Annotated in this window: 51 protein-coding genes, 1 rRNA gene and 3 pseudogenes (1 of these 55 cut by a window edge); 38 read left to right on the forward strand and 17 right to left on the reverse strand. The window is 57.0% G+C overall.

From position 1 onward, the window contains the following. Position 1: 1 nt before the first annotated feature. The 7 genes from rrf (at position 2) to yfiB (ending at position 12,121) form a co-directional block, all read left to right on the forward strand. Positions 2-117, forward strand: a 5S ribosomal RNA gene (rrf, locus tag HBN61_RS17580). Between the two features lie 281 nt (positions 118-398). Then, complete coding sequence (gene recC / locus HBN61_RS17585; protein ID WP_170047386.1) at positions 399-3,848, forward strand: exodeoxyribonuclease V subunit gamma; 3,450 nt, start codon at positions 399-401, stop codon at positions 3,846-3,848. Beyond that, on the forward strand, positions 3,848-7,540 hold the full coding sequence (recB, locus tag HBN61_RS17590) for an exodeoxyribonuclease V subunit beta (protein WP_170047388.1): 3,693 nt from the start codon (positions 3,848-3,850) through the stop codon (positions 7,538-7,540). Before recC ends, recB begins: the two co-directional genes overlap by 1 nt. Beyond that, entirely contained in the window at positions 7,537-9,621 is a 2,085-nt protein-coding gene (gene recD / locus HBN61_RS17595) for an exodeoxyribonuclease V subunit alpha (protein WP_170047390.1), read from the forward strand. The genes recB and recD overlap by 4 nt, the downstream gene beginning before the upstream one ends. Before the next feature lie 146 nt (positions 9,622-9,767). Beyond that, positions 9,768-10,343: a regulatory sequestration protein YfiR gene (yfiR, locus tag HBN61_RS17600; protein ID WP_094995266.1), complete on the forward strand. Its 576-nt coding sequence runs from the start codon at positions 9,768-9,770 to the stop codon at positions 10,341-10,343. Then, a complete protein-coding gene (dgcN, locus tag HBN61_RS17605; protein WP_170047392.1) occupies positions 10,340-11,611 on the forward strand; it encodes a diguanylate cyclase DgcN/YfiN in 1,272 nt (423 codons plus the stop codon). The genes yfiR and dgcN overlap by 4 nt, the downstream gene beginning before the upstream one ends. A 6-nt stretch (positions 11,612-11,617) precedes the next feature. After that, a complete protein-coding gene (yfiB, locus tag HBN61_RS17610) occupies positions 11,618-12,121 on the forward strand; it encodes an outer membrane lipoprotein YfiB (protein WP_170047394.1) in 504 nt (167 codons plus the stop codon). Positions 12,122-12,275: 154 nt separating this feature from the next. Here yfiB and HBN61_RS17615 read toward each other — a convergent pair whose 3' ends face one another. The 5 genes and pseudogenes from HBN61_RS17615 to HBN61_RS17635 all read right to left on the reverse strand — a co-directional run. Then, positions 12,276-12,530 carry a bacteriocin immunity protein gene (locus HBN61_RS17615; protein WP_047295510.1) on the reverse strand — a complete coding sequence of 85 codons (255 nt, stop codon included), beginning with the start codon at positions 12,528-12,530 and terminating at the stop codon, positions 12,276-12,278. Between the two features lie 7 nt (positions 12,531-12,537). Further along, the gene (locus tag HBN61_RS17620) at positions 12,538-13,149 is read right to left on the reverse strand and encodes a pyocin-S2/colicin E7-DNase domain-containing protein (RefSeq protein ID WP_338148769.1); all 612 of its coding nucleotides are present in this window, start codon (positions 13,147-13,149) and stop codon (positions 12,538-12,540) included. 99 nt (positions 13,150-13,248) lie between these two features. Next, a complete protein-coding gene (locus HBN61_RS17625) occupies positions 13,249-13,500 on the reverse strand; it encodes a bacteriocin immunity protein (RefSeq protein ID WP_047278554.1) in 252 nt (83 codons plus the stop codon). Beyond that, positions 13,500-14,849 carry a pyocin-S2/colicin E7-DNase domain-containing protein gene (locus HBN61_RS17630; RefSeq protein ID WP_170047396.1) on the reverse strand — a complete coding sequence of 450 codons (1,350 nt, stop codon included), beginning with the start codon at positions 14,847-14,849 and terminating at the stop codon, positions 13,500-13,502. Before HBN61_RS17630 ends, HBN61_RS17625 begins: the two co-directional genes overlap by 1 nt. A gap of 214 nt (positions 14,850-15,063) precedes the next feature. Beyond that, positions 15,064-15,201, reverse strand: a pseudogene (locus HBN61_RS17635) (LysR family transcriptional regulator); the annotation flags it as partial. Positions 15,202-15,245: 44 nt separating this feature from the next. Here HBN61_RS17635 and HBN61_RS17640 point away from each other — a divergent pair. The 7 genes from HBN61_RS17640 to HBN61_RS17665 all read left to right on the forward strand — a co-directional run bounded on the left by HBN61_RS17640 (position 15,246) and on the right by HBN61_RS17665 (position 22,452). Then, positions 15,246-16,736 carry a tyrosine-type recombinase/integrase gene (locus HBN61_RS17640; protein ID WP_262498797.1) on the forward strand — a complete coding sequence of 497 codons (1,491 nt, stop codon included), beginning with the start codon at positions 15,246-15,248 and terminating at the stop codon, positions 16,734-16,736. Between the two features lie 372 nt (positions 16,737-17,108). Then, complete coding sequence (gene hxsA2 / locus HBN61_RS23020; RefSeq protein WP_223182424.1) at positions 17,109-17,393, forward strand: His-Xaa-Ser repeat protein HxsA2; 285 nt, start codon at positions 17,109-17,111, stop codon at positions 17,391-17,393. Further along, positions 17,393-17,695 carry a His-Xaa-Ser system protein HxsD gene (hxsD, locus tag HBN61_RS17645; protein WP_170047398.1) on the forward strand — a complete coding sequence of 101 codons (303 nt, stop codon included), beginning with the start codon at positions 17,393-17,395 and terminating at the stop codon, positions 17,693-17,695. Before hxsA2 ends, hxsD begins: the two co-directional genes overlap by 1 nt. Beyond that, positions 17,688-19,145, forward strand: coding sequence for a His-Xaa-Ser system radical SAM maturase HxsB (hxsB, locus tag HBN61_RS17650; protein ID WP_170047400.1), 1,458 nt, complete (start codon positions 17,688-17,690; stop codon positions 19,143-19,145). Before hxsD ends, hxsB begins: the two co-directional genes overlap by 8 nt. Next, positions 19,139-20,302 (forward strand): His-Xaa-Ser system radical SAM maturase HxsC, encoded by a 1,164-nt coding sequence (hxsC, locus tag HBN61_RS17655; RefSeq protein ID WP_170047453.1) that lies wholly within the window; start codon positions 19,139-19,141, stop codon positions 20,300-20,302. The genes hxsB and hxsC overlap by 7 nt, the downstream gene beginning before the upstream one ends. A 520-nt stretch (positions 20,303-20,822) precedes the next feature. After that, positions 20,823-21,353, forward strand: coding sequence for a hypothetical protein (locus tag HBN61_RS17660; RefSeq protein WP_170047402.1), 531 nt, complete (start codon positions 20,823-20,825; stop codon positions 21,351-21,353). Between the two features lie 379 nt (positions 21,354-21,732). Next, positions 21,733-22,452, forward strand: a complete 720-nt coding sequence (locus HBN61_RS17665) for a hypothetical protein (RefSeq protein WP_170047404.1) — start codon at positions 21,733-21,735, stop codon at positions 22,450-22,452. Positions 22,453-22,782: 330 nt separating this feature from the next. Here the strand turns inward: HBN61_RS17665 and HBN61_RS17670 are convergent, their stop codons facing one another. Continuing rightward, the gene (locus tag HBN61_RS17670) at positions 22,783-23,730 is read right to left on the reverse strand and encodes a LysR family transcriptional regulator (RefSeq protein WP_170047406.1); all 948 of its coding nucleotides are present in this window, start codon (positions 23,728-23,730) and stop codon (positions 22,783-22,785) included. Between the two features lie 112 nt (positions 23,731-23,842). Here HBN61_RS17670 and HBN61_RS17675 point away from each other — a divergent pair, with 112 nt between their 5' ends. After that, on the forward strand, positions 23,843-25,354 hold the full coding sequence (locus tag HBN61_RS17675) for a CoA-acylating methylmalonate-semialdehyde dehydrogenase (RefSeq protein WP_170047407.1): 1,512 nt from the start codon (positions 23,843-23,845) through the stop codon (positions 25,352-25,354). A 10-nt stretch (positions 25,355-25,364) separates the two neighbouring features. Next, the gene (gene mmsB, locus HBN61_RS17680; RefSeq protein ID WP_170047409.1) at positions 25,365-26,252 is read left to right on the forward strand and encodes a 3-hydroxyisobutyrate dehydrogenase; all 888 of its coding nucleotides are present in this window, start codon (positions 25,365-25,367) and stop codon (positions 26,250-26,252) included. A gap of 102 nt (positions 26,253-26,354) precedes the next feature. Here the strand turns inward: mmsB and HBN61_RS17685 are convergent, their stop codons facing one another. Further along, positions 26,355-27,758: an amino acid permease gene (locus HBN61_RS17685; protein WP_170047411.1), complete on the reverse strand. Its 1,404-nt coding sequence runs from the start codon at positions 27,756-27,758 to the stop codon at positions 26,355-26,357. Between the two features lie 150 nt (positions 27,759-27,908). Beyond that, complete coding sequence (locus HBN61_RS17690) at positions 27,909-28,802, reverse strand: LysR family transcriptional regulator (RefSeq protein ID WP_170047413.1); 894 nt, start codon at positions 28,800-28,802, stop codon at positions 27,909-27,911. A 143-nt stretch (positions 28,803-28,945) separates the two neighbouring features. Here HBN61_RS17690 and HBN61_RS17695 point away from each other — a divergent pair, with 143 nt between their 5' ends. Then, complete coding sequence (locus tag HBN61_RS17695; protein WP_094995061.1) at positions 28,946-29,710, forward strand: sulfite exporter TauE/SafE family protein; 765 nt, start codon at positions 28,946-28,948, stop codon at positions 29,708-29,710. On the opposite strand, the gene HBN61_RS17700 is transcribed toward HBN61_RS17695, so the two are convergent. Continuing rightward, on the reverse strand, positions 29,700-30,014 hold the full coding sequence (locus tag HBN61_RS17700) for a putative quinol monooxygenase (protein ID WP_094995060.1): 315 nt from the start codon (positions 30,012-30,014) through the stop codon (positions 29,700-29,702). The two genes, HBN61_RS17695 and HBN61_RS17700, sit on opposite strands and share 11 nt — an antisense overlap. A gap of 197 nt (positions 30,015-30,211) precedes the next feature. Between HBN61_RS17700 and mdaB the strand changes: the two genes are divergently transcribed. From mdaB to HBN61_RS17720, 4 genes are all read left to right on the forward strand, one after another. Continuing rightward, positions 30,212-30,796: an NADPH:quinone oxidoreductase MdaB gene (gene mdaB, locus HBN61_RS17705; protein WP_094995059.1), complete on the forward strand. Its 585-nt coding sequence runs from the start codon at positions 30,212-30,214 to the stop codon at positions 30,794-30,796. 68 nt (positions 30,797-30,864) lie between these two features. Further along, the gene (locus HBN61_RS17710) at positions 30,865-31,776 is read left to right on the forward strand and encodes a LysR substrate-binding domain-containing protein (RefSeq protein WP_170047415.1); all 912 of its coding nucleotides are present in this window, start codon (positions 30,865-30,867) and stop codon (positions 31,774-31,776) included. Positions 31,777-31,863: 87 nt separating this feature from the next. Continuing rightward, positions 31,864-33,531, forward strand: coding sequence for a gamma-glutamyltransferase (gene ggt / locus HBN61_RS17715; protein ID WP_094995057.1), 1,668 nt, complete (start codon positions 31,864-31,866; stop codon positions 33,529-33,531). Positions 33,532-33,702: 171 nt separating this feature from the next. Then, positions 33,703-35,148, forward strand: a complete 1,446-nt coding sequence (locus HBN61_RS17720) for a SulP family inorganic anion transporter (protein ID WP_094995056.1) — start codon at positions 33,703-33,705, stop codon at positions 35,146-35,148. Positions 35,149-35,216: 68 nt separating this feature from the next. Here the strand turns inward: HBN61_RS17720 and HBN61_RS17725 are convergent, their stop codons facing one another. From HBN61_RS17725 to HBN61_RS23025, 3 genes and pseudogenes are all read right to left on the reverse strand, one after another. Continuing rightward, positions 35,217-36,482, reverse strand: a complete 1,266-nt coding sequence (locus tag HBN61_RS17725; protein WP_170047417.1) for a DUF2599 domain-containing protein — start codon at positions 36,480-36,482, stop codon at positions 35,217-35,219. Between the two features lie 191 nt (positions 36,483-36,673). Beyond that, the gene (locus HBN61_RS17730) at positions 36,674-38,155 is read right to left on the reverse strand and encodes a methyl-accepting chemotaxis protein (RefSeq protein WP_524539080.1); all 1,482 of its coding nucleotides are present in this window, start codon (positions 38,153-38,155) and stop codon (positions 36,674-36,676) included. A 61-nt stretch (positions 38,156-38,216) separates the two neighbouring features. Beyond that, positions 38,217-38,597, reverse strand: a pseudogene (locus HBN61_RS23025) (CHASE3 domain-containing protein); the annotation flags it as partial. A 334-nt stretch (positions 38,598-38,931) separates the two neighbouring features. On the opposite strand from HBN61_RS23025, the gene pmrG reads away from it, so the two are divergent. Next, a complete protein-coding gene (gene pmrG / locus HBN61_RS17735) occupies positions 38,932-39,654 on the forward strand; it encodes a lipopolysaccharide core heptose(II)-phosphate phosphatase PmrG (RefSeq protein ID WP_170047419.1) in 723 nt (240 codons plus the stop codon). A gap of 5 nt (positions 39,655-39,659) precedes the next feature. On the opposite strand, the gene HBN61_RS17740 is transcribed toward pmrG, so the two are convergent. From HBN61_RS17740 to HBN61_RS17750, 3 genes are all read right to left on the reverse strand, one after another. After that, on the reverse strand, positions 39,660-40,259 hold the full coding sequence (locus HBN61_RS17740) for a DUF2589 domain-containing protein (protein ID WP_262498798.1): 600 nt from the start codon (positions 40,257-40,259) through the stop codon (positions 39,660-39,662). A 64-nt stretch (positions 40,260-40,323) separates the two neighbouring features. Then, positions 40,324-40,971, reverse strand: coding sequence for a DUF2589 domain-containing protein (locus HBN61_RS17745; protein WP_094995053.1), 648 nt, complete (start codon positions 40,969-40,971; stop codon positions 40,324-40,326). 81 nt (positions 40,972-41,052) lie between these two features. Next, on the reverse strand, positions 41,053-41,436 hold the full coding sequence (locus tag HBN61_RS17750; RefSeq protein WP_170047421.1) for a transcriptional regulator: 384 nt from the start codon (positions 41,434-41,436) through the stop codon (positions 41,053-41,055). A 165-nt stretch (positions 41,437-41,601) separates the two neighbouring features. On the opposite strand from HBN61_RS17750, the gene HBN61_RS17755 reads away from it, so the two are divergent. Continuing rightward, on the forward strand, positions 41,602-42,156 hold the full coding sequence (locus HBN61_RS17755) for a pesticin C-terminus-like muramidase (RefSeq protein ID WP_170047423.1): 555 nt from the start codon (positions 41,602-41,604) through the stop codon (positions 42,154-42,156). 10 nt (positions 42,157-42,166) lie between these two features. On the opposite strand, the gene HBN61_RS17760 is transcribed toward HBN61_RS17755, so the two are convergent. Both HBN61_RS17760 and HBN61_RS17765 read right to left on the reverse strand, forming a co-directional pair. Then, positions 42,167-42,676, reverse strand: a complete 510-nt coding sequence (locus tag HBN61_RS17760; protein WP_170047425.1) for a hypothetical protein — start codon at positions 42,674-42,676, stop codon at positions 42,167-42,169. Between the two features lie 202 nt (positions 42,677-42,878). Next, positions 42,879-43,322: a TM2 domain-containing protein gene (locus HBN61_RS17765; RefSeq protein ID WP_170047427.1), complete on the reverse strand. Its 444-nt coding sequence runs from the start codon at positions 43,320-43,322 to the stop codon at positions 42,879-42,881. Between the two features lie 292 nt (positions 43,323-43,614). On the opposite strand from HBN61_RS17765, the gene HBN61_RS17770 reads away from it, so the two are divergent. The 15 genes and pseudogenes from HBN61_RS17770 to HBN61_RS17840 form a co-directional block, all read left to right on the forward strand. Beyond that, a complete protein-coding gene (locus HBN61_RS17770; RefSeq protein ID WP_094995048.1) occupies positions 43,615-44,628 on the forward strand; it encodes an ATP-grasp domain-containing protein in 1,014 nt (337 codons plus the stop codon). A gap of 42 nt (positions 44,629-44,670) precedes the next feature. Then, on the forward strand, positions 44,671-45,810 hold the full coding sequence (locus HBN61_RS17775; protein ID WP_170047429.1) for a trypsin-like peptidase domain-containing protein: 1,140 nt from the start codon (positions 44,671-44,673) through the stop codon (positions 45,808-45,810). A gap of 76 nt (positions 45,811-45,886) precedes the next feature. After that, positions 45,887-47,023, forward strand: a complete 1,137-nt coding sequence (locus HBN61_RS17780) for a phosphoribosyltransferase domain-containing protein (protein WP_170047431.1) — start codon at positions 45,887-45,889, stop codon at positions 47,021-47,023. Then, the gene (locus HBN61_RS17785; protein WP_170047433.1) at positions 47,013-47,771 is read left to right on the forward strand and encodes an HAD family hydrolase; all 759 of its coding nucleotides are present in this window, start codon (positions 47,013-47,015) and stop codon (positions 47,769-47,771) included. The genes HBN61_RS17780 and HBN61_RS17785 overlap by 11 nt, the downstream gene beginning before the upstream one ends. Further along, positions 47,764-48,858 (forward strand): cysteine protease StiP family protein, encoded by a 1,095-nt coding sequence (locus HBN61_RS17790; RefSeq protein ID WP_170047435.1) that lies wholly within the window; start codon positions 47,764-47,766, stop codon positions 48,856-48,858. The genes HBN61_RS17785 and HBN61_RS17790 overlap by 8 nt, the downstream gene beginning before the upstream one ends. Next, entirely contained in the window at positions 48,858-49,817 is a 960-nt protein-coding gene (locus tag HBN61_RS17795) for an HpcH/HpaI aldolase/citrate lyase family protein (RefSeq protein ID WP_170047437.1), read from the forward strand. The genes HBN61_RS17790 and HBN61_RS17795 overlap by 1 nt, the downstream gene beginning before the upstream one ends. Continuing rightward, positions 49,814-50,488 carry an HAD family hydrolase gene (locus HBN61_RS17800; protein ID WP_094995042.1) on the forward strand — a complete coding sequence of 225 codons (675 nt, stop codon included), beginning with the start codon at positions 49,814-49,816 and terminating at the stop codon, positions 50,486-50,488. Before HBN61_RS17795 ends, HBN61_RS17800 begins: the two co-directional genes overlap by 4 nt. Before the next feature lie 76 nt (positions 50,489-50,564). Further along, positions 50,565-51,155 (forward strand): TerD family protein, encoded by a 591-nt coding sequence (locus tag HBN61_RS17805; RefSeq protein ID WP_094995041.1) that lies wholly within the window; start codon positions 50,565-50,567, stop codon positions 51,153-51,155. Then, the gene (locus HBN61_RS17810; protein WP_094995040.1) at positions 51,152-52,336 is read left to right on the forward strand and encodes a TerD family protein; all 1,185 of its coding nucleotides are present in this window, start codon (positions 51,152-51,154) and stop codon (positions 52,334-52,336) included. Before HBN61_RS17805 ends, HBN61_RS17810 begins: the two co-directional genes overlap by 4 nt. Before the next feature lie 66 nt (positions 52,337-52,402). Continuing rightward, positions 52,403-52,852 carry a tellurite resistance TerB family protein gene (locus tag HBN61_RS17815; protein WP_047277599.1) on the forward strand — a complete coding sequence of 150 codons (450 nt, stop codon included), beginning with the start codon at positions 52,403-52,405 and terminating at the stop codon, positions 52,850-52,852. A 7-nt stretch (positions 52,853-52,859) separates the two neighbouring features. Continuing rightward, positions 52,860-53,906: a TerC/Alx family metal homeostasis membrane protein gene (locus tag HBN61_RS17820; RefSeq protein WP_094995039.1), complete on the forward strand. Its 1,047-nt coding sequence runs from the start codon at positions 52,860-52,862 to the stop codon at positions 53,904-53,906. A 27-nt stretch (positions 53,907-53,933) separates the two neighbouring features. After that, the gene (locus HBN61_RS17825; protein ID WP_170047439.1) at positions 53,934-54,509 is read left to right on the forward strand and encodes a TerD family protein; all 576 of its coding nucleotides are present in this window, start codon (positions 53,934-53,936) and stop codon (positions 54,507-54,509) included. A gap of 38 nt (positions 54,510-54,547) precedes the next feature. Then, positions 54,548-55,126 carry a TerD family protein gene (locus HBN61_RS17830; protein WP_094995037.1) on the forward strand — a complete coding sequence of 193 codons (579 nt, stop codon included), beginning with the start codon at positions 54,548-54,550 and terminating at the stop codon, positions 55,124-55,126. Positions 55,127-55,568: 442 nt separating this feature from the next. Further along, a complete protein-coding gene (locus tag HBN61_RS17835) occupies positions 55,569-56,084 on the forward strand; it encodes an Hcp family type VI secretion system effector (RefSeq protein ID WP_170047441.1) in 516 nt (171 codons plus the stop codon). 449 nt (positions 56,085-56,533) lie between these two features. Continuing rightward, a pseudogene (locus HBN61_RS17840) lies at positions 56,534-56,755 on the forward strand (sugar phosphate nucleotidyltransferase) (it continues 506 nt past the right edge of the window).

Raw genomic sequence — 56,755 nt, forward strand, 5'->3', positions numbered from 1 at the left:
TCTTGACGACCATAGAGCATTGGAACCACCTGATCCCATCCCGAACTCAGCAGTGAAACGATGCATCGCCGATGGTAGTGTGGGGTTTCCCCATGTGAGAGTAGGTCATTGTCAAGATTAAATTCCAGAATCCCTGTCTGCTCACGCAGACAGGGATTTTGTTTTTGTGGCTGAAAAAGAGCGTGCACGCCATCTCTACGCTGGACACTCCTTACCCCGTCCCCGCACGCATTTCAGCGTCTATGCAATTAACAAAGCTCATCCCCTATACACGCTCAAAGGTACGGTTGTTCAGTTAGTGCAACAACGCCATGACGGCCACTTTGCACCTTGCACTGACGTCCCTGCGCAATGGTAAGGTTCGCCTTTGGTTTTTGCCTTCCTCTAAGGATGCCGTCATGCCGGTTGCTACGTCCCTCAATGCGGGTTTTATGGTGGTTCACGGTAACCGTCTTGATGAGCTGCGCAGCTTGGTCGTCAGTTGGATGCGCATGTATCCTTTGGCTCCTTTAGAGAACGAAATTGCTCTTGTCCAAAGCAATGGCATCGCTCAGTGGTTGAAGCTGGCTTTGGCCGAAGATGCACAGGCTGATGATTTGGGCGGCTGCGGCATTGCGGCCGCGATAGATGTTCAACTGCCTGGGACCTTTCTGTGGCAGTTGTATCGACTGGTGCTAGGCAGCGAGGAGATCCCTGCCAAATCGTTGCTCGATAAAGCGCCACTGACCTGGCGACTGATGCGCCTGTTACCCGCACTCATCGACCAACCCCATTTCGAACCTCTGCAGCGTTTTTTGACGCATGACACCGATTTGCGTAAACGCTATCAACTGTCAGAACGCCTGGCAGACCTGTTCGACCAATATCAGGTGTATCGCGCTGACTGGCTGGAAGATTGGGCTGCCGGGCGCCATCAATTACGAAATGCGCGAGGCGAAACGCCGCCCTTGAGCACCGCCAATTGTTGGCAAGCAGAGCTATGGCGCGCCTTGCTACTGGATGTCGGGCAAGAGGGTATGGCTCAAAGCCGTGCCGGTGTTCATCAGCGCTTCATTGAAAAGATACACAGTCTCGAACAAGCGCCACCAGGTCTTCCTGCCAGGGTTATTGTGTTTGGCATTTCTTCACTTCCGGCGCAAGCCCTGGAAGCGCTGGCAGGCCTTGCGCGCTTCAGTCAGGTGTTGCTGTGTGTACATAACCCTTGTCGCCATCATTGGTCTGACATCGTTGCCGACAAAGATCTGCTGCGGCATCAGTACAAACGCCAAGCGCGTAAAGCCGGAATGCCTACCGCGTTGGACGTAGACATCCTACATCAACACGCCCACCCGCTATTGGCAGCGTGGGGCAAACAGGGCCGCGACTACATCAACCTGCTCGACAGCTTTGATGATCCCAACAGCTACCGATCTGCGTTCCGCGATGGCCGCATCGATCTGTTCAGTGAAGTCGCCCCGCTTAACCTGCTCAACCAATTGCAGGACGACATCCTTGAGCTTCGCCCGTTAAGCGAAACCCGTGAGTGTTGGCCTGCAGTGGATTTGGAAAAAGACCAATCCATCCGTTTCCACATTGCGCACAGTGCTCAGCGAGAAGTTGAAATCCTCCACGATCAACTGCTTGCACGTTTTAGCGAAAACCCTGATCTCCATCCACGTGATGTGATTGTGATGGTGCCGGATGTTGACAGTTACGCCCCTCATATTCGCGCCGTCTTCGGGCAAGTCGATCGCGATGACCGTCGCTTCATCCCGTTCACCCTGGCTGACCAAGGCCAGCGTGGGCGTGATCCGCTGTTGATCGCGGTCGAGCATTTGCTAAAACTGCCGGACAGCCGGTTTCCGGTCAGCGAGATTCTTGACCTGCTTGACGTACCCGCCTTGCGCGCGCGTTTCAACGTACAAGAACGCGATTTGCCCACCTTGCACCGATGGATTGAAGGGGCGGGTATTCGCTGGGGATTGAATGCCGAACAGCGCGCAGGTCTTGGCTTGCCGCCGCACCTTGAACAAAACAGTTGGCGTTTTGGTCTGCGCCGCATGCTGCTGGGGTATGCAGTGGGCAGCGGTGAAGGTTGCGACGGCATTGAACCCTATGACGAAATCGGGGGGCTGGATGCGGTCTTGATTGGCCCGCTGGTGGCCCTGTTGGATGCGCTTGAGATTGCACATCAGGAACTGTCGCAACCGGCTATACCGCATCAATGGGGCGAACGCCTACAAGCGTTAATGCAGCTGTTTTTCAAGGCCGAAACCGATCACGACGACTACCTGTTGGCCCAGCTTGAAGCGCTGCGCGAAGGCTGGCTGGAGACCTGCGAACTGGTCGGGCTGCAAGATGCGTTACCCCTGACCGTCGTGCGTGAAGCCTGGCTGACCGGACTCGACCAAGGCAAACTTTCTCAGCGTTTCCTGGCCGGGGCAGTCAACTTCTGCACCTTGATGCCAATGCGGGCCATCCCATTCAAACTCGTCTGTTTGTTGGGGATGAACGATGGCGACTACCCGCGCGCGCAACCGCCGCTGGATTTTGACTTGATGGGCAGCGATTACCGCCCGGGAGACCGCTCTCGCCGGGAAGATGACCGGTACCTACTGCTCGAAGCATTACTTTCTGCCCGCGATCAGCTCTATATCAGTTGGGTAGGACGCAGTATCCGGGATAACAGTGAGCGTCCCGCGTGCGTGTTGATTGGCCAATTGCGTGATCACCTTGCCAGCGGCTGGAAGCTCCCTGAAGGTGAGGATTTGCTGGCAGCCATGACCCAGGAGCATCCGCTTCAGCCCTTCAGCACCCGCTATTTTCATCAAGGCGACCCCAAACTGTTCAGCTATGCCCGTGAGTGGCAGCAGCTTCATGAGCCGCAAAGCGAAGTGCCCGAGCCCATCCGATTGTCGGCGCATGTACAAGAAGAACCGATCAATCTGACTCAGCTGCAAGACTTTTTGCGTAACCCTGTGCGGCACTTCTTCAGCCAGCGTTTGAAGGTTTTCTTTGAAGCCGCTGAAGTGCCATTGGCTGACGAGGAGCCCTTTGTTCTCGATGCATTGGAACGTTACACCCTAAGTGACAGTTTGCTTGAGGCCGCGCTCGCACAACCAGATCAACTCGAAAAAGCGCTGCACGCTCGCGCAACCCGGTTGCAAGGCAGTGGCTTATTGCCCATGGCCGGATTTGGCGAATCACTGCAGCAAGAGCTGATCGAACCGTTGCCTGACGTGTTGCAGCGTTATCAGCAGCTGTTGAGTTTGTGGCCAACACCTCTTAACAGCGCTGTGCCAGTCAGGTTTGAAGAATATGGCCTGGTGCTTGAAGGCTGGTTGGCCAGCCTGCATCAGCGCAGTGACAACGGCTTACTCTCCATTACGACAATTCCTAATAGTATTGGCGCAGTTAAAACCCGCAAATGGCATCGCTTGACGCGCCCGTGGATTAATCACTTGGTGGCCTGTGCTGCGGGTTTAAAGATGTCTACCGCATTGGTAGCTAGCGATGACACCTTGATGCTTGAGCCCCTTGATGCGAAGCAGGCCGCCGAGATCCTTGGCAACGTGCTGATGGCTTGGCAGGCAGGCATGAGCCGCCCGCTACCGGTCGCGGTTAAAACAGCCTTCGCGTGGCTGGGCCAAAACGATCCTGCCAAAGCCGCAGCCGCCGCCCAAAAAACCTATGAAGGCGACGGCCAGACCAGCGAAGGTGAGCGGCGTGAAAGCGCTGCGCTGGTCCGGCAGTTTCCGGACTACGCAGCCTTGATGGCCGCAGAAGAATTTGAAGAGTGGTGCGATGCGCTTTACCGGCCGTTGTTCGACGCGCCTTGGCGCTCCTTGACCGGCGAGGAGACCCGCTAATGAATGAACTCGACCGCCCTTTGGCACTGGCTTTTCCGTTACGCGGCAGTCAACTGATTGAAGCCAGCGCAGGCACAGGCAAAACTTTCACCATCTCTGCGCTGTACCTGCGTCTGATTCTCGGCCACGGTGCTCAGGAAACCGGCTTTGGCCGAGAACTGCTGCCACCGCAAATCCTCGTGGTCACTTTTACCGATGCGGCGACCAAGGAGTTACGCGACCGTATTCGTACGCGTCTTGCTGAAGCAGCGCGCTTCTTTCGCGAAGAAACCGAAGCACCGGATGCACTGGTCGCACAATTGCGCGAAGAGTTCGAACCTGAACAGTGGGCAGGTTGCGCGGGGCGGTTGGACATCGCTGCGCAGTGGATGGATGAAGCGGCCGTATCAACTATTCATAGTTGGTGCCAGCGCATGCTGCGCGAGCACGCGTTTGACAGCGGCAGCCTGTTCACCCAAACCCTTGAGACCGACCACAGCGACTTGCTGGGCGAGGTGCTGCGTGATTATTGGCGACTGTTTTGCTACCCGATGCAGGGCGATCCGCTCAATTGGGTGCGCGCAAATTGGAGCGGTCCGGCAGCCCTGTTGCCACGGGTACGGGCCTTGTTTGGCAATTCGCGGCCAGCAGAAAACCCCGATCAAACGCCATCCGAAATAATTGAGGCGTGCCTGCTCGAGCGGCGTCAGGTGTTAACCGAGTTAAAAGCACCGTGGCTGCAATGGGCCCAAGAGTTGCGCGATATTTGCCTGCAGGGTGTGGCCGATAAAACTGTCGACGGTCGGAAAATGCAGGCGCGTTACTTTGAACCCTGGTTCGAGAAACTTTCCGCTTGGGCGTCAGACGTGTCATTGGAGCAACTGGATCTCGGTACAGGGTTCACACGGCTGACCCCTGAAGGGATGGCTGAAGCCTGGAAAAAGGGTGAGCCGCCCCGGCATCCAGCCCTTGAAGCCATGGGCGAGCTCAAGGCTGCTCTGGATGCGTTGCCAAGTCCTGATGCGGCAGTGCTGGAGCATGCAGCGCGTTGGGTGAGCGAGCGTTTTGAAGAAGAAAAGCGCCGACGTGCCGAGATGGGGTTTGATGACATGCTCATTCGCCTCGACACAGCCTTGCAGGCGCAGGGCGGGGAGCGTCTGGCCATCCTGATTCGTGAGCAATTCCCGGTCGCGCTGATTGACGAATTCCAAGACACCGACCCGGTGCAATATCGCATTTTTGAAACCATTTACCGGATCGAGGCCAACAGCCCGGAGACCGGCCTGTTCCTGATCGGTGACCCGAAACAAGCGATCTACGCGTTCCGCGGTGCAGATATTTACACCTATTTACGTGCCCGCCATGCCACGCGCGGGCGCTTGCATACGCTGGACACCAACTTCCGCTCCAGCCATGCCATGGTCAACGCGGTAAACCATGTTTTCGAGCGAGCGGAACAGCGGGACGCAGGACGTGGGGCATTTCTGTTTCGTGATGGGGATGAAAACCCTGTGCCTTTTGTCTCGGTTAAATCCCAGGGCCGTAAAGAGGTGTTGCTCCAGCAAGGTCAACCCGTCACGGCGATGAACCTGTGGTTGTTGCCATCTGAACAACCTATTTCAGGGGCGGTGTATCGACAGCAAATGGCGGCTGTCTGCGCAGGTCAGATTGTGGAGTTGCTCAATGGAGGGCAACAAGGTCGCTGCGGTTTTGCCAGAGAGGGTGAGGAGCTGCGCGGCGTACTGCCGGCCGACATTGCCATATTGGTGCGCGACGGTAAGGAAGCTCAGGCGGTTCGTGGTGAATTGTCAGCACGAGGGGTACGCAGTGTTTACCTCTCCGACAAGGATTCGGTGTACGCGGCCCAGGAAGCTCATGACGTATTGGCATGGCTCAAAGCGTGTGCCGAACCTGACGTCGAACGTCCTCTGCGCGCAGCGCTTGCCTGCATCACTCTGGACTTGCCGCTGATTGAGTTAGAGCGGCTGAATCAGGACGAATTGGCGTGGGAGTCACGTGTGATGCAATTCCGTGGTTACCGTGAAATCTGGCGCAAACAAGGGGTGTTGGCCATGCTGCGCCGTTTGCTGCACGACTTCAAATTGCCTCAGGCGTTGATGGCGCGCACAGACGGTGAACGCGTTCTGACCAACGTGCTGCACTTGTCGGAATTGCTTCAGCAAGCCTCGGCAGAACTGGATGGCGAGCAAGCGTTGATCCGGCACCTGAGTGAGCACCTTGCGTTGTCCGGACAGACCGGAGAAGAGCAAATCCTGCGCCTTGAGAGCGATGAACAACTGGTCAAAGTAGTGACCATTCACAAATCCAAGGGTTTGGAATACCCACTGGTGTTCCTGCCTTTTATTTGCGCGACCAAGCCTGTGGATGGCAGCCGTTTGCCCTTACATTTCCACGACGCTGAGGGGCACGCGCACGTCAGCCTCAAACCCACGCCCGAGTTGATCGCCCGGGCCGACGATGAGCGCCTGGCCGAAGACCTGCGCTTGCTCTATGTCGCGTTGACGCGTGCGCGGCATGCTTGCTGGCTCGGCGTAGCCGATCTCAAGCGCGGTAACAACAATCGCTCGGTGTTGCATGCTTCGGCTTTGGGGTATTTGCTCGGTGGCGGCGGGTTACTTACCGAATCACCAGACTTGGAACGTTGGCTGGCGGATCTGCAACACGATTGTGCGGCGATTGACTACGCGCCCGTACCGGCCACCAGCGAAGCGCAGTTTTTCCCGCCACTCAATCAGGCGACGCTGCTTAAACCGCGGATCCCTGCACGCCGCGCATCTGAAAACTGGTGGATTGCGTCCTACAGCGCATTGCGTATCGGTGACAGCCTGAGCCCAGCCGAAGCGCCGGAAAGTGCTTTGGCACAAAAGCTTTCGGATGACGAGCGGCTGGATCCGGACGCTCCGCGTGACGTGTTACTCAGTGGTGGAGATATTCACCGTTTTCCTCGTGGGCCGAATCCGGGGACGTTCTTGCACGGCTTGCTCGAATGGGCTGGCGGTGAGGGGTTTAAGGCCCAGCCCTCAAGGGTCGAAGATGCAGTCGCACGCCGTTGCAATCGGCGGGGTTGGGAAGGCTGGATCGATACCCTCGGAGAGTGGCTGGTGCACCTGCAAGATGAACCGTTGCGGCTGAATAATGGCCAGCCGGCTGTCGTCTTGAGCGAGTTGACTCAATATCAGATTGAAATGGAATTCTGGTTCGCCAGTCATAAGGTCGATGTGTTGCAGCTGGATCAATGGGTGCGTCAACACACCCACGGCGGGGCTGCGCGGGCCGCAGCGGAGCCGAGCGTGCTTAACGGGATGTTCAAGGGGTTTATCGACCTGACATTCGAACACGCAGGGCGCTATTACGTGGCCGATTACAAATCCAACTGGCTAGGACCTGACGACTCGGCCTACACCGAGTCGGCCATGACCGCCTCCATTCTGGACAACCGCTACGACCTGCAATACGTGCTTTACCTGTTGGCCCTGCACCGCCAACTCAAGGCGCGCTTGGCGGACTACGACTACGACCGGCACATGGGTGGGGCGTTATATCTGTTTTTACGTGGTACACGTTCTCAAAGTCAGGGCGTTTTTTTCACCCGGCCGCCCAGATATCTGATTGAAAGCCTGGACGTGATGTTCCAGGGCAAGGCACCGCCCACTGCGGTTGAACCCGCATGGGAACAGGGAGTGTTGTTATGAGTCGTTCGTTTGCCGACCTGTTGCCGACGCCATTGACGGCAGAGAGCCTCGCGCTCCTTCAGCCATTAACCCACGCTGAGGATTTATTGCTGCTGCTGGACCGCTGGGTCGAGCGGGGCTGGCTGCGGGCGCTGGATAAAGCGTTTGTCGCTTTTCTGCATGAGCGCGCACCGCACGGCGATCCGCTGGTGTTATTGGCCGCTGCATTGACCAGTCATCAACTTGGGCACGGCCACGTCTGTCTGGACCTGTTCGAAACCCTTCAGGCGCCTGACTTCGCGTTGTCCTTGCCGCCCGAAGGGGATGTGCAGACCGGTGCAATGCTGTTGCCTTCGCAGTTGCTTGAGGCGCTGAAGGGCGAAGCCTGGTGCATGGCGTTACAAACCAGCCCACTGGTCGAATACGCAGGATGTGACTCGGCGGATGCTGCCAGCCGACCATTAGTGTTAAGCGAGCACCGCTTGTACTTGCGGCGTTATTGGGCGTATGAGCGACGTATCGACAACGCGTTGCGTCAACGTCTGACCTTGTCCGAAGTTACGCCTGACGACTTGCCTGCGCGCTTGAGTGCTTTATTCGGCAGCCCACAGGCGAATGCGCTGATTGACTGGCAAAAGTTGGCGTGTGCGCTGGCGACCCGAAGCGCGTTCAGCATCGTCACTGGCGGCCCCGGTACCGGCAAAACCACCACCGTTGTACGTTTGTTGGCCCTGCTACAGGCTCCCGCCGTGGAAGCCGGTGCGCCTTTGCGTATCCGCCTCGCCGCACCCACGGGGAAAGCGGCGGCGCGATTGACGGAATCCATCAGCCTGCAGGTCAAATCACTGGAAGTGGATGACGTCCTCCGGCAAAAAATCCCTAGTGATGTGACCACTGTTCACCGACTGCTCGGCAGCCGTCCCGGAACGCGACACTTCCGTCATCACGCGGGCAATCGTCTGCCGCTGGACGTACTGGTGGTCGACGAAGCCTCCATGATTGACCTGGAAATGATGGCCAACGTTCTGGATGCGCTCCCTGACCATGCGCGATTGGTACTGCTAGGCGACAAGGATCAATTGGCCTCGGTAGAGGCGGGTGCTGTGCTCGGGGATTTGTGTCGCGATGCCGAAGCCGGTTGGTACACCCCGCAAACCCGCGCATGGCTGGAGCATGTCAGCGGCGAGAATTTGGCCGGCAGTGGTTTGCAGCAGGACCTGGATGGCTCGCATCCGTTGGCCCAACAAGTGGTAATGCTGCGTCATTCACGGCGGTTCGGTGAGGGCAGCGGAATCGGGCAGCTTTCGCGCTTGGTCAATCAGCAGTGTGCACAGGAGGCCCGTGCGCTTTTGTCTTCAGGCGCTTACGCCGACCTGTCAGCGCTGGCGCTCAAGGGAGAGCAGGACAAGCACTTCGAGCGTCTGGTGCTGGAAGGGCGAGGGAGTGAGGCTAAAGGCTATCGTCATTATCTGGAGGTATTGCGCGACCAACGCCCTGCCTCCGGCGCGCCGCTCGAAGACCCTTGCTGGGCAGCGTGGGCGGGCGACGTTTTGGCTGCTTTTGAGGCGTTTCAAGTGCTCTGCGCGGTACGAAAAGGACCTTGGGGCGTTGAGGGGTTGAACGAGCGCATCACCCGCGCGCTATATGCTCGAAAACTGATTGAAAGCGATCAGCACTGGTACGAAGGCCGACCAGTACTGATGACCCGCAACGACTACGGCCTTGGGTTGATGAACGGGGACATTGGCATCGCCCTGAAACTCCCGGAGCGCGACGGCCACACCGAGCGGCACGTGCTGCGCGTGGCTTTTGCGCGTAACGACGGGCAGGGTGGCATCCGCTTTGTATTGCCCAGCCGTCTGAATGACGTGGAAACGGTGTATGCCATGACTGTGCATAAGTCCCAGGGGTCGGAGTTTTCTCACACGGCGCTGGTGCTCCCGGAGGCGCTCAACCCGGTGTTGACCAAAGAGCTGATTTACACAGGCATCACGCGGGCGAAACACTGGTTCAGCTTGGTCGAGCCACGTGCGGGCGTTTTCGAGGGCGCGGTGTTACGCAAAGTGAAGCGCCTCAGTGGGTTGATGTTAGGGCTGGGATAACGCAAGCGTGTGCCTTGTATAGACTGACGGCGTGAGTAAAGGGCTGCGGTGGGGCAGTGGGTGAAACGTGACGTGTATCACAGACGCTACATTGCCTGTGCTATCGTTGCGGCATCATTCCTACAAAGTTCACAGAGTAATCCTGCATGGACGTGGCTGCCTCATCTTCAGAGCAGCGTGGCAGAGGGTGGCAATTCTGGCTCCCACTTTGCCTGTTTCTGATGAGCACTCCCTGCTTTGCCCAACCTGAAACGCCGATCAGTCTGGCTGACCAGCGTGCCAAAGCTGTAACACAAGTCGTTCTCGGCATCCTCAGCTATGCGCGCTGGCCCGTTGAGCCAGCCGAGCTGCGCCTGTGCGTGGTCGGCCCGACCGAATACACCGATGACTTGCTCAAGGGCGCGACCCAATCCACGGGGCGGCCTGTGCAGGTCCAGCGCTTGCTGGCGAGTAACCCCGCCATCGTCAGCGACTGCAACGCACTTTATTTGGGAAAACTCACGGACGAGGAGCGCAGCAATCTGTTCCAACGGCTCAATGGCCAGCCGGTGTTGAGCATCAGTGAACGTGATGATCGTTGCACCGTAGGCACCTTGTTCTGTTTGCGCGTGGGCGATGAACAAGTGGCTTTTGAGGTCAACCTCGACTCCGTGGCCCGTAGCGGCGTGCGCATTCACCCCAGTGTGTTGCAATTGTCGCGTCGACGGGCTGCGCAGCCATGAGTGCGCCGAAAAAGACCCAGCACCGTCGCAGCCTGCGCTCGGTGCTGAGCCGTGGGCATTTGGGGCTGGCGCTGGTGGCCGTGACGATGGCCAGCGTGTCGCTGACCATTTTGGGGGTGATTGCGTTAAAGGTTTACGCGGACCACAACTTGCACCTCATCGGCCGCTCCATCAATTACACCGTAGAGGCTGCGGTGGTTTTCGAGGACAGCGCAGCAGCCACCGAAGCGTTGGCGCTGATCGCGTCGACCGAAGCCGTGGCCGACGCCAAGGTGTTTACGGCTGATGGCGAATTACTGGCGCAGTGGCAACGTCCCGAAACTGACCTGCTGTCCAAAGTCGAAATGCTGCTGGCCAACAGCCTGCTGGCGCAACCCGTTACCTTGCCCATCTTGCACCAGGGGCGCGAAGTCGGCACCGTCACCCTCAGCGGCCACGGCGCCAACATGCTGCGCTTCTTGCTCAGCGGCCTGCTCGGTATTCTGGTGTGCACCATCCTCAGCGCCTGGAGTGCGTTGTTTTTGTCGCGACGCTTGCTCAATGGCATTACCGGGCCACTTCGCCAGTTAGCCCATGTCGCCCACGCAGCGCGTCGAGAAAGGGCCTTTGATCAGCGAGTGCCTGAAGCCAGCATTGAGGAACTGAATAATCTGGGCAACGACTTCAATGCTCTGCTCGACGAGCTGGAGTCATGGCAAACCCACCTGAAAAACGAGAATGAAACCCTTGCCCATCAGGCCAGCCACGACTCTTTGACTGACCTGCCCAATCGCGCCTATTTCGAGGCACGTCTGGCGCGCACTGTGCGCAAACTAAAGAAAGTCGACGAAAAAGCGGCCGTGCTGTTCCTCGACAGCGATCGTTTCAAAGGCATCAATGACACCTATGGTCATGCAGCAGGTGATGCCGTGCTGGTTGCCGTCGCCTCACGCATTCGTGCCCAACTGCGTGAAGACGACCTGGTGGCGCGCCTTGGGGGAGATGAATTCGCGATTTTGCTGACCCCGCTGCACACACCTGAAGATGCGCAACGCATTGCTGACAAGATCATTGCCAGCATGCTGGAACCTATCGACCTACCCGATCAGGTGCGGGTTGTGACCTCGCTCAGTATCGGCATTGCGGTTTACCCCGAACATGGCGCCACCCCGGACTCGCTGCTCAGTGCCGCCGATACGGCGATGTACCGGGCCAAGCGTCTGGACCGGGGCGGACAACACCTTGCGCAAAACGAGCCACTTGCGTCCACCGTCACCCTCAGGAGCTAACACCCCATGCGTGCGTTTACTCAGCGTTACATTCAGTTTTTCGGCTTCGGCCTATTGCTCGCAATGCTGGCGCTGACCGGTTGCCAGACGGCGCCGCAAAAAGGTCTGACCCCGGCGCAAATCGCCGTGCTCAAACAACAGGGCTTTGAACTGACGGAGGAAGGCTGGGCGTTTGGTTTGTCGGGCAAGGTCCTGTTTGGCAGCGACCTTGAAGTGCTCAACGCGCAAAGCCAGGAAATCGTTGAACGTATCGGCAAAGCGCTGCTTGCTGTGGATATTCAGCGCGTGCGGGTAGACGGCCACACGGACGCCTCGGGTCAAGAAGCCTACAACGAACAACTCTCAGTGCGTCGCGCCAACAGTGTGGTCAACGTGTTGGTCCAGGTGGGCATGCGCCCGGAAAATATCCAGGTGCGAGGCCTCGGCAGCCGTGAACTCGTAGCGTCCAATAAAACCCGCGCCGGACGTACTGAAAACCGTCGGGTCGCGATAGTGGTCATCGCGGACTGATCCGATTTCAGGGCGCCACCTGACTCCGAGTTTGTTCGTGATGTCCGCAATCAATTTCTTCAGCGTATTTCGTCAGTCGAGAAACCAAGGGGCATCCAGCACCGGTGGCATTAAGTCAGGGCGAAGCTCCACATTTTCTTTCACGCTCCATTGATTACTCTTTAAATCCCGGCAGTCCTTGAGCCGCGCGCCATTTCTTCACGACGCGTGTTACATCCTCTGCTGATCCGCTGGAGTCAGCTTCAGGATAGTAGATAAGGTCGGTGCCATCTGGATGACCAGTGATCTCGCAGAACTCCTCTAGGAGCACGTCTAATACATCATCCGTTGGTGCTACGTTTTCAGCCAGAATCTTGTGCATGAATGCGATGAATTCGTCTTCGGTAAAGTCGGTGATATCTTTCTTCATTGTCGTGTTATCCGTTCCTGTGGATGTCGATGTGGTGCTTCGGCGTGACGACGTTCAGGTTATCGACATCGTAAACTTTACCGCCCTTGGCTACTTCGTCTGTGTGGTGGAGTTCGAAGGAACTACGTTTTCCTGCACGGTCTCTGTAACGTGCCTTTGGTGCCTTGCCTTCTCGCATTCGGTCAACGCTATTGTCTGTGAATTGCTCCACTAATCCAGTACCTGCGACAGCCTTCCAGAGCGCCCGCCTGAAGCTGTCAAAGCTAGCGAAGCTTTTGCCCCGTAGTTGATCGGCAATCTCTGTTGGTATCGGGGCGCCAAGTCCAGAGGTAGCCCCGGCGAGCCAGATACCCGTCACATCTTTCCCCTGTCCTGTAACGGTACCGGGGTCAAGCCGGACATTCATTACGATGTACAGCGGCTGAATGCCAGAGTCAGCCGGGAATACCAGAATGAAATCTTTGTAAGCGTCCGGGTAGAGCGGACTGACGATAATGTTATCCGCCTGTTCAGTGGGCGGATAAATCCAAATCTGTGGCGCCTGTGGTGCGCCTTCTAACGCTGGAATACCTAAGGTGTCGGATGGGTCAGGCGGCACCCTCGCGGCTTGGATCGTCACGAAAATCTTCGACAGCTACTACGATGTTTCACTTTTCATTCGATAGGCTCAGAACCTAGAGTTTGTAGCTCGCGATTGAGCGGGCTTTTCTTTTTTCTGTCAGTTCTTGAAGCCCGGTAGACTATTCGCACGGCAATAGTTGCCTACGGTGCGTGTTACACCTTCTGCTGAATCATCCTCGCCATCCTCTGGATAGTACAGTAGGTCGCTTCCTGCCGGATGGGGAACAATCTTGTTGAAGTGATCGACAAGCTCGCCCCTTTCGTCCTCGGTGGTTGCGTCTTCAATCGCCTGAATCAGCGACTTGAATTCCTGTTCGGTGTAGTCAGCCAGTTGGCTCTTCAATTCCATTACTCAACTCCCCTGTGAATGTCGATATGGCGTCTAGGGGTGACGACATTGATGTTGTCGGTATCGTATACCGCACCACCATCCTTGATTAGTTCGATGTGGTGCAGCTCGAATGCGATTCGTTTTCCTGCATGTCCAGCCCTCGGGCTGACAGGTGCCAGACCATTTAACATGCCTTTAAGGTTGCGTTCGTTGAATTGCTGACTTAGCTCTGGGTCTTTGGCTACAAGCTCCCAGAAGGTTTTTCGGAAAGTGTCGAAGTCCTTGAATTCCCGTCCCCGCAGTTGGTCTGCGATTTGTGAGGGAACCGGTACACCAAGTCCTACACCAGCACCTGCAAGCCATATTCCTACTACGTCCTGCCCTTGGCCTGTAACAATGCCAGGCTTTCGACGAACGTTCATCACGATGTAAAGCGGCTGCACTCCCGAGTCTGCCGGGAACACAAGGATGAAGTCTTTGTACTCGGGCGGGTAGATCGGGTTGACGATGATGCTATCCGCTTTCTCAGATGGCGGATAAATCCAGATTTGTGGGGCTTGAGGTGCACCCTCTAACGCTGGAATACCTAAGGTGTTGGACGGGTCAGCGGCGGGTGTCCATATCAGGGTTACGCCATCGCCCAAGTCAGCCACTTGCCGGGAGCCTTGGGCAACGAACTGCACCACGGGAATCATTTCCCAGTCGCGGCGCTTCTGGGTGTTGTACCCGTAACCTTTCAAGGTGCCATCGGCCTGCTGCTCAACGTGCAGGCGAACACGTGTACGTCCCTCTTTAAGCGTCTGGAGCTGTTCTTCGGTATATAGGCTGCTGTCGCCCAAGCTGGATGGCCACAGCAATGCAACAACACCCGCCAAAGTACCAGCAGCAACACCCGTGGTGGTCCCGGACGCCACAGCACCAGCCGTACACAAACCACCACAAGACACACCGCCTGCGGTGCCAGTAGCAACGCCCCCTAAGAGAAGTGTTCCCAGTGACGAGGGTACGGAGCCGCTGATTTTCTTAAGGGGAATGTTTCCTTGTGCATCCGTTTCACGGCCGCCCAGCAAGGCAAACTCGCCATATTGGCTAACCGGATCGGTGGGGATGGCTCCGCCGGGACTGATGTAGTTGATGGTCCCGTATGGCAGCGTGCAACTCTTGGCAAAGACGCATCCGCGTGAGGCCACTTCATCCGGCGTCTTGATCGAACGCCTACGTGCGTCAGCTGCCCGCTCGTTCCGTGCATTCGCCGCCAGTGTTCTGTCCCAAGCTGCCTGTGCGGCCTCTGTCGCCTCGGCATGTCGCCTGTTGCCATCTATCCCATTACATCCCAGGGTATTCGGGAAGATATTCTTAACCGCCATAACATTCCCTGCGCAAATTGACGGTCCGTGTTCGCCGCCTAAGTGCGACAGGACGCTACTTCACAGATGTTTGGCTTGTCCGTAGGAAAATTCTCAAAGTTATAAAAAATCGTCAGCGGATGCTTGAATGGGGAGGCACCCTTGAGTGGGGCGGAATGCAAACGTCGGCGTGTTACAAGTCGTTGGAAGTGGCTTGCTAACCCCCGTTAAATGCTTAATCGGCAAACTTCAACGCCCGCGTTTCCCCGAGCAGCAACGGCGCATTCAGCTCAGTCACCTCACGGATGTAATCCCACAGCAGGGTGATCCGCTTCAACTTACGCAGATCCTCGCGGCAGTACATCCAGAACTGGAAGGAACGAAAGGTTAACCCAATGAACACGGGGGCTAACCGCCATGAACATCCTTGCCGAGCATCGTCCTGTCACAAGTGCTGTCACAAGTTTTGCCATTCATCTGAGGCCGACTACCCGGCTCGCCAAGCTCTACCACTATCGCCGCAACGGCATTTACTATCTGCGCCTCCGTGAAACTGGCAGCACCATCCGAACTGCGTCCGTTTCCCTCAAGACCTCTGATAGAAGAGCAGCTATGGACGCTTCACAACGCCTCACAGAAACCCTCAAGGCTTTCCATTTGAATCATCCGCAAGCGACCTGGAGTGAACTTCGCGAACATCTGCTGTGGGTCGCTGAGAACCTGCTGTCGTCGGCTCATGACGTCCATTCGTTGCGCGACTGGGGCGACCTATACGAAGACGTATGGACAAACCTCGCCGAGATAGCCGCTACGATGCCGCTCAGTGTCGATCAGCACGAGCATGTAATGAAGGCAAAGCAGGTGATGACTGCTGCTCAGGCGCGACTACAAGGCGACTCCGTTCCCTTGGTGAACATCATTCGAGACCTTGATGGCGACCAAGGGGAAGCAGGGGAGATTGTCTCCGTGCCTCTATCTGTATTGGCGCCACCGATGACCTTTGACGTCCTCTCGGGGCTCTATTTGGCAGACCGTGGGCAAGACCAGAAGGCATCAACACTGAAGGAAACTAAGCTGTGTCATGGCACGCTCTCCGCTCAATTGGGAGACCTTGATCTACGGAATCACTCAAGGGCTGACCTTGTGGCTCTCCGAGATCGCCTGCATACAACTCGGGCAGCATCCACGGTCAACAAGCTAATTGTGAAGCTCTCTGCTGTGTTCGCTTGGGCTGTCGAGAATGGTCATCTGATCAAAACATATGACAAGAAACTGAAGCTGACCAAGGGCCTTGAATCGACCCGTAAGGCGTTCTCTCAGGCTCAGGTAGCCAAGGTGATGGATTACGCGAGCAACCTCCCAGAGACCTCATGGAAGCGCTGGTTGCTCAGTCTTGGAGTCATCACTGGCGGGCGCCTTAATGAAATCTCCCAGTTGACCACGAGCGACATCAAGACGTTTGAGTCGGGGATTACGGCCATCCATATCAATGAGGTTGGGGAGGGCAAGTCAATCAAGAACAAGCGCAGTGAGCGACTGGTGCCGTTGACCGATGGCGCCTACGGATTCGACGTTGCTGCATTTCTGCGATATGTCGAGACGTGCAAAGACAACCAAGGCGAGTCACTTGCACAAATCGGCTACAAGACAGCAGGGGATTGGGCGAACCGACAGGCGATCCCTGAAGCCCTTGGCGACGATCACAAAGCAGGGCTTACCTATCACTCTCTTCGCCATTCCTTGGCTTCGCTGATGCAGGTGAAGGGCGTTCCTACAGTCTACGCTCAGGCAGTTATGGGGCACGCCTCGGGGACCATTACATTCGACACATATGGATCTGGGGTGCCAGTAGAGGTCATCGCTGGGATGCTCTGTGATTTATTTAGCGGGCGCCTTGAAAGCCGCTGAGGAGCCTGCGGGGACTGCTGAGGAAAGCATTGGGCATTCGTCGGGGGCGATCAGCTATGACTCACATGGGGCTGGGAGAGCCGTATAGGTGGGTGTGCAGATGGCTGAGGCGCGGAAAAAGGCGCTCTGATATCAGGGCGCTCAAATAGTATCTCAAGTGGTGAGCCTGCCAGGTATTGGTAGCAGCACCATTTCCGCCCTGAGCATTTTCTCGGCTTATAGCCCATTGCTTTAAGTAGTCCGAAACTGAGAAGAGTGTCGTCTGTCGGATTTTGGATGAGTAAAAGGCCATCAGTCGACTCCACATTGACATCATGAATGAACGTCACCGACACTCATAGATAATCACCACATCGATAGGGATATCCCGCAATGAAAAAGCGCTCCTTTCTGGTTCCCCTGGCCACTCTGGCCGCAGCTATAGCTACAGAACAGGCTTCCGCCCTAACTACTTATGAGGTTGTCGAGCCCAGCTCGGAAGCCAAGAACACATTTCAAGCTGAAGCTCAAAGCGAGAACCTTTCGGTTCGCGGTGGCAATGATCTGTTCGCCTTTGTTCTCAAGCGCGGGGATCAAGGGCAGATGATGGCTTACCACAGCTCCCATAGCTCCCACTCTTCGCACAGTTCCCATAGCTCCCACTACTCAGGTCGATAATGGATTTCTCTCATAAGCTCGTTTTTGATGAGCGGCTTTATGACGCGCAGGTTTTGCAGAAAGCTGCTTATCGATCGATCAATGCCCTGACGGTTGATATCACACCCGATGGGGGACAGTTTATCTGCGCTTTGTCATCGAATATTGGCGTGGACGAGCCAACCTTTCTGTCTGCCATCCAAGATTTCAAGAAGGATGTGCTCGACTATCAGCTGCGCCACCGATTGGCAGTTGAGACACAGCCGATCAAGAACCTGATCCTCGGACTGGCCTTTTCAAAAACCGGGCTTATTAGTGAGTAAATTCCAAAAGCTGGAGTTCTACGCGCAGCAACGTCCCTACGAGTTGCTGCCCTTTAAGTTCGACCGCCTGAATGACGATGAGTATGTCATTACCAATATGGCAGGCGAATTTCATGTCATACCGGTGCCGATGCTGGAACCGATCATTAGCAAGACGCTTCCGCTCTCATCAGAGCTGATCCCTACGCTTCGGTCCAAGCAGTTCATTCGCTTCACCAATGAGCAAGCACCACTTCAGCTCCTGGCACTCAAGATTCGCACGCGATTGTCCAGGCTGGCCGAGTTCACCAATTTGCATATCTTTGTAGTGACTCTTCGGTGCGACCATAGCTGTCCATATTGCCAGGTTTCAAGGCAGTCGGAGAGCAAAGGCGAATTCGACATGACCACAGAGATGGCAGACAAGTCGCTGGATTTCGTCTTTAGGTCTCCCAATCCAGCCATCAAAATTGAATTTCAGGGTGGCGAGCCGCTGCTGAACTTCGAGATGGTGAGGTACGTTGTTCTTGAGGCCAAAAAACGTAACGTCAAGGAAGGACGTGACCTACAGTTCGTCATTGCGACCACGCTTTCGCTACTGACCGATGACGTGCTCGACTTCTGTAAGCAGCACAACATCGTGCTTTCATCTTCGCTCGACGGGCCAATGGATCTGCATAATGCAAATCGCCCTCGACCAGGCCGAGATAGTCATCAGCGTTTCGAGGAAGGGTTGAAGAAAGCCCGTGCAGCCCTCGGGTATGACCAAGTGTCAGCCCTGATGACAACCACAGATAAGAGTCTGCCACGAGCACGCGACATCATTGATGAATACTTGCGCCTGGGCTTTGATGGCATCTTCCTCCGCACGCTCTCCCCTTACGGCTTTGCGATCAAGACCAAAAAATTCATGTCGTATGACACGGAGCGCTGGCTGGAATTTTACAAGGAGGGCCTTGAGTACATCATTGAGCTAAACAAGTCCGGCATACGATTTGTAGAGCAGTATTCTTCGCTCGTGCTGACAAAAATGCTGACATCAGGGGACCCTGGGTTTGTTGATCTGATGAACCCTGCCGGTGCTGGTATCGCAGCCATCGTGTTCAACTACGACGGATCGGTCTACGCCTCAGATGAAAGCCGTATGCTTGCCGAAATGGGTGATCATACGTTCCGTCTGGGCAACATTATTGAACACTCATATGAGGAGATCATTCTCTCTGATCAGCTTCTGGATGCACTGGAAAACTCTTTCACCTTAAGCGCTCCAATGTGCTCTGACTGTGCATTTGAACCTTACTGTGGAGCGGAGCCCGTCTACCATCACGCCATTCACAAGGACGTGGTAGCAAGAAAGCCTGAGTCCTCTTTCTGCAAGCGAAATATGGCGATTTTCAAGCATCTCATTGAGCTGATGGGAACCGATGAGCAAACAAAACGGATTTTTATGGGTTGGGCCAACCGATGCTGAAACTCGGCGGAAAGATTATCCGCATCCATGCGGTTGATGTTCACAGGGACCTCACTCTGCTCAAGGTGTCGACCAGCCGGAGTTTGCCTGAAGTCTTGCGACGGGAAATAGCCTACTTGGTTTCCGATCAGGAGGTCCCTCGAGGATTCGCGCACTACCTTCTGCTTGAGAAACATCGACAGTTGGTTGAGGTACTGCCTTCCGACTCTGATTACTCGATCCTGCCGAATGACTACAGCTACATCGGTGACGGTGACGTGATCCGGCTTTCAGCAGATCGACAGAGCATTAGCGTGCTATTTCGAGCGTCGTCGCCGCACAACAGCATCCTGGTCACCGAGCAGTGTAATCATTACTGTCTTATGTGTTCACAACCGCCTAAGGCAGCTGATGACTCGTGGATACTTGATGAAATCGAGAGCCTGATTCCACTTATTCCAAAAGATACCCGCGAGCTGGGGTTTACTGGGGGCGAGCCGACAACGAATCGGGAGCGCTTCCTTAAGATCATCAGCCTGACAAAAAGTTATCTGCCGAGAACCGCAATCCATATTCTCTCGAACGGGCGCAGCTTCAAAGACCCAGCGTTCGCTGAAAAGTATGCGCAGATTGAATTGCCCGACGCGATGATCGGAATCCCTGTCTACTCAGACGATCCGACGCTGCATGACTACATCGTCCAGGCCCAAGGCGCATTCGATGAAACCATTCAGGGCATTCTCAATCTGAAGCGCTTAGGCCAGAAGGTTGAAATCCGAGTCGTCATTCACAAGCTATCGGTGCAGCGCCTGCCTGAACTGTGTGAGTTCATCGCACGCAATCTTCTGTTTGTTGACCATGTAGCGCTGATGGGCCTTGAGATGATGGGCTTCACCAGGGCCAATCTTGATGAGCTGTGGATCGACCCAATCGAGTATAAAGACACGCTCAGCAAATCGGTTGGCATTCTGGCCAAGTACGGAATGAATATCTCGGTCTATAACCATCAGCTTTGCTTGGTGAATCCGGACATCCAGCCCTACTACCGCAAATCAATCAGCGACTGGAAGAATGAGTACGCGCCTGAGTGCCAGAGCTGCACAAAACAGCGAGAATGCGGGGGGTTTTTTGCATCAGGTGTTAAATTCGGCTACAGCAAGCACCTAATTCCATTCTGACTTTGGCTCCAAATCTGTCAGCCGCACAACGTCCTCGATGCAAGCAGCTGGCTTACTCGTAGCGTTCGCGCAGGTAATTTTTGGGCATGCTTTGCCGTTGAGAAGAGCAACGGGGCCATTTCCCCAGCCCTGCGCTGACTGCCAGAAAAATCGACCTCGAATAACGCTCGCCACGCGACGATCCTCACCCAGACAATGCCAATGGGTGGGGTTCCAGTTGCATCGAACCTGCGCAATCTGACCGGCTTCGAAAAACCCTCACTATGTCAGTCGTTCCGAGCTTTACCTGACCATCCATCGCGGTCTTTCCTCCGATCACCCGAAAAATCGACCTTCTGTAACGCTCACCACGCGACGATTCCAACTCAGGTAATGCGATTGGATGGGGGGCGCTTGCACCTCTCCTGCGGTCCTCTGCGGGGCTTCCAAAAACCCTCACTGTATCCGGCTGTGCAAAACCCCTCACTATTGCGACAGGCACTCCTGCTTGTCACTCAGCCAGCAATAGGAGGGCCCGCCAATGACCACCGTTTCAAATCGACTCCGCACCACCACCGACACCACCACCAGCCATGAACTGACTTTCGACACCCAGACCGGCGAAGTCCTCGCGAGCCAAAAGGTCAACATAAAGAAGCACACCATCACCACCGATGTGGGCACGCAATGCCGATTCCCAATCGCTGCCCGCACCCCTGAAGGACTCCTTGAGATCCTTTCTGTTCATGACCAGTGGGTCAACAACCTGACCGTCGAGGCTGACAAGCTGTTAGACCTACTCGAAATAGGAGAGATCACAGCGGGCGCTGTTAAGGTATTCCGGCAGATCCTCCTTGGATTGGCTGGTCGGAACATTTGGTTTGGCAAGCTGGCCGACATCGGGACCAAGCGGGAGATCGGAGACTTGACCCGCGCTGACTTAATCCGTGTGACCCGACAAGGGAAGACGCTGCCCACCAAGGTGACTGTGCATCCATGGTACGGCTGGCGCGGCGACCTGATGAGTCGGCAGTCCTATATTGGTGCATGGATCGGCATTGCCAGCGACTGATGTCAAGGTTCCGAAACTGCTACCAACACATGGCTGGAGACCATACCCACTGTGGGGCCTCGAATCTGCCCATATATATAAAAGACCAACTTGGAAGCCCCATGAGGACGTCCGGTAAGAAGGGAGGTTGTGATGAATATCACCTCCTCTCGAAAAGGACATTTTGAAGGAACCTCTCCGCTTCACGTCAACGAGCCCGAGTCTGGGCCGATTGAGACCTCTCGCCCGTCGCTGGGCAAGCGCCAGCTTGATACTGGCAGTCAACCAAACAGAGTCTTTCTGATTGTTCCCTGTGCCACTCGCCAGAACCCTTGTCGTGGGTCTCTGTGCTGGCCCGTGGGAGCGAACTCAGGGAGCAATCAAAAGGAGAACCGACACTATGTTAACCAACACCCAAACTGAGCTGCTGCCTATCGTTATCGAAGGGCACACCTTCAAGCCGAACGCTGAGGGCCAGTGGGACCATAACGAAATCCACCGTGGATTGGGCCTGCCTGAATCCAAACGACCGTCCGAGTGGCGCAACGCTATTGCCGCTGAGTTACGAACCTCCGGAGATTTGCGGAGCTTTGACGGTAGCGGGACCTTTGGCACTGAGGCCGGGACCATAGCCTACGCTATGTGGGTCTCAACCGAGTTCTACCGGATGGTCATACACGCTTTCGTGACCATGCGTAACGACTCCATCCTAAGCGCCCGTATGGCCCTGCTGGCCGCCGCTGAAGCAGACACCAAGCTCGCCAAGGCCGTCCCTAAGGCTGACCTGATCGACACCCGCCTGACTGGCCTCGGGATCACCTGGAGCCAAGCCTGCAAGCTGGCCGGAGTGACCAAGCCTCAACTGGCTAAGCAGTATCTGGTTTACATCGAGCGGTTCATCTCCAAGGATCACCCGACCGAATACCGCAAGATCCTCAAACCGTCCCCAACAGGCTTCTCGCTGGGCTACTTCAAGTCCTGCTCCCTGAGCTTTGGTAATGAAGATGGCTACCGTGTCACCGCCAAAGGTCTTGCATGGCTCCAAGGCAAAGCTCAAGAGATCAATACGGCTATCGCTCAGAGGGCTCGTAGAGAGACTGCTGTGCGCCGCAAGAAGTAACCCCAACAGGAGAACCCAATGGACAAGCTACAGACTGTCCATTTGGTCCTGTGGCTGTGGACGCATAGGCGCCATCGACTACCGTAAGGCCCCCCAATGGGAAAATGCAGAAAATTTGAGAATGACCATCTCATTGAGTAACACCGCGCAGGTTCCCCCGTGTGCCCTCGCGCAGGTGCCCTTGCCCGAATGGGGTCCTTATCGCGCCCATGTGCGTCGCTGCAAGAACCCTTTCGACTGTCACAAGTTCTGTACCAACCCCTGCCACAACTCGTTGCCAAACACCTGCTGACCTCGTTACGATGAGTCTTCCTTTCTTCTTCCAGACTCCTACTCCGCAAACCGAAGCTCCCGTGTCTCGCCCAGCAACAACGGGCCATTCAACTCAGTAACCTCCCTGATGTAATCCCACAACAGGGTGATCCGCTTGAGCTTCCTCAGGTCTTCGCGGCAGTACATCCAGAACTGCCGCGTGAGGTTGATCTCTTGCGGCAATACCGGCAGCAGGCGCGGGTCTTGAGCCGCCAAAAAGCACGGCAGGATCGCCATTGATCGACCTTGCTGCGCCGCGACGTATTGCGCGATCACACTGGTGCTGCGCAGGTTGGCGCTGGCCCCCGGCAGGACATTCGCCAGGTACAACAGCTCTGAACTGAACGCCAGGTCGTCGACATAACTGATAAAGGGATGCTCTGCTAAGTCCGACGGTCGGCGGATCGGCGGGTGAGCGTCGAGGTAGTCCTGGGTCGCATAGAGTTGCAGCCGGTAGTCGCACAATTTGCAACACACATATGGCCCGTGCTCGGGGCGCTCCAAAGCGATCACGATGTCGGCTTCGCGCTTGGACAGGCTGATGAAGTGCGGCAGCGGCAGGATATCGACCGAAATGGCCGGGTAGGCATCAACAAAATGGCTGAGCTGCTGGGTGATGAAAAAGCTGCCGAAGCCCTCTGTGCAACCCATTCGCACATGCCCCGATAACGCCACGCCCGACCCTGACACTTGCTCGCAGGCCATGTGCAGCGTGCTCTCGATTGACTCCGCGTAGCCCAACAGGCGTTGGCCCTCATTGGTCAGGGTGAAGCCGTTAGTGCGCGACTTTTCAAACAGCAACGTGCCGAGTGCCGTCTCCAGCGAACTGATGCGTCGCGATACCGTGGTGTAGTCCACCGCCAGCCGTTTGGCCGCGCTGCTGGCTTTGCGGGTACGGGCTACCTCAAGAAAAAACTTCAGGTCGTCCCAGTTCAGTGCGCTCAACGATGTGATGTTTTTTTGCATGTTAGACCGGCTTTTATGTGCGTTCTTATTAGAAGAACGCACACCTATACTCCAAAAACAGTCCCGCGACCAACCCGTCGCCACTCCCATAACAATAATTTCGGAGACTTCCATGACGGCTTCTACCCCGTATCAAAACGCCCGCTTGCTGATTGATGGTGAGTGGATCGAGTCGCAGACCACGGAGTGGCACGACATCGTCAACCCGGCCACTCAGCACGTGCTGGCCAAAGTCCCGTTCGCAACTGCCAATGAAGTCAATGCGGCCATCGAGGCTGCCCAGCGGGCCTTCCAGACCTGGAAACTGACGCCGATCGGTGCGCGCATGCGCATCATGCTCAAGCTGCAAGCGTTGATCCGTGAACACTCCAAACGCATCGCCACCGTGCTCAGTGCCGAGCAGGGCAAAACCATTGCAGACGCAGAGGGCGATATTTTTCGAGGCCTGGAAGTGGTCGAGCACGCGTGCTCCATCGGCACACTGCAAATGGGCGAATTCGCTGAAAACGTAGCAGGTGGCGTCGACACCTACACCCTGCGTCAACCCATCGGTGTGTGCGCAGGGATCACGCCGTTCAACTTCCCGGCCATGATTCCGCTGTGGATGTTCCCCATGGCCATCGCCTGCGGTAACACCTTCGTTCTGAAGCCTTCGGAACAAGACCCGCTGTCGACCTTGATGCTGGTAGAGCTGGCGCTTGAGGCCGGCGTGCCGCCGGGTGTGCTCAACGTGGTTCACGGTGGCAAGGACGTGGTGGATGCGCTGTGCACCCATGCCGATATCAAAGCGGTGTCGTTTGTCGGCTCAACCGCCGTCGGCACCCACGTTTATGACCTGGCCGGGCGCCATGGCAAGCGCGTGCAATCGATGATGGGCGCCAAGAACCACGCCGTGGTGCTGCCGGACGCCAACCGTCAACAAACCCTGAATGCGCTGGTCGGTGCCAGTTTCGGCGCGGCGGGTCAGCGCTGCATGGCCACGTCAGTGGTGGTGCTGGTGGGCGCGGCCAAACAGTGGCTGCCTGACCTCAAGGCGTTGGCGCAACAACTCAAGGTCAACGCAGGCAGCGAGCCCGGCACCGACGTCGGCCCGGTGATTTCCAAGCGGGCGAAGGAGCGGGTGCTGAGCCTGATTGAAAGCGGCATAAAGGAAGGCGCGACGCTGGAACTTGATGGGCGCAACGTCAGCGTGCCGGGCTTCGAGCAAGGCAACTTTATTGGCCCGACCCTGTTTTCGGGCGTGACCACCGACATGCAGATCTATACCCAGGAAATATTTGGCCCTGTGTTGGTGGTACTGGAGGTCGATACGCTTGACCAGGCCATCGCGCTGGTCAACGCCAACCCCTTCGGCAACGGCACGGGCCTGTTTACCCAAAGCGGGGCAGCCGCACGCAAGTTTCAGAGTGAAATCGACGTCGGTCAGGTGGGCATCAACATCCCGATTCCGGTGCCGGTTCCGTTCTTCAGCTTCACCGGCTCGCGGGGGTCAAAACTGGGCGATCTGGGCCCGTATGGCAAACAAGTCGTGCAGTTCTACACCCAGACCAAGACCGTCACCAGTCGTTGGTTCGACGATGACAGCGTGAATGATGGCGTCAATACCACCATCAATCTTCGTTGAGGACAGCGTCATGAAAATCGCATTTATCGGCTTGGGCAACATGGGCGCGCCAATGGCGCGCAACCTGATCAAGGCCGGGCATTCGTTGAACCTGTTCGACCTGAATAAAGACATCCTCTCGGAACTCGCCGCCCAGGGCGGGCGCATCAGCGCATCGCCCAAAGAGGCGGCGCAGGGTGTGGAACTGGTGATTACCATGTTGCCCGCAGCGGCTCACGTGCGCAGTGTCTGGCTGGGTGAAGAGGGCGTGCTGGCAGGGATTGGCGAAGGTGTACCGGCAGTGGATTGCAGCACCATCGACCCGCAAACCGCGCGTGATGTGGCCGCTGCCGCGGCCAAACAGGGCGTGCACATGGCGGATGCCCCGGTGTCCGGGGGTACGGGTGGCGCGCAGGCCGGCACCCTGACCTTCATGATCGGTGCACAGAAAGCGCTGTTCGATACCTTGCACCCGGTACTCGCGCAGATGGGGCGCAACATCGTCCATTGCGGGGATGTGGGCACCGGTCAAGTGGCTAAAATCTGCAACAACTTGCTGCTGGGTATTTCCATGGTGGGGGTTAGCGAAGCCATGGCGCTGGGCGCGGCGTTGGGCATCGATACCGAGGTGCTGGCGGGCGTTATCAACAGTTCGACCGGGCGCTGCTGGAGTTCCGAAACCTACAACCCGTGGCCGGGTATCGTGGAAACGGCACCGGCGTCACGCGGCTACACTGGCGGTTTCGGTGCCGAACTGATGCTCAAGGATCTGGGCCTGGCCACCGAAGCCGCGCGGCAGGCGCATCAGCCTGTGGTCCTCGGCGCAGTGGCCCAGCAGCTGTATCAGGCCATGAGTTTGCGCGGCGAGGGCGGCAAGGACTTTTCCGCCATCATCAACAGTTATCGCAAGCCCGAATAGGGTCTTTTCCGGGAGTCCGCGTCGGGCGGACATCCCGGTTTTTTGCGGCCAATAAAAACCCCCGGTCCTCTGCGAGTGCCGGGGGTTTTTGCAGACGTTGCTCTAGCGCTGCGTGGCCAAAGGCTGGCCGGTGCGCAGGCGTATCCGGTAGAAAGCGTAGATGATCAGCAGCCACACGGGGATGGCATACACCGAAGCACGCACGTCGGGAATCATCCAGATCACCGACACAATCACCACCATGAAGGCCAGGCACACGAGGTTGCTCAATGGCGACCAGAACGCCTTGAACGACGGCACCACGCCTTGCGACGCCATGGCTTTGCGGAATTTGAGGTGCGTGAGGCTGATCAGCGCCCAGTTGATCATTAGCGAGGCAACCACCAGCGCAAACAGCAGCTCCAGCGCCTTGTGCGGCGCCACGTAGTTCACCACCACGCACAGCATGGTCACCAGCGCTGACACGCCAAGCGCCCGTAGCGGCACGCCGTTTTTGGTCAGTTTCATCAGCGCCTTGGGCGCGTCGCCCTGTTCGGCAAGGCCGAAGAGCATGCGGCTGTTGCAGTAAACACCGCTGTTGTAGACCGACAGCGCGGCCGTCAGCACCACAAAGTTAAGAATCTGCGCCGCCGTGTTGCTGCCAATCAGGGCGAAAATCTGCACAAACGGGCTGCCGCTGTAGGCATCCCCAGAAGCGCCCAGTGTGACCAGCAGTTGATCCCACGGGTACAGCGCCAGCAGCACGGTCAAGGCACCAACGTAGAAAATCAGCACGCGATACACCACTTGGTTGATCGCTTTGGGGATGACTTTTTTCGGCTCGCTGGCCTCAGCAGCGGTGATGCCCACCAGCTCCAGTCCGCCGAACGAGAACATGATGAATGCCATCGCCATCAACAACCCGGTGCCGCCGTTGGGGAAGAACCCGCCGTGGCTCCACAGGTTACTGAACGACGCCTGTGGCCCGCCGGTGCCGCTGATCAACAAGTAACAGCCGAGCACGATCATGCCAATAATCGCCACCACTTTGATGATGGCAAACCAGAACTCCATTTCCCCGAACACTTTCACATTCAGGGTGTTGATCAGGTTGACCAGCACAAAGAACACCACGGCACTGACCCACGTCGGTACCTCGGGCCACCAGAACTGTATGTATTTGCCTACCGCCGTCAGCTCGGCCATACCGACCAGCACGTACAGCACCCAGTAATTCCAGCCCGACAGAAAGCCCGCATAGCCGCCCCAATATTTGTGGGCAAAGTGACTGAACGACCCGGCCACCGGTTCTTCGACGATCATCTCGCCCAACTGGCGCATGATCAGAAAGGCGATGAACCCGGCAATCGCATAGCCCAGGATCATTGACGGCCCCGCAGACTTGAGGACGCCCGCCGAGCCGAGGAACAGCCCCGTGCCAATGGCGCCGCCCAGGGCAATCAGCTGGATGTGGCGGTTTTTCAGGCCGCGCTTGAGTGTGATGGGAGGAGCGTTATGGTCGGCCATCAGGTGCCCTGTTCGTTGTTGTTTTCAGTGTTGGAATCTACGTCAGGCATGGCGTGTACCGGCCATCCGCGCAGTAAAGTCCGCGATATTACTCCCGGGGAAAATTCAGGCATACAGTCATGCGTGCTTCTAGGCTAATTCCTACAGGTTCTATCCCGGCTCCACGTTGCCTAACGCGTCCACCAGTGCCTGTGCATAAGCGGGCAGTTGATCGAACGACCGCGCGCACAGCAGCAGTGTGCGATCAGCCCATGGCTCACTCAGCGTGACGACCCGGAACGTGCGCGGTGCTTGCCACCGCTCAATGGTGGCGCGCGGCACAATGCCCAGTCCCGCGCCACGGGCGACCATGCGCAACACACCGTCAAAGCCTTCTGCGCGCAGCCGGGTGTGCACGCGAAAGCCGCTGTGCAGCGCTTGTTCTTCCAGATACACCGCCAGCGCGCTGTTGACTGAAAGGCCGACAAAATCATGGTGCAAGGCGTCGTTGAAGCGCGGAGCGGGATGGTCGGCCAGCGCATGGTCAAGCGGGACCACCAACACGAGCGGGTCCTGCCGGAAAGGTCGGGTTTGTAGGTCACTCGTGTCGACGGCATCGGAAATGATCCCGATATCGGCTGCGTCCTGACGCAGTGCGTGGGTAATGCGCAAGCTGGTCAACTCCTGCTGGTCGACTCTGATGGCGGGGTGTTGGCGAACAAAGTCGGCCAGCAACTCGGGCAGGTATTCAGTGAGGGCTGCGGTATTGCACAGCAGCCGTACACGGCCTTTGAACCCCTGCGCGTACTCGGTCAGATCGTGACGCATGCGCTCGACGTGTTGCAGCAGCGCCCGGGCATGCTGGGCCAACGCCTGACCCGCTGGCGTCGGACTGATACCGCGTCGGCTGCGCTGCAAGCACTCGACTCCCAGCGAAGCCTCCATGGCCCTGATGCGGGCACTGGCGGCGGGCAGCGATAAATGACTCAGGCGAGCGCCCGCTGTGATATTGCCGGCCTGCACGATGTTCAAATACAGGCGCAAATCGATCAGGTCGACAGGCATCGTGGTGTTTTCCTTATGCTGCGCCCGCAGCCTCGGGCGGCGATATTTGGACGGTGTAAGGCGAAACAGCCTCTTGCCAAGCAATAGGCTGACTATGGTAATTGCGCATTTTCTACCCGTCGGCCGTGCGCCAGCATACGCGCATGAAGACATTAATCGAGTTTTACCAAACCTTGGGCTGGGCCTTGTCACTGCTGGTGATGCTCACGTTTCTGTTGGCAGGCACGGTCAAAGGCATGATCGGCCTGGGCTTGCCTACGGTGGCGATGGGCATGCTCGGGCTGGCTATTGCTCCGGCGCAGGCAGCGGCGCTGTTGATCATCCCATCGATGGTGACCAATGCCTGGCAATTGGCTGTTGGCGGTCAGTTGCGCGCGTTGATCCGGCGGTTATGGCCCATGCAATTGGGGATTTTTTGCGGCACGGGATTCGGCATGTTGTGGCTCGGCATCGACGGCGGCAGCGGGGTGGTGCGCGCGTTGGGGGCAGCGTTATTGCTGTACGCCTTGAGCGGGCTGTTCTTGCCTGCCTTGCAAGTGGCCCCGGCCCGCGAACCGTGGCTCGGCCCGCTGTGTGGCGTGCTTACGGGCGTAATCACGTCAGCAACCGGGGTGTTTGTGATCCCCGCAGTGCCGTACCTGCAGGCCTTGGGTCTTGGCAAACATCAACTGGTTCAGGCCTTGGGATTGTCTTTCAGTGTCTCCACATTGGCCTTGGCTGCCGGGCTGTACGGGCGCGGCAGCCTTGGAGGCGACGAACTGAACGCGTCACTGCTGGCGCTGTTGCCTGCCATGCTCGGCATGTGGCTGGGCCAAGCCTTGCGTCAACGCGTCAGCGCCATGCTGTTCAAACGCGTCTTTTTCGTCGGCATGGCCCTGCTGGGGGCACACTTGTTAATCAGCGGTTAGCCGAAGATGGGCTGAGCATGTCGATCAGGCGTACTTCAAAGTCGCGGGCAAGGTAGTCCATGCGGTTGTCGAAAAATTGCTTCATGTGCGGCAGGTTTTCATGCACCGCCAAGTGTTCGCGGGACTGCCAGATTTCATAAAAGATGAACAGGGTCGGGTCCTGCTGGTCGCGCAGCATGTGGTACTCGATGCAGCCGGGCTCCAGACGGCTTGGCGCCACGTAGGAGCGAAACAGCGCTTCGAAGGCGTCAGCTTTTTCGGGTTTGGTATAGGCGTGAAGAATAAATCCGTGCAATGGGCGCATCTCGTCGACTCCTAAATGGGTGGTTTCGAGAAAATACGGCAACAATGGAATGGCTATTTGTGACTATTGGGAAAATGTAATTTGCCGCGGCACGGGTATTTCCTAAAGGAAGGAATCGTTACTGTGCCGGTCACTTTTAAACCCTTAGCCCAACGCCGCTCCACAGCGCCGAGGGTTTATTCCTGACGAGGCTGATGATGAAAAAAATACTTTTGCTTAACGGTGCCAAAAAATTTGCGCACTCGGACGGTCGTTACAACCTGACCATGCACGACACCGCACTGGCTTTTTTCGACCGAAATGGCTTTGACGTCAACGTCACCCACATCGACGAAGGCTACGACGTGGCCGAAGAAGTGCAGAAGTTTCTGTGGGCCGACGTCATCATTTATCAAATGCCGGGTTGGTGGATGGGCGCGCCGTGGATCGTTAAAAAATACATCGACGAAGTGTTCACCGAAGGCCACGGCAGCTTGTACGCCAGTGATGGTCGCACGCGCTCCGATGCGTCACAGCGCTATGGCAGCGGCGGTCTGATCCACGACAAAAAATACATGTTGTCGCTGACCTGGAACGCGCCGCAGCAAGCGTTTGACGATCCGGCTGATTTCTTTGAAGGCAAAGGCGTCGATGCGGTGTATTTTCCGTTCCACAAAGCCAATCAGTTTTTGGGCATGAGTGGTTTGCCGACATTCCTGTGCGTTGACGTGATGAAGCGTCCGCAGCCTGAAGTGGATGCTGCCCGCTACGAGCAACACCTCACCGACGTGTTTCTTCGGTAACGAGACGCTCGCAGTCGCACGCTGCCCGGCAGCGACTACCATGACTGGCTATTCAATGAGGGACGTGTGTGAAAGCCAGATCTGATGAGTTGCAAATCTTTGTGTCAGTGATTGAGTGTGGCTCAATCTCTGCTGCTGCCGAGCACGCCGGGCAGACGCCTTCTGCGGTCAGCCGCACGTTGTCTCGGCTTGAGGCAAAGCTCGAAACCACACTGATCAACCGCACCACGCGGCGCATGGATTTGACCGAGGAGGGCAAGTTTTTCTTCGAGCGCGCCAAGCAGATTCTCGAACAAATGGACGAACTCGAAGAGCGCCTGATCGCGCACCAGCGCACGCCGTCCGGTCGCCTGCGCATCAATGCTGCATCCCCGTTCATGCTGCATGCCATCGTGCCCTACATCCCCGAGTTTAGGGCGCTGTACCCCGACATTCAGCTGGAGCTCAACAGCAACGACCTGATCATTGATCTGCTGGAGCAAAGTACCGATATCGCCATCCGCATCGGCACGCTGGCCGACTCCACGTTGCACGCCCGCTCATTGGGGTGCAGCCCGCTGAATATCCTTGCCAGTCCGGCGTACATCGCCGCACATGGCTTGCCGAACTCGGTCGCAGAGCTGGCCAGTCACAGCCTGATCGGCTTCACCCAAAACGATGGCCTGAACCAATGGCCTCTGCGTTATGCACAGGGCGACCGCTGGCCGATCGAGCCCAGTATCAGCGCATCCAGCGGCGAAACGGTACGGCATCTGGCGTTACAGGGGCAGGGCATTGCGTGTTTGTCGCATTTCATGACTCACGACGACATCGCCACCGGCCGGTTACAGGTGGTGCTGGCTGAATTCAACAGCGGCTATCGTCAGCCAATTCACGCCGTGTACTACCGCAACTCGCAATTGGCACTACGAATTCAGTGTTTTTTGGATTTTATCCAGACCAAACTCGCGAGCTACGCGGCCCCAAACTTCCCTCATTAAGCCTTGGTTTTTTCTTTTGTTGTTTGAAAACGTAACTGAAATCAGACAAGGTTTAGCACCGTCATACAAAAATAAAAGGAAGTCCCCATGCGTGTTGTCTGGTTCAAATCCCTGACTTTGGCGGCTGCGATTGCAGCCAGCTCGTCGGCGTTCGCCGTCACTCTGGAAGGGGGCGCAGTGGCTGCCCCGGATCAATATGGCGCTGAAGTTGCTGCGCAAATTCTCAAAAAAGGCGGCAATGCTGTCGATGCTGCCGTCGCTACGGCGTTCACCCTGGCCGTGACCTACCCCGAAGCCGGCAACATCGGCGGGGGCGGCTTCATGACGTTGTTCATCGATGGCAAACCTTACTTTCTCGATTACCGCGAAACAGCTCCCAAAGCTGCCAGCCGCGACATGTACCTGAACGACAAAGGCGAAATCATCGAAAACATGAGCCTGGTGGGTTCACGTGCAGCCGGTGTGCCGGGCACGGTCATGGGCTTGTGGGAGGCGCATCAGCGCTTCGGAAAACTACCGTGGTCGGAGCTGCTGACCCCGGCCGTGGGTTACGCAAAAAATGGTTTCAAGGTTGCGGACAAGCAGTACCAATACCGCGAGGATGCGTTGAAGCTGTTCAACGGCACCACTAACTTCGGGGATTATTTCGGCAGCATGAAGCCGGGTGAGACCTTCAAGCAGCCGGAACTGGCCGCCACCCTTGAACGTATTGCCGATCAGGGCGCCAAAGAGTTCTATCGGGGCGAAACCGCCGATTTGCTGGTTGCCCAAATGCAGCAGGACAAGGGGCTGATCACCAAGGACGACCTGAATGAGTACAAGGTCAACTGGCGTGAGCCGATGCGTGTGGATTTCCGCGGCAATACCCTGTACACCGCGCCATTGCCAAGCTCAGGCGGGATCGCGCTGGCGCAACTGATCGGCATCAAAGAAGAACGGGCAGCGGATTTCAACGGGGTTGAACTGAACTCTGCGCCGTACATCCACCTGCTGGCTGAAATTGAAAAGCGCGTGTTCGCTGACCGCGCCGATTACTTGGGCGACCCGGATTTCGGCAAAATGCCCGTGGCTGAGTTGACTGACCCGGCGTATATCGTCAAACGTGCGAAAGAGGTCAATCCAAAAGCCATTTCGGCGACAGAAAAAGTCAAACCGGGCCTGGAACCGCATCAGACCACGCACTTTTCCATCGTTGATAAAGACGGCAACGCTGTTAGCAATACCTACACGTTGAACTGGGATTACGGCAGCGGGGTTGTCGTCAAAGGTGCGGGTTTCCTGCTCAACGACGAAATGGATGACTTCAGCTCGAAACCGGGCGTGGCCAACTCGTTCGGTGTGGTGGGCGGCAATGCCAATGCAATTGAACCTGGCAAGCGCATGCTGTCGTCGATGAGCCCGACGCTGGTGACCCGGGATGGCGAGGTCACGCTGGTACTGGGTACGCCCGGTGGTTCGAGGATCTTTACCTCGATTTTCCAGGTGCTGAACAACCTGTATGACTACAACCTGCCGCTGGAGAAAGCCGTCGCGGCGCAGCGTGTGCATCACCAATTGCTGCCCAAAGACACCATTTACTTTGATGCCTACGCACCGATTACCGGCAAAGTGGCTGACGAGCTGAAAGCCATGGGCTACACCCTGGAAGATCAGGGTTGGAACATGGGTGACATCCAGGCTATCCGTGTCAATGGCACCCAGCTTGAAACAGCCTCCGACCCGCGTGGCCGTGGTGTTGGCAAAGTCGTGAAGTAACCCCTTGTAGTCGCTGTCGGGGTACGAGGCTGCGAACGCGTGCAACGCGCGTTCACACCCGGAGCGTCGCCTTGCTCCCCCCCGTCAGCGGCTACAGTTATCTCAGTGCTCCACAGTTTGTTACCATCTGTTTCTGAAACGCCCTTCTGAATGCCCCGATTTAGGTACTCCATGAAAATCTCCCGTCTGCGCGCCGATGTTCTGGCCGGACTCACGACGTCCTTTGCCTTGCTGCCCGAGTGCATCGCTTTTGCGCTGGTGGCTCACCTCAACCCGTTAATGGGCCTGTATGGCGCGTTCATCATTTGCACGTTGACCGCGCTCTTCGGCGGGCGGCCGGGCATGGTGTCCGGCGCAGCCGGGTCGATGGCGGTGGTGATTATCGCGCTGGTGGTGCAGCACGGCGTGCAGTACTTCCTCGCGACGGTGTTACTGGGCGGCCTGATCATGATGGTGTTCGGACTGCTCAGGCTCGGCAAGCTGGTGCGCATGGTGCCGCACCCGGTGATGCTCGGGTTCGTCAACGGGCTGGCGATCATCATTGCCATGGCCCAGTTGGAGCATTTCAAACGTGACGGCCACTGGCTCACCGGCACGCCGTTGTATGTGATGGCCGGGCTGGTGGCGCTGACGATGCTCGTTGTATACGGCCTGCCGCGCCTGACCAAAGTGGCGCCGCCCGCACTGGTGGCGATTGTGGGTGTGGGGGTGGCGGTGTATGTGCTGGGCTTGCCGACCCGCACGCTAGGTGACATGGCTCATATCGCAGGCGGCTTGCCGAGCTTCAGCCTGCCGCAGATCCCATGGACCTTCGACACGCTGCGCATCATTGCGCCCTACGCCTTTTTGATGGCCATGGTCGGCCTGCTGGAAACGTTGCTCACCCTCAACCTGACGGACGAAATCACCGAAAGCCGTGGCTACCCTGACCGCGAATGCGTGGCACTGGGTGCTGCGAACATGGTGTCCGGCGTGTTCGGCGGTATGGGCGGGTGCGCGATGATTGGCCAGACCGTGGTCAACCTCAGCTCCGGCGGTCGTGGACGACTGTCAGGTGGGGTGGCGGGGGTCATGATTCTGTTGTTCGTGCTGTTTCTGTCGCCGTTTATTGAGCGCATTCCCCTGGCGGCGCTGGTGGGCGTGATGTTTGTGGTGGCGCAACAAACCTTTGCCTGGGCCTCGTTGCGGGTGCTGAACAAAGTGCCGCTCAACGACGTGCTGGTGATCGTTGCCGTGACGGTGATTACGGTGTTCACCGACCTGGCCTTTGCGGTGCTGTGCGGCATCATCATTGCCGCGCTGAACTTCGCCTGGCAGCAAGCGCGCCAGTTGTACGCCGACAGCTCGCTGGAGCGTGATGGCAGCAAACTGTACCGCGTGCATGGCACGTTGTTTTTCGCGTCCACGACCGCGTTTTTGAATCAGTTCGATCCGGCCAACGACCCTGCTGAGGTGACGCTCGATTGCCGCCACCTGAGCTTTGTCGACTACTCGGCCATTGCCGCACTGATCACGCTGCGCGAGCGCTATGCCAAGGCAGGTAAACATCTGCGGGTACTGCACGTGTCCGAGCGCTGCAAAAAACTGCTCAAACGTGCGCGTGTGCACGCGGTGTAATCAGGCAGCGCACCGATCCGGCCATACCTTTTCAAAAGCGTTCCCGACGAGTTCTGCCTGAGCGTGCGCTAAGGTTGGCAGTCCGCCGCCAGGACGTGAGCCTGGGTCAAACCGTCGGCAGAACGCCAGGGGGCGATCTGCCATTGGGCAGCGTTGCGGTAGTTGGAGGCCAGGCACTGGAGTTGCTCCGTGATCGAATGCCCCGGCGGCAAGACGTTGAACTCTGCATCTGCGCCGTGCAGCGCCACCAACTCTTTGCTCGCGGCCTGGCTATTAAACATCGCGACGGTCTGACTGCACGCGCTGGGCGTGACGACTAACAACCATTTGCCCTCTTTTAATACCCAACGGGCCGCATCGAAGTAGGTGGGGCAAACCTGTTGATCGGCTTGATTGAATGTGAAGACCGCGTGCTCATTCATGGTGGCCGGGTAGGTGATTTTGATAATGGGGGTGTAGGCGCGCTTATTCTCCACAACCCAATCCAGCTGATCCTGTTGAGCGGCCGCCAGCCCGCTGCCCAGATACGGATCGTCTACGTAAAAGAACGCCATGATCGGCAGCGAATCCGGGTTTTCTGCCCACGTCGATAAGCGCAGCTTGTTGGGTGTTTCAAAGGTGTCGTATTCAAGTTGGTCTGAGTTTTTAAGCAGCAGTGACCTGGCCTTCAGGCTGGCATAAAAGTGTTGCGCCCCCTTTTCTTCAAAGCGACCGCTGACCTCACGGAAGCCGCATTGCTTTCTGAGGGCGCCATCGGTTTTCAAATGGTCGTCTACCCAGTCTTCAGCCGTATGAATGTTCAGTGCTTCACAAGACGTTTCGACGGCCGACGTATCGAATTGATCCCCGCACCCTTTATCGTCCCGTTTGTGTGTCCCCGCTTCGAGAGGGAAAGAGCACAGTACTTGGGGCGCTTTTTTAATGGGCGGGTGGGCATGGCCATAAGGGTAAAGCACAAAACCATTGAGCTTATTGGCGTCGGGGTTATTGAACCGGGTGTCGGCGCGCAAGTAGATGAAGGAGATGCCCCCGCTTGAAGTTGAGGCGCGCCCCGGATTCCATGCGTAATGCCCTGGACGGCTTGGCGTGTTCTTTATCATCAGGCCCGAACAGTAATAGGCCGGCCGTTGCCCATCAGCACAAGACTCAACAGTGGACAGGTAGTAACGGGTCATCTCGGCGGCGATGTCATCTCCTGGTTCAGCCAGTGCGTTAAACGTGATGCAGGCCAGGGCCGTCAAATAAACCAGGCGGGTTAGCGTGCCATTGACCCATGTTGTTTTTATTAGCCGTTTTATCGGGGGGCATCCGTCCGAGATGATCATTGTCGTCATTCAATGCTCTAACGGTTGAGTGGGCTGCTCCTTTATTAAGTGATTTCACTCGGTATTTATACTGTCAGAAATGACAGGTCGCCCCAGTGCGACGTCGACTCCGGGCGCTGAAGCGGGGTTGGCGTTGACCCTGTTTGAAAACAAAAAGCCCTTCATTTAGAAGGGCTCAGGGTCATGTCATGGAGGCTGTTTCAGATTTTGAAGTGGCTCACCATCATTTGCAGCTGGTTGCCCAAACGGGCCAGTTCGACGCTGGACTTGGCCGTTTCATCGCTCGCGGCGGCGGTTTGTTCCGACACGTCACGCACGTTGATGATGCTGCGGCTGATTTCTTCTGCCACGGCGCTCTGTTGTTCCGCCGCAGCGGCGATTTGCTGGTTCATCGACTGGATGTTGGACACGGTACGCGTGATGCCTTGCAGTGAGGTGCCGGCCTGACGGGTCAGGGTGACGCTGCTGTCGGTCAGGCTGCGGCTGCTGTTCATCACGCTGGCCACGTGTTGGGTGCCGCTTTGCAGGGCAGCGACCAACGTTTGGATTTCTTCGGTGGACTTTTGCGTACGTTGGGCCAGCCCACGGACTTCATCCGCTACGACGGCAAACCCGCGACCGGCTTCACCGGCACGTGCGGCTTCAATGGCGGCGTTGAGGGCCAGCAGGTTGGTTTGTTCGGCCACCGCTTTAATCACGTCCATCACGCTGCCGATCTTGTCGCTTTCCTGTTGCAACACGGCCATGGCTTCGGTCGAGCGCCCGACTTCAACGGCCAGACGCTCGATCTGGTCGATGGCCTGATTGACCACCTGATCGCCTTCGCGGGCTTCAGTGTCGGCAGCCGCCGCAGCTTGCGAAGCATCTTCAGCGTTGCGTGCAACTTCCTGCACCGTGGCAGTCATTTCGTGCATGGCAGTGGCCACTTGATCGGTCTCGATCTTTTGGCTGTTGACCCCGGCACTGGTCTGTTCGGTGACGGCCGACAGCTCTTCGGCTGCGCTGGCAATCTGCGTTACGCCATCGCGGATGCCGCCGATCAGCTCGCGCAATGTGGTGCCCATGCGCGCAATGCCCTGTTGCAATACACCCAGGTCATCGCGACGGGTCACACGCAGGTTTTGGCTCAAATCGCCCCCGGCAATGCGCTCGACAACGTCCAGGGTTTCGCGCAGTGGGCGGGTGATCTGACGGGTAATGACCACGGCAGCCAATATCCCGAACAACAGCACCAGCAGCGTGCTGATCAATTGAATGGTGTTGGCGCTCTCGCTTTCACTGTCGCGACGCTCCAGCTGGATTTTGTACAGCTCATCACTGCGGCTGAGGATGCCCGACCCGTAGTCGGTCATTTCCTTGCGCATGTTAGCGATGGTTTTGTCAGTGTCGGCGTACACCTGCAAGGCGTGCTGATAGTGCGCCAAGGCATCGTCAAGGGTGCGAAGGGTTTCAGGAGCGCTGGCGACAAAATAGGTGTTGAGCGCGGTCAGGCTGGCAATGGCGTCGTTGAGTTGCTGGCGTGCGGCCTGTTCGTTGGCTGTGGTCTGGGAAGCAATGTAGGCGCGGACTTGATAACGGGCGATCAGGAATTTTTCGCGAACGGTGGACAGCGTGTCCAGTTGCTCAAAGCGGTCCTGTTCACTGGCGCTGCTCTGCATGACGCGGCTTTTCAACAGGTCCATCGCGTCGCGAGCAACTTTCGAGTACGTGTCCATTTCATCGCGAGACACCGCCGATTCCACAATACGCTTTGCGCATGGTGACCAGAGCCGACTGGTAGCGCTTGATGATCTCGTGCTGTTCATTGAGCAGCTTGAGGTTTTCCGGGCTTTTGAATGTGGCAATCAGGTTTTTCTGCTGCACCACAAAGGCGTCCAGATTGGCCTGAACGTTTTGCGCCGCAGTTTCGTCGCCATCGGTGAGCATGTACTGCAAGCGTGCAACACGCAGGTTGGTCAGCGATGTGTTGAGGCGGGTGATGTCGCTCATCCAGTTACTGCGATCGATCAGCTTGTCCAGGCTGAGCCAGTCGCTGATGGCCATTAATAACGTAAGGGTCAACACCAGGCCAAAGCCCAGTGCGAGTTTCATATTGACGCTGATATTGCTCAGCCAGCTGTTCATGCGTTCCTCCAGGAACCGTTCGCTTCTTGATCGAGATTTCGCTGGAGAGTCTTTTTGTTCTGGCCCAGCAGAAGGTGTATTGGGCTGTATCGGCGGCTTGGCTCAGAGCTAAAACGTTTTTTAAACAGATCGATAAACGGTCAGAAGCCCTTTAAACAGTGGGGGAAAGGCTGTGCGCTCACGTTTTTTTTCACATCCGTTTCACCGATCCCCAACGTGCCTGTTTTTAGACTTCTGTTCAGTCGGCTGATGGCCTGAGCGTGCAAGGATCTGCCTTGTATCGACGGCTTATCGGCCTGTTTCACTTAATAAGTCCTACAGGGGTAGTGCTATTTTGACGCCAAGTCTCGGCCTTACCGACGTTAAAGGTTTAACGCTGCGCAGTGCGTTCGCGCGTTACCGCAATGTTGTAGTGGTGCTGGCCGCCAGCGTGTTGGCGTTAGCCCTCACGGTTCAGTTACTGGCGCCCGCGTCGGCGCCGAATCTGGCCCAGACACGCCATTTTGATCGCGTGCAGGCGCTGACCCGCAGTTGGGCTCAAGGCGACGTGATTGCGCTGGTGCGTCATGTCGAGCGCTGCGACCGGTCCATTGCGCCGTGCCTGGGACCGGTCGATGGGGTGACCGTACGTGCCACTGATACCGCCCGCCAACTGGGTGCCGACTTCCTGAAAATGGGCCTGCAGAACGTCGACATCTACAGCAGCCCGCTGACACGAACCCGGCAGACGGCCGGTTTAATGTTCGAGCGCCCGGTGCAGGCTCAGGACTGGTTATTTAACTGCCGTGGCACGCTGTTGAGTGACGCCCTCAAACACAAAGTGCCGGGGCGCAATCTGGTGCTGGTCACCCACAGCGAATGCATGGACCAACTGGAGCAGTCGCTGCACGTGGCCACCGACACTGCGTTTGGTTACGGCGCGTCGCTGTTTATTGATGTTCCTTCACCAGACGCACAGCCAACGATGCTGGGTTATATCGAAACCGGTGACTGGGGCCGTGTCCTGCCGATGGTCGTGGCAGGGCTGCACCGCGGGCTTGAAACCTCGAACTTCTAAGGGGTTCAAGGTTCACTCAATACGCACAATGATCGGGCCGGATTTGACGAAGCGTCTGATGCGCCATTGCGCACCGGGCTGATGAGTTGGGTGTATTCCTCGATCATGCGGTGAATCGCTTCGGGTGGTTCGCACGCGCGAAATTCCATGCTGATTTGCATTTCATCGGTTTTGCGGGTGTGAACATCGTTTTTGTCCCCGCCAAACGTGACGAAGAACTGCGCGCAATCCAGTTCGCCGTTTTCCAGTGCATGGCTGGCCTTTTGCTGCTCGGTGGCGTGCATGCGCACCGATAGATCAACCTTCATCGCCTGGAGCGCCAAACCGCGCGGTGCCACTAGCGTCACCAGCGGCACGCGCATGGTGTGCTGTTCATCCAGCGCCACCTCTACCATCTTGGCTTTCATCGGGGTTCCCAGATCATCAATGTCGTAGTCGAAAAACTGGTCGAACAGTTTGATGTATTGCTGCGCCACCAGGTTTTGCGTCGCAGCGGCGGCTTGCTGCAAACCGCGGGTAATGCTGCTCAAGTCGCAGGCCGCCATGGGTTGCTTACGTCGGTCAGGCAAGGCCAGCGGGTCTTTGTGGCGATTGAAAAGCGCCATGTTTCACACTCCTTGGCGTGAGATAAGCGACCCCGTTGCCAGGAACGGGGTCACGTGGGCTGGGTTAGGTCGGGTCTGTTGCGGCGGCTCCCGGCGCTGGCAGCACGCCAGCGGTCGGCAGGGCATCCAGATGTTGCGCAGTCGCATTCGGCATGACGATGGGCTTGGTGGCAGCATCGGTGAGGAAGTCGATCACGCGCATCAGCGCTTCAGGCGGGTCCTGACGTACCACCTTGGTACTGATCGCATAACGCGCCCGGGTGTCGGTTTTGCGGGTTTGTGACGCTTTGTGGCTGGCTGAGCCCTTGATCGAGACATTGAATGGCCCCCAGCCCATCGAGGCGGCAAAGCTGCCTTCGGCACTGGTTTCGCGGGCGCTTTCGGCTTGTTGGCTGATGGTCAGCTCGAAATCGATGTTGCCTTCTTCAATGGTGATGTTCGGGTGACTGATCGCCGCCAACAGCGGGATGCGCATCTGCTTGGTGACGGTTCCCTTGTAGACGCCCTGGTCGTCCACCAGTGTTTCGTCGTAATCAAACTGCACCGAAACGGCTTTGCCATCCTGAATGCACACGCCCATGAGGAAGTCGGCATACGACTTGCTGGCCTGCACCTGAGCCTGAATCATGGCCTGCAGCGGGCCGGCAATCATGCGGTCCAGCGGCAATGCGTTGATCACCGAGCCAATAAGGCCTGAATCGATGTGTGACATGGTCAATCTCCGTATTGAGTTGCGCGAGGGTGCGCACTGTCACTTTATGGGCTCGCCCTGGAGCCATTCAGCAGGAACCGATTACCTTGTAGTGGGGCTTTCAAGGCGCCGGATATTGCCGATCTGGCGCAGGCTCAAATCGTATTTGTCCGCCAGCCTGCTGCGCGACAGGCCTTGGCAGGTTTCCTGCTGGATATGCTGATTACGGATCTGGCGGCAAAAGTGATCGGCCTTGGGGATTTCCAGCGCCAGCCCGGCAAAACGCTTGATCAGGGCGCCCAGCGCATCGGGCGGCAAAATCTGCGACAGCGACGTACGTTCGGCGTGTTTGGGGATGTACTTGGGCCTTCCGCCAAACGCGCAGGTCAGTGTGTAAGCATGCTCCAGCCCCACGCAGTCGATGAGCGCTTGCAACGAGTGGGGCAGTTGGCGAATGTTGACCAGGTTGAGGTCGTTGACGTCCATTGTTCGGTCCTTGGAATCTTAAGTGTCCATTTGGATACTAAGGACGCGTGCCACCCCCTTATAAGTAGGAAATACACCCCTTGCAGATAGGAATTATTACCAAGTGACATCGGGTGTCACCTGGGTGGTGCACTGCGTTTTCCCCTAGGGTTCAAGGAAAACGTCATGTCCGGATTCGCCATCGATTTCTCGTTTATTGCCCGCCTGGAAGGCGCGTGCGTCACCCAGGGCTATGTGCCGGACGTTATCCACAGCCGCAGCGGGGTGACCCTGGCCACCGGTTTTGATTTGGGCCAGCGTCAGGCAAGCGATTTGGCGGCACTAGGGTTGTCATGTGAGCTGCAACAGTTGCTTACACCTTATGTGGGCGTGAAGGGCGCTGCAGCCGTTGAGGTCTTGCGAAAACAGTCGTTGCAGATCAGTGCCGTGCAAGCGCAGCAGCTGGATCAAGCGTTCAAGCAACCATTTATTGCAACGCTGGCGCGTGATTACCTGGCCGCCAGCGGGGTGGATTTCACTGCGTTGCCCGGCGCCATGCAAACCGTGATTGCCTCGGTGGCTTTCCAGTACGGGAATCTGGCGCGTCGCACCCCCCACTTTTGGCAGCAAGTCGTCCATGGGGACTGGCCGGGCGCTTGGGCCACGTTGAACCGGTTCGGTGATCGCTATCCCTCGCGGCGCCAGCGCGAAGCGGCGTTACTCAAGGCCGCGCTGGCGTGAGGCGGGAGCCTTACGAGTCTTTGAGCACACGGTCCCAATTCTGGTCAGCAGGCCAAGATTGGTCTAACAGTTCACGGGCGACGAAGTTTTCAATATCGCTGGCGCTGAGCGTCGTCTCGTCCAGCCAGGGCCATGTAGCGTCGGCATCGCGAAAGTTGAGGTGGTTGTTGAGTTGCTCGCAGGCGAGAGCCAGCACGTGCAGCAGGTTCAGGTGGCTGGCGATGTAAGGTTTTCGCTCGGCGGGGGCTTTGTCCAGCAAGGATGAAACATCGTTCGCTTCGTCGCTGTACAAAGCGTCACTGCGCAGGCTCCAGAAGATTTTGCCGTCATCCGACGCATTTTCATTGGCGTGGGCGGGGTCGCCACTGACCTCAATCGAGAGCTGCACTTGATCTTGTTTCTCGAGCTGCTTGATCAAATAGTCGGCAAGCCCGGATTGACTCAAATAGGCCGTGGCCGTGTTAAAGGCCAACTGCGCGTTATACGCGCTCAGGGTTTTACTGGTGACGTTAATGGTCATGTCAGGCTCCTTGACGGGTTAAATACAGCGTCAGTGGAGCGTAGCCAATTGGCCGCGAACGGCCACGCCAAGTCAGGATCTATTGCTGTGGATCATTGTCGCGGCGGACTCAATACACGCAGCGCTGCGGGTTGGCCGGGCGCTGCACGTATTGCACCCGCTGCGCCGCTCGTCAGCGGCGACAGAGGAAAAGCCTGTTGGCTTAGAACCAGGGCTTGCGACCGACCACGTAGGTCTGTTCGAAGTCTTCGTCGGTCTTGGTCAGGTAGATGATGAATTCAATGAAGGCGATCAGGCCGATAATCATCGAAGGAACACCCAACAGGATGAAGCCGAACAGGAACACCAGCAGCATGATGACGCCCTGGGCGTTGTAGCCCAGATAGAACTTGTGCGCGCCAAATGCACCCAGGAAAAACGCCAGCAGGGCTGCCGGGATTTTCTTCGAGTTGCCCGACGCGGCAGGGCCATCCAGGAAGATTGCTTCGGCGTTGTTGGCATTGGCGGAAAAATCCACACGGCTGCCAGCCTTTGGCAGTACCGCGCTTTTCCACTGATCTACGCTGAACGCGTAACGGTTGCCGTCATCCGCGGAGATGGTGCCGGTGCGACTTGCCGAGTTGAACTCAAGAACCTTGCCTTTCATGTACTGCTCCTTGTTTTCCCCTCTCTATGCGAGGGGTAGATAGATGAGTTGCTGCTAAGTCTGTTCCGGGCAAACGGCGCATTTAAACCTGAACAGGTTTAATGCCAATCGACGACCGCATATGAGCCGGTCAGAGCCAATTAATGCCGAATATTTCAAAAAAGGGCGGCAATTGGAGCATGCGCGGTAGTGGCATTTCAATAGCACTGTTCAGTTGCGTTCAAATTGAAGTGAGCTGGCGTAGAATTCCGCGCTTAGTGTCTCTTTCCTCCCTGTGTACTTAAGGATGTCCATGATCTGGTTTCTTGAAGGGCAATCCAGCCAGCGCGACGTCATTGCGGGCGCCCGTGCGGCGCTGCCCGAACGTGTTCAAATTCTGGCCTCGCATCGCCAAAGCCGTCCCGAGATTACCGGGCTGGCTGACGTGGCCTTGCGCGAGCCACAAGACAATGAGGCGCGCGTTGCCTGGGTGATCGAAAGCGCGTGCGCCCATGGCATCAAGGTGGTGCTGGCCGGGCGGGTGGGGCACGTATATGAAGCGCATCGCGCCGATTTTGAGCGCGCCGGTTTGGAATTGGTGACGGGCGCACTGAGCCTCGACACCTTCGAACGGGTGGACGACAAGTCGGTGTTCACCCGCGATGCATCGGCGGCCGGATTGGCCTGTATCCCCGCAATCACCGTGCACACGCAAGCCGAGCTGGAGCGCGCCTACGACGAGTTGTCCCGTGAAGGGCCGGTGTGTGTGAAGCCTACGCGCGGTATTTATGGCCAAGGGTTCTGGCGCGTGTCGGAAGAAGTCGACCCGTTTCGAAGCTTCGCCAACGCCGATTCTCACGAAGTGAACCTGAGTGTCTTCGCGCAAGCGTATGGCCAGTCCGGGCAGCCCAAGCCGCTGCTGGTGATGCCTTACATGCCGGGCAGTGAGTGTTCGGTGGACATGGTGTGCGAAGCGGGCAAAGCCGTGGCGTTCGTCGGACGGCGCAAGCAAGGCCTGATGCAATCGTTCGAGCGCGACAGTGCCGCGGTACAACTGGCGGTCAGGGCGGCTGAGCATTTCGGCTGCGATGGCATCGTCAATGTGCAAACCCGTGATGACGCCAATGGCCAGCCGCATTTGCTGGAGATCAATCTGCGCTATTCGGGCGGCATCGGTTACACCCGAGAAACCGGCGTCAACCTGCCAGGCATTTTCGCTACCCGACGTCTGAATCTGCCGCAACCATTGGGCGTATGGCGTGACGATGTGCAGGTCAAGGCCATTACGGTGGCCGTTTCGGTTCGTGGGGAAGAGCTGTTAAGGTGAGCGCCTCTCATTAAGCGTACTGGCACAGGGGAATCAAGGAAGATGAAATTGATGCCGGGAGGCAACGCGCCTCTGCAGTCAGTGCGCAGTGAATTGACCCTTGTAAGCGCGCGGGCCGGTGCGTTGGGTGATTACGCCGGTCTGGCCTTGCTGGCGCTGGATGACCAGCGTCGTCTGGTGGGCGAACCTGCGCTGCTGCATCAACCGCAGCCCTGGGTGGACTGGCACGACACCTGTGGGCTGGCCCGGTTTGGTTTGGCGCTGGATCAACTGCCCGCCACGTGTACGCGCGTGCTGCTGGTGTTGTATGTGTACGGCGCACTGGGGCCACTGCGTGAGCTGGGTTCATTTGAGCTTAAAGCCGAGGATCAGATCGAGCATGGTCTGTCGCTGGCTGACTACGGCGACAGTGCGATGGTGATTGCCGAGGTGTACCGGCGTCAGGATCAATGGAAGCTTCGCGCGTTGGCTGAAGCATCGGCTTACGGTTTGAGCGCGTTTGCCCGACGCCTGGGCATTGATCTGGATGATCGCCACCCCCAGCGGGTCAGCGCCGATACCCACGACAGTGAGGCGCGGCATAGTGCTACCGGGACCGGATTTGCGGTCAGCGCGCAGCATATTCTGACGTGCGCCCACGTGATTGAAGGCCTGAACCATTTGTCCATCGACTCGTTCGAGGGCCGTTTTCAGGCAGAAGCCGTGGTGGTGGATCGCAAGAATGATCTGGCGCTGCTGCGGGTCAGTGGTGCGCCGCCTTTCAGCCCGGTGACTTTTCGGGATGGCATCGGCTGCGAGCTGGGTGAAAGCGTCGTCACATTGGGCTTTCCGTTGGCCGGGCTGGCGGGCGGCGGGGTGCAAGTCTCCCAAGGTGTGGTATCAGGGCTGTTCGGTCTGCGCGATGATGCCAGCCTGATGCAGTTCACCGCACCGATTCAGCCTGGCTCCAGCGGCAGCCCGGTGTTTGACCAGTACGGCCTGGTGGGCGGGTTGGTCACCTCCAGCATGGCAGATGCGCAGAACATGAACTTTGCCGTGAAAACGGCGCTGGTACTGGCGTTTCTCGAAGCCGCCCGCGTGCCCGCACAGCGCGGCCGCAGTGAGCGCTCGTTGAGCACACCCGAGCTGGTCCGTGCTGCGCAATCGGGTTTATGGCGGATAGACGCCAGCCATCTCCAGTAACGATTTCGCGCTTGTCATAACCCGTTGACTGGCGAATCGTCTCTCACTTTTTTGTATTTCCAGGTAATTAATTTCAATGAACAGCGGTAACTCCCCGACCGGCTTCAAGGCTTTGCACGCACACTTGAAGCGCGGTCGCCTGGAGGTGGAGGTCAATACATCGACCTTTGACCCACAGGCCCTTTTCAATTTCGCAGAACGTCGTAATCCCAAGCGCGCCTTTTTGTTTGTCTCGCGCGTGCTCGGACGGCATATACCGGCGCGCCCTTCATTGATGGCTGACAGTTTCAACGCCCTTGCTGCCAAAATTCCTGCGGACTTGCCCGGCCCCGTGCTGGTCATCGGAATGGCTGAAACCGCTGTCGGTCTAGGCGCCGGTGTACATCGTGCCTTGAGCCAGACCCGCGATGACACCGTCTACCTGGTCAGTACCCGTCACCCCACTGGCGGTGAGCTGTTTGCCCGTTTTGAAGAAGAACACAGCCACGCCAGTTCGCATCTACTGCACATGCCTCAGGATACAGTCGCCCGTGAGCGCATGATGACTGCGCGCTCGCTGGTGCTGGTGGATGATGAAGCTTCAACCGGCAATACCTTTATCAATTTGTCCAAAGCGCTGGTGGATGCCGGGCTGACGCGTATTGAGCGTCTGGTCACCGCGACCCTGACAGATTGGTCGCAAGACGCCGTGCGCAACGCGATGGGCGAGCATGTGACCAGTGTCTCGTTGCTCGACGGCCGCTATACGTTCCATGAAGATCCCGCCGCTGATTTGCCTGACATGCCTGAAGTGGGCAGCGTTGCCCAAGGTGACTGGTCGTTGGACCCGCGTCGCGACTGGGGCCGCATGGGGGCGTGCGAACACTTCGATACGCTGGCGCCCGATCTGCACGTCAAGCCCGGCCAACGTGTCTTGGTCGTGGGCACCAGCGAGTTTGTTTGGCGTCCATTTTTGCTGGCCGAGCGCCTGGAAAAGGCGGGTGCCGATGTGCATTTCAGCTCCACCAGCCGTTCGCCGATTGCCCTGGGCCATGCCATTGACCATGCGTTGTCTTTTTCCGATAACTACGGGCTGGGCATTCCCAACTTTTTGTATAACGTTGCCCCTGGCCAATTCGACCGGGTGCTGATTTGCAGTGAAACGCCGGCCGCGGCCGTCGACCCGGCGCTGGTCAGCGCGTTGAATGCGCAGGTGATCGTCGATGACAAATAATCGTCCGCTGGTGTTCGTCGACCTTGATGACACCCTGTTTCAAACCGCTCGCAAAATGGGCGATGAGCCCCGTTTCACCGCCACGCTCGACGTGGACGGTCAGCCCAACGGCTTCATGAACGCCACCCAAAAGAGCTTTGTGGAGTGGCTGTTGGCCACATCTGATGTGGTGCCGGTGACGGCGCGCAGCATCGAAGCCTATCAGCGGGTGCAGTTGCCGTTTGCCCACGGTGCAGTGTGTGCCCACGGTGGCGTGATTCTCGCCGCCGACGGTTCGCTGGACGCCGCTTGGCATGCACGTATGGGCGACTTGCTGGCGCAGGAACAAACCCGGTTGCATCAACTGAGCGAGCAGACCTTGGCCATTGGCGCCGAGTTGGGTTTTTCGTTGCGCGGTTGGGTGGTGGAGGAGCAGGGGCTGGCCCATTACGTGGTCACCAAGCACAACAACGAAACCGACGAGGCGCTGCTGACCGTGCTGGCTGAGGTCAAGGCGCGTGGCTTACTGGACGGGTTGTATGTGCATGGCAATGGCAACAATCTGGCGTTTCTGCCGCTGGCGCTGCAAAAACGCGAAGCTGTGCGCGAATGGATTCGTCGCGATCAGGCCGTGAATGGCAAGCGGCCGATGCTGGGGTTTGGCGACAGTGTGTCGGATTTGGGGTTTATGGCCGAGTGCGACTGGTGGGGGACGCCCCGTCGCGGGCAGTTGGCCAGCCATGTGATGGCGAGTGTTGACCATGCGTGACGCATTTGACGGTTTAACCACCGTAGGCAGTGGCAGCTATGCCCCGGATGATGTGCATTTCCTGTTACGGGCGATGGACATTGAGGTCACCGACGTAGAGGAAAAAGAGCGCCTGATTCAGACCCGGCAGCGCCACTACTCAGAAATGATCAGTCAGGAACACCCACCGTCTGACACTCACAAAAGCCTTTACCTGCAAGCGCTGGCGCAAAACGGCGCGCGCATGGCCGCTGATGTACAGGCATTGGCGCTTGCCTTGACTGCGCGTTATCAAGGCGCCTCGATTGCACTGGTGTCGTTTGTACGTGCCGGGTTGCCGTTGGGCGTATTGCTGCGTCGGGCGTTGGTTGAGATGGGGCGCGACGCGCGGCACTACGGCATCAGCATCATTCGTGATCGTGGCATCGACAGCGTGGCACTTGAAGCTATCATCAAGGCCCACGGTGCCGAGAACATCGTGTTTGTGGACGGTTGGACCGGTAAAGGAGCGATCAGCGGTCAGATTCGCGACAGCCTGGCGGGCGATGCGCGTTTCCCGTCCGAGCCGCGACTGGTGGTGTTGGCTGACCCGTGTGGCCGGGCGTGGTTGTCAGCTTCGGCTGAAGACTGGCTGATTCCGTCGGGCATCCTGGGTGCCACCGTGTCGGGGCTGGTTTCCCGCTCCATCTGGCCAACTGATCCGGGTCTGCACGGGTGCGTGGTGTATGGGCATTTGGCCGAGCACGATGTGACGCGGGCTTTTATCCACAGCATCGAACGCGAGCGCGCACTTTTGGCGCCACAAACCCCGGTTCAACCGTGGACGCCCGAACAGGCACAGGCGTTGCAACACTCCGCCGTGGCTGCGGTCGAACGTATCTCGACGCGGTTCGGGGTGAGCAACCCCAATCGCGTTAAACCGGGTATTGCCGAGGCCACGCGCGCGGTGATGCGCCGCGTGCCGGACCACGTGCTGGTACGCAGTCGTGACGATCAGGATGTGCAGTTACTGATGCATCTTACCCGTCAGGCCAATATCGACGTCGAAGAAGTCGGCGATGAGCTGGGGCCTTACCGGGCCGTGACCGTGATCAGGAGTGTTCGTTGATGATCAGGCATTCCGCTTATGCCTTGGGCGCTACGTTGTATATGCCCGCCACCCGTCCCGATATTCTGGACGTGGTGTTTGGCGAGAAGATTCAAGGGTTGCGCTCATTGGTGGTGTGCCTGGAAGACGCTGTCGCCGAAACCGACGTGCAACAGGCACTGACCAACTTGAAGAACCTGTTGCTGGGGATTGAAGCCCGGGGTGGACGCCTGTCCGGCGGGCCGATCCTGTTCGTGCGCCCGCGGGATGCAGAAATGGCGGCAGTACTCAACGAGTGGTCGCTGATGCGTCACGTCGACGGCTTTGTCGTGCCCAAACTGCGTTTGAGCAACATTCGCCAATGGCAACAGGCCGTTACCCGCAACGAACTGGCACTGATGCCGACGCTTGAAACCCCGGAGGTGTTTGATCCGGGCGCCATGGTTGAGCTGCGTGACGCCATGCTGGAACAGTTGCCGGGACGTATCATCGCCCTGCGCATTGGCGGCAACGATTTGATGGGCTGCCTGGGCTTGCGGCGTAACCCGGCCATGACGCTTTACAGTACCCCCATGAGTTACGTGATCCCGATGTTATGCGGGGTGATGGGGGCGGCGGGTTTTGCGCTGACAGCGCCAGTGTTTGAACAGCTCAATACACCGCACTTGCTGGAGCAGGAACTGGCTTTGGACATGGCCCATGGACTTGTGGGTAAAACCGCAATACATCCGTCGCAAATCAGCGTTATCCACAAGGCGTTGCAAGTCACCCTTGAAGATTTGAACAGCGCCCGCCAAATACTGAGTGAGTCGGCGCCTGCAGTGTTCAAATTCAACGACGCCATGTGCGAGCCGGCGACACATTACAAATGGGCGCAAACCGTTATCGAGCGCGCGCATTGGCAAGGGGTTCGCACAGAGTGCGGTAACCCTTCCGACACTTTTGGAGGCAGCCTGAGATTGGCTGAATTGGTAGGTTGAACGACGTTTTAAATAAATCGGTTCCACAAAAACAGGTGCTGTCGGCCTTCGACTTCGATGGCACGCTGACGTATCACGACAGTTTTGTACCGTTTTTACGCTTTGCGTTCGGCAATCGACTGTTCGCCATGCGCCTGTTCCGGATGATCCCGGCCACGATCAGCTACTTGCTCGGCCAGATTTCCCGCAATGACCTGAAGGAAAAGCTCATCACGGTCTATCTGACGGGGGCCAAAGTCGCGTGGGTGGAAGAACGCGCAGAAGCATTTTGTGACGTTTCGTGGCAGCGGTTAATGCGGCCTTTGGGCTTAACATCTGTCGCCAACCAGCGGGAGCAGCAAGCGCTCGTGACCATTTGCTCGGCATCGCCTGAGTTGGTACTCAAACCGTTCGCTAAAAAACTGGGTATTGGCTTGATCGGCACTCAACTGGAAGCGGTTAACGGTGTGTTAACCGGTGAAATCAGCGGCACCAATTGCCGTTGTGAGCAAAAAGTCATCCGTCTTGAGGCGCAATACGGGCCTTTGGACCAATACACATTGCGCGCCTGGGGTGACACCCGGGGCGATGAACAAATGCTTGGCGCCGCTCAAGAGCCCCACTGGCGTGAATTTCATGCACTGTGGCGCCGTAAGCGGCCACTGGATGTGTGCTTGCGTGAAGAACTGTAAGCACGGCTCGTCATATACAAGCGTTAAATTAGGTTAAACAGCACGTTGTGCATCGATGCAGACAAGGAGACGCTTCATGGCCATTTCGCTGTCCAAGAACCAAACCATTTCCCTCGAAAAAGAAGCCGGAACCGGTCTCAAGAAAATCCGTATGGGCCTGGGCTGGGACCCGGTAAAACCGACCGGTTTCTTTGCCAAACTGCTGAACAGTGACAGCGCCATCGACCTTGATGCGTCCTGCATTGTGCTCGACAGCAACAAGCAGTTGCTGGACCTTGTGTGGTTTCGCGACCTCAAGTCCAAGGACGGCTCTATCGTTCACTCCGGCGATAACCGCACTGGCGAGGGGGATGGCGACGACGAATCGATCCAGGTCAACCTTGAGCAATTGCCAGCCAACGTCAAACACTTGGTGTTTACGGTGAACTCATTCACCGGGCAGAACTTTGAATCGGTCGAGAATGCCTACTGCCGAATCGTCGATGAAGTCAGCGGCAAGGAGCTGGCGCGTTTCCTTCTGTCGGAAAAAGGCCGTCACACCGGTTTGGTCATGGCTAACCTGAGCCGCACGTCGGCAGGCTGGGACTTCACCACCATCGGAACTGTGGCCAACGGCCGTACTGCACAGGATCTGGCCAACGAGGCTGCTCAGGCGGTGCGCGCATGAGCACATTGACGCCGGGTGCAAACACGTCCGTTTCAGCGGGCGCTCAGACCGTTACCATCACTTACAGCCCAGTTGCTGGCGCTGACCTGGACGTCTCGGCATTTTTGCTCACCGATTCGGGCAAGGTGCGCGGCGACAACGACATGTGTTTCTTCGGCCAGCAAAGCGTCAACAACGGCGCGGTCAAGCTGGTCGAATCGGCTGCGGGCCGAACAGTCTTCAGTATGAACCTGGATGCGATCGATCCGGCTATCGAGAAAGTTGCCCTGACGGCAACCATTTACGAGAACAAGGCCAAATTCGCAGCATTTCCGGTACTGAACGTATCGGTCAGTGGCGGCATTGAAGCGCCGATCCCGACGCAGGGCATGCAGGAAACCGCATTGATCCTGGGTGAGTTTTATCGTCGCCAAGGCGCGTGGAAGTTCCGTTGTGTGGCGCAGGGCTTTGCTGGCGGGCTTGCCCCTCTGGCTGAGCACTTCGGCGTGGATATCGCCGCGCCTGCCCCGTCGGCGGCCCCGACCCCTGCGCCCGCTGCAGCACCTGCGCCAGCGTCAAAAATCAACTTGTCGAAAATCACCCTCGACAAACAGCGTCCATCGATTAGTCTTGAAAAGAAAGACGGCGACTTCGGCGAGATCAAAATCAACCTGAACTGGAACCGCAGCTCTCAAAGCAGTGGCGGCGGCGGTTTTTTTGCTTCATTGCGCGGCAAGTCGGGCGGTATCGACCTGGACGTAGGTTGTCTCTACGAAATGGAAAATGGCCGCAAAGGCGCGGTGCAGGCATTGGGCAATGCGTTTGGCGATTTCCGCGATGAGCCGTTTATCCAACTGATGGGTGATGACCGCACGGGGTCGGTAAGTGATGGCGAATGGCTGCGCATCAACGGCAAGGAATGGCGTCAGATTCGTCGCGTTCTGGTTTATGCCTTCATCTACGAAGGCGCCCCGAACTGGCAGGCGACGGATGGCGTGATCACGCTGTATATCCCGGGCGAAGCACCGATTGAAGTGCGTTTGAGCGAAGAGGGCGGCAGCAAAGGCATGTGCGCTATCGCCTTGCTCGAAAACGTCGGTGGTAGCGTGCGGGTAAACCGCAAAGTCGAATTTTTCAAAGGCCACTCAGACATGGACAAAGCCTTTGGCTGGGGCATGCGCTGGGCTGCCGGATCCAAATGAGCGTTCTGTGAATGGTCGCCTGCCGAGGCAGGCGGTGCTCCCTCAATTTCTGACAAGGTAACTCCAATGCTCGAATGGCTGAAAACCAATGCAACAGCTGCCCGTGACAAACTCTCGGCAGAAGTCAGCAAGTTCAAAAATCGTGAATTCATGGAAGCTGTGGTTTCCGGCTGTGCGCTGGTGGCTGCCTCCGATGGCGACATCAGTAGCAGCGAAAAGCAAAAAATGGTCGGCTTCATCCAGAACTCGAATGAACTGAAAGCGTTTGACGTTAAAGACGTCATCAAGTCTTTCAACGCCGTGTGCGAAAAGTTCGAATTTGATCAACAGATCGGCCGTGCTGAAGCACTGAAATCTATCGGTCAGTTACGTAAGAAAGAAGATGCGGCGCGTCTGCTGGTGCGCGTTTGCTGCGCCATCGGCAGCGCTGACGGCAACTTCGATGAAAGTGAGCGGGCTGCTTGCCGCACCATCTGCAATGAGCTGGGGCTGAACCCTGGCGATTTTGATCTCTGAGGACATCATGGAAAACACGGCAATTGGCTTCCCGCCAACCACCATCGCTGTATTTGTGGCTCTGGCGGTCATTGCTCTGGCAATCGACCTGTTCACCCACAAAAGCGATAAACCGGTCACGCTGACCAATGCGGCCATCTGGTCGATCTTTTGGGTGCTGATCTCCCTCGCGTTTGCGGGTTACTTGTACTACGCCCACGGCCCGAGCGTGGCCAGCCTGTTCGTCACAGGTTATGCGCTCGAAAAAGTGCTCAGCGTCGACAACTTGTTCGTGTTCATGGCGATTTTTGCCTGGTTCAAAATTCCGGACGCACTGCGTCACCGTGTTTTGTACTGGGGCATCATCGGCGCGATCGTTTTCCGCCTAATTTTCGTGGCTATCGGCACCGGCTTGCTGGCGTTTGGCCCATGGGTCGAAGTGGTCTTTGCAGTGGTCGTGGCCTGGACAGCGATCATGATGCTGCGTGGTAGCGAAGACGACGAAGATGAGGACTATTCCCAGCACATTGCTTACCGGTTTGCGAAAAAACTCTTCCCGGTATGGCCGAAGTTGCACGGGCATAATTTCTTTGTTTCTCGCACAGAGCTTGAAAAAGAGATCACGAAGCCGCAGAACAAGGGAATGACCCTGGTGGGCAAGGGCGCTCTGTTCGCGACGCCGCTGTTTCTGTGTGTCGTGGTGGTTGAAGTCTCAGACATCTTGTTTGCCTTTGACTCCGTCCCGGCAGTGATAGCCGTAAGCCGCGAACCGTTGATTGTGTACTCGGCCATGATGTTCGCGATTTTGGGGCTGCGGACCATGTACTTCGTACTCGAAGCCCTGAAGCGCTACCTCGTTCACCTGGAAAAATCGGTTATCGCGCTGTTGTTCTTTATTGCCGGCAAGCTGGCGCTGAACGCTACCGATCACCTGTTTGGCCATGGCATCAGCATTGACCCGAATACCAGCCTGATCGTTGTGTTGGTGGTATTGGCCATAGGTATCGTGGCCAGCATCATCTTTCCCGGTAAAGATGAAGAGCAATCTGACGTTAAAAACGACACGAACGCTTGATCGCATATTTATTAAGGAGAATCACTCATGGCACTTTCCCTCTCTAAAGGCGGCAACCTGTCTTTGACCAAAGAAGCCCCAGGGATGACCAAAGTCCTCGTTGGACTGGGCTGGGATACCCGTTCCACGGATGGTGTGGATTTCGACCTAGATGCCAGCGCCTTCCTGCTCAAGGCTGACGGCAAGGTACGCGCAGACTCCGACTTTATTTTTTACAATCAGCTTAAAAGTGTTGATGGTTCGGTAGAGCACACGGGCGACAACCGCACCGGTGCGGGCGACGGTGATGACGAGGCGATCAAGGTTGACTTGTCCAAAGTGCCTGCCGATATCGACAAAATCGCGTTTACGGTGACCATCCACGAAGCTGAGGTCCGCATGCAAAACTTTGGTCAGGTGAGCAATGCGTTTATCCGCATCGTGAATCAGGACAACAACAGTGAAGTGGCGCGTTATGACCTCGCTGAAGACGCCAGCACTGAAACGGCCATGATATTTGCCGAGCTGTACCGTCATGGTTCCGAATGGAAATTCCGTGCGGTAGGCCAAGGTTTCCGTGGGGGCCTCAAGCCTCTTGCTGAAAGCTACGGGCTGAAATTTTAATCGTCACCCCCTCAACTTTTATATAAGGGTTCACGAACATGGCAGTAAGTTTGAGTAAAGGCGGTAACGTTTCCCTGACCAAAGAAGCCCCCGGTCTGACCGAGGTGGTTGTAGGCCTGGGTTGGGATCCGCGTGTAACCGATGGTAGTGAATTCGATCTGGACGCCTCGGTATTCATCGTTGGTGAGAATGGCAAAGTGCTCAATGACGGCAGTTTTGTGTTCTACAACAACAAGACGTCCCCGGACGGTAATGTTGTGCACCAGGGCGACAACCGTTCGGGGGCGGGCGAAGGCGACGACGAGCAGGTCAACGTGAACCTGTCCGGCTTTGCACCGGAAACCAAGAAATTGGTGTTCGCAGTCACCATTCACGAAGCGGATGCACGCAAGCAGAGTTTTGGCCAAGTTTCGAACGCTTACATCCGTGTTCTGAACAAAGCTGACGGCAAAGAAATTGCGCGTTATGACCTGAGTGAAGATGCGTCGACTGAAACCGCGATGGTGTTCGGCGAACTGTACAGCCATAACGGCGAGTGGAAGTTCAAAGCCATCGGTCAAGGCTTCGCTGGTGGCTTGGCGCCACTGGCTTCGAGCTATGGCGTTAACTTGGGCTAAGGCTCAGCGTTAACTAAAAGGCTCTTTCCGGAAGCGGAAAGGGCCTTTTTTGTGTGTGCAGAGGGTGTAATCGGCGTGGTCATAGGTATTAGCAAACCACCCCACTCAAGGATCGGTCGTATTGCACTCAATCGCCTTTTTTCGAAACACCCATTTGCGCAACTTTTAACCCTGAAAAATGCAGGTTTTTACCGACCTGAGTTTGTAGCGTCTTTAAAATCAAGGCCTGTAGCTCATTGCGCAATTAATTGCATAAGAGTGGGCCAATAGTTGCGCGATTAAAGGCATCAAGTCGCAGTTTATAAGGTCTTTTTATATGGGCTAAGTGTTCAAACCCCCGGTGTATAACGGGCCCATCTGTTCTGGCACAAGTCTTGGATTACAGGGGAGTACCTGCACACAGTATTTGCAGGTTTACCTTATGCACTTCAAGGAGAGAGTTATGGCTACGCCAGCGTATATGTCCGTCACCGGTGAAAAACAGGGGTTGATCACCGCTGGAGCATTCACGGCAGATTCTGTGGGAAACACCTATCAGGAAGGGCATGAAGATGAGGTCATGGTCCAGGCTTTCAGTCACGAAGTCATCATTCCTCGTGACCCTCAATCGGGCCAGCCAACTGGGATGCGTGTACATAAGCCTGTTTGTATCACCAAAGTATTCGACAAGGCCTCCCCACTGCTGTGGGCGGCGCTGACATCAGGTGAGCGCTTGAGCGAGGTCGTCATCCAGTGGTACAGAACGTCTGCGAGTGGCACTCAGGAGCATTACTACACAACCACGTTTGAAGACGCGATCATCGTTGAAATCAATGGATCTATGCATAACTGTCAAGATCCGGAAAACGCTCATTTTACCCACCTTGAGGATGTACATTTCACTTACCGGAAAATAACCTGGACCCACGAAGTTAGCGGTACTTCGGGTTCGGATGACTGGCGCAAGCCGGTTGTATAAGTCCTGGGTTCCGGCCTAACCTGCTATCGGCCCGTATAAGGGCCGATAGCAGCTTCAAGATGAACGCCATACTTAAGCGCCCCTTTGCTTCGTTGCAGCGCTGAGTCTTAGAGTCTCAACATCTCCCTCACCAACCTGTTGAGTTGGCATAAAAAGAAGCCGATTCATTACGTAGCAGGTATCCTGCCAGCCGCGCCTCAATTGTTCTGTGTTTCGCAGAATTCTCAGCAGCCTCGATCGTTTTTTCGATTTTTTTCAGCGTTACAGGTTGCGATACGTCGCGGTCGGCCATTGTGTATTAGGCTTACTGGCGCACAGTGACCCATAAGTCGTCCTCTGGATCGCTGGTAGGGGGCGCGACTTGATGTCCGCAAGGATCCTCTCGTCGAGGCCTGGCATTCGACAAGATGGTATGGGACGGATGCTCACCGAATGTGTATGAATTAAACATGCTCAAGCGTGAAGGGATCATTCTGGCGGGCGGATCTGGCCCCCGTCTTCATCCGGCAACATTGGCAATTTCGAAGCTTATGCCGTGCAAGCCTCACCTGACGGCCTCGCCCAAGCGTTCATCATCGCTCAGGAATTTATTGGTAATGACCCTTGTGCCCTGGTTTTGGGCGACAACATCTATCACGGTCACCCGTTCAATGAACTACTGCACAGCGCAA

The organism is Pseudomonas sp. WS 5071 (genome assembly GCF_012985765.1).
In the GTDB taxonomy this organism is placed as follows: domain Bacteria; phylum Pseudomonadota; class Gammaproteobacteria; order Pseudomonadales; family Pseudomonadaceae; genus Aquipseudomonas; species Aquipseudomonas lundensis_A.

What these genes read in the sequence shown, in the direction of transcription:
- recC (WP_170047386.1), top strand. Translation starts at nt 399, where the DNA reads ATGCCGGTTGCTACGTCCCTCAATGCGGGTTTTATGGTGGTTCACGGT.
- recB (WP_170047388.1), top strand. Translation starts at nt 3,848, where the DNA reads ATGAATGAACTCGACCGCCCTTTGGCACTGGCTTTTCCGTTACGCGGC.
- recD (WP_170047390.1), top strand. Translation starts at nt 7,537, where the DNA reads ATGAGTCGTTCGTTTGCCGACCTGTTGCCGACGCCATTGACGGCAGAG.
- yfiR (WP_094995266.1), top strand. Translation starts at nt 9,768, where the DNA reads ATGGACGTGGCTGCCTCATCTTCAGAGCAGCGTGGCAGAGGGTGGCAA.
- dgcN (WP_170047392.1), top strand. Translation starts at nt 10,340, where the DNA reads ATGAGTGCGCCGAAAAAGACCCAGCACCGTCGCAGCCTGCGCTCGGTG.
- yfiB (WP_170047394.1), top strand. Translation starts at nt 11,618, where the DNA reads ATGCGTGCGTTTACTCAGCGTTACATTCAGTTTTTCGGCTTCGGCCTA.
- HBN61_RS17615 (WP_047295510.1), bottom strand. Translation starts at nt 12,530, where the DNA reads ATGAAGAAAGATATCACCGACTTTACCGAAGACGAATTCATCGCATTC.
- HBN61_RS17625 (WP_047278554.1), bottom strand. Translation starts at nt 13,500, where the DNA reads ATGGAATTGAAGAGCCAACTGGCTGACTACACCGAACAGGAATTCAAG.
- HBN61_RS17630 (WP_170047396.1), bottom strand. Translation starts at nt 14,849, where the DNA reads ATGGCGGTTAAGAATATCTTCCCGAATACCCTGGGATGTAATGGGATA.
- HBN61_RS17640 (WP_262498797.1), top strand. Translation starts at nt 15,246, where the DNA reads ATGAACATCCTTGCCGAGCATCGTCCTGTCACAAGTGCTGTCACAAGT.
- hxsA2 (WP_223182424.1), top strand. Translation starts at nt 17,109, where the DNA reads ATGAAAAAGCGCTCCTTTCTGGTTCCCCTGGCCACTCTGGCCGCAGCT.
- hxsD (WP_170047398.1), top strand. Translation starts at nt 17,393, where the DNA reads ATGGATTTCTCTCATAAGCTCGTTTTTGATGAGCGGCTTTATGACGCG.
- hxsC (WP_170047453.1), top strand. Translation starts at nt 19,139, where the DNA reads ATGCTGAAACTCGGCGGAAAGATTATCCGCATCCATGCGGTTGATGTT.
- HBN61_RS17660 (WP_170047402.1), top strand. Translation starts at nt 20,823, where the DNA reads ATGACCACCGTTTCAAATCGACTCCGCACCACCACCGACACCACCACC.
- HBN61_RS17665 (WP_170047404.1), top strand. Translation starts at nt 21,733, where the DNA reads ATGTTAACCAACACCCAAACTGAGCTGCTGCCTATCGTTATCGAAGGG.
- HBN61_RS17670 (WP_170047406.1), bottom strand. Translation starts at nt 23,730, where the DNA reads ATGCAAAAAAACATCACATCGTTGAGCGCACTGAACTGGGACGACCTG.
- HBN61_RS17675 (WP_170047407.1), top strand. Translation starts at nt 23,843, where the DNA reads ATGACGGCTTCTACCCCGTATCAAAACGCCCGCTTGCTGATTGATGGT.
- mmsB (WP_170047409.1), top strand. Translation starts at nt 25,365, where the DNA reads ATGAAAATCGCATTTATCGGCTTGGGCAACATGGGCGCGCCAATGGCG.
- HBN61_RS17685 (WP_170047411.1), bottom strand. Translation starts at nt 27,758, where the DNA reads ATGGCCGACCATAACGCTCCTCCCATCACACTCAAGCGCGGCCTGAAA.
- HBN61_RS17690 (WP_170047413.1), bottom strand. Translation starts at nt 28,802, where the DNA reads ATGCCTGTCGACCTGATCGATTTGCGCCTGTATTTGAACATCGTGCAG.
- HBN61_RS17695 (WP_094995061.1), top strand. Translation starts at nt 28,946, where the DNA reads ATGAAGACATTAATCGAGTTTTACCAAACCTTGGGCTGGGCCTTGTCA.
- HBN61_RS17700 (WP_094995060.1), bottom strand. Translation starts at nt 30,014, where the DNA reads ATGCGCCCATTGCACGGATTTATTCTTCACGCCTATACCAAACCCGAA.
- mdaB (WP_094995059.1), top strand. Translation starts at nt 30,212, where the DNA reads ATGAAAAAAATACTTTTGCTTAACGGTGCCAAAAAATTTGCGCACTCG.
- ggt (WP_094995057.1), top strand. Translation starts at nt 31,864, where the DNA reads ATGCGTGTTGTCTGGTTCAAATCCCTGACTTTGGCGGCTGCGATTGCA.
- HBN61_RS17720 (WP_094995056.1), top strand. Translation starts at nt 33,703, where the DNA reads ATGAAAATCTCCCGTCTGCGCGCCGATGTTCTGGCCGGACTCACGACG.
- HBN61_RS17725 (WP_170047417.1), bottom strand. Translation starts at nt 36,482, where the DNA reads ATGACGACAATGATCATCTCGGACGGATGCCCCCCGATAAAACGGCTA.
- HBN61_RS17730 (WP_524539080.1), bottom strand. Translation starts at nt 38,155, where the DNA reads ATGGACCTGTTGAAAAGCCGCGTCATGCAGAGCAGCGCCAGTGAACAG.
- HBN61_RS17740 (WP_262498798.1), bottom strand. Translation starts at nt 40,259, where the DNA reads ATGGCGCTTTTCAATCGCCACAAAGACCCGCTGGCCTTGCCTGACCGA.
- HBN61_RS17745 (WP_094995053.1), bottom strand. Translation starts at nt 40,971, where the DNA reads ATGTCACACATCGATTCAGGCCTTATTGGCTCGGTGATCAACGCATTG.
- HBN61_RS17750 (WP_170047421.1), bottom strand. Translation starts at nt 41,436, where the DNA reads ATGGACGTCAACGACCTCAACCTGGTCAACATTCGCCAACTGCCCCAC.
- HBN61_RS17755 (WP_170047423.1), top strand. Translation starts at nt 41,602, where the DNA reads ATGTCCGGATTCGCCATCGATTTCTCGTTTATTGCCCGCCTGGAAGGC.
- HBN61_RS17760 (WP_170047425.1), bottom strand. Translation starts at nt 42,676, where the DNA reads ATGACCATTAACGTCACCAGTAAAACCCTGAGCGCGTATAACGCGCAG.
- HBN61_RS17765 (WP_170047427.1), bottom strand. Translation starts at nt 43,322, where the DNA reads ATGAAAGGCAAGGTTCTTGAGTTCAACTCGGCAAGTCGCACCGGCACC.
- HBN61_RS17770 (WP_094995048.1), top strand. Translation starts at nt 43,615, where the DNA reads ATGATCTGGTTTCTTGAAGGGCAATCCAGCCAGCGCGACGTCATTGCG.
- HBN61_RS17775 (WP_170047429.1), top strand. Translation starts at nt 44,671, where the DNA reads ATGAAATTGATGCCGGGAGGCAACGCGCCTCTGCAGTCAGTGCGCAGT.
- HBN61_RS17780 (WP_170047431.1), top strand. Translation starts at nt 45,887, where the DNA reads ATGAACAGCGGTAACTCCCCGACCGGCTTCAAGGCTTTGCACGCACAC.
- HBN61_RS17785 (WP_170047433.1), top strand. Translation starts at nt 47,013, where the DNA reads ATGACAAATAATCGTCCGCTGGTGTTCGTCGACCTTGATGACACCCTG.
- HBN61_RS17790 (WP_170047435.1), top strand. Translation starts at nt 47,764, where the DNA reads ATGCGTGACGCATTTGACGGTTTAACCACCGTAGGCAGTGGCAGCTAT.
- HBN61_RS17795 (WP_170047437.1), top strand. Translation starts at nt 48,858, where the DNA reads ATGATCAGGCATTCCGCTTATGCCTTGGGCGCTACGTTGTATATGCCC.
- HBN61_RS17805 (WP_094995041.1), top strand. Translation starts at nt 50,565, where the DNA reads ATGGCCATTTCGCTGTCCAAGAACCAAACCATTTCCCTCGAAAAAGAA.
- HBN61_RS17810 (WP_094995040.1), top strand. Translation starts at nt 51,152, where the DNA reads ATGAGCACATTGACGCCGGGTGCAAACACGTCCGTTTCAGCGGGCGCT.
- HBN61_RS17815 (WP_047277599.1), top strand. Translation starts at nt 52,403, where the DNA reads ATGCTCGAATGGCTGAAAACCAATGCAACAGCTGCCCGTGACAAACTC.
- HBN61_RS17820 (WP_094995039.1), top strand. Translation starts at nt 52,860, where the DNA reads ATGGAAAACACGGCAATTGGCTTCCCGCCAACCACCATCGCTGTATTT.
- HBN61_RS17825 (WP_170047439.1), top strand. Translation starts at nt 53,934, where the DNA reads ATGGCACTTTCCCTCTCTAAAGGCGGCAACCTGTCTTTGACCAAAGAA.
- HBN61_RS17830 (WP_094995037.1), top strand. Translation starts at nt 54,548, where the DNA reads ATGGCAGTAAGTTTGAGTAAAGGCGGTAACGTTTCCCTGACCAAAGAA.
- HBN61_RS17835 (WP_170047441.1), top strand. Translation starts at nt 55,569, where the DNA reads ATGGCTACGCCAGCGTATATGTCCGTCACCGGTGAAAAACAGGGGTTG.